The following is a 56,625-nucleotide window of genomic DNA, read 5'->3' as shown; positions in this document are numbered from 1 at the left end:
GCGAATCATGGCCTCTGTCGACCGGGAGCTTGTCGGGATTCAATCCGCCGCTCAGGCCCTTGCAACCTCTTCGACCCTTTTCGAGGGCGATTTCGAGGCGTTCCAGCGACAAGCCCAGATGACCCTCCAATCCTGGTCGCGGGAGAAGACGAACGATTATGCCATTGTGGTCCGGGACATCACGGGCCAGCAGGTCGCCAATACGCGCCTGCCCTGGGGCTCGCCCCTGCCGAAGGGAGCAAACCTCCCGGTCGACCAGCAGGTGATTGCAACAAAGCGTCCCGTGGTCCAGGATCTGTTCACCGGAGCAACGGCTGGCCGACCGATCATCAGCGTCAGAGTTCCTGTCATCACGGACGACATGGTCACCCATGTGCTGTCCATGGCGGTCGAGCCCCGGCGGATCGCAGAGGTTCTGCAGGCAGAAGGCCTTCCCGACCAATGGGTCGCCACGATCATCGACAGTGCAAACCGCGTGGTGGCTCGGTCCCGCCGGCACGAAAACTTCGTCGGAACACCGGCGCCTGACGAGTTCCTGAAAGCAGCCCAGGAGGATGGGGGTATTTGGGAAGGGCGTAATCTCGAGGGCACCGAGGTTCTCGGGGCCTATTCGCGTTCCGAGCTGTCGAACTGGACGACATTCGTGGGGGTTCCCGCCGAGATCGTCCAAGCTCCCCTGCGCCGCTCCTTATGGACCATGTTCGGGCTGGGGATGGGTTTGCTCGTGCTCTCCTTCCTCCTTGCCCGTGGATTCGGGAAGCGCATCGCCGCTCCCGTAGAGGAATTGGTCAGACTGGCGCAACGCCTTGGTCGCGGTGAGCCGATTGCTGCACAATCGACCGGACTGATGGAAATTGATCGGGTGGGCGAGGCCCTGCGAGGCGCCTCGGCAGAGCTGCGCAGTCGTGAAACCGCGCTGGCTCAAAGCGAGGCCCGCCTGTGGGCTACTCAGAATAATGCGGCAGTGGGCATTGCCGAGGTGGACAGGGACGGACGGTTCGTCTCCGTCAATGAGGCTCGCTGCAGACTGACCGGCCACACCCGTGAGGAGCTGATCGGACTGCATTTCGGCCACGCGGCCGATTCCTCGACCCTCGAGCAGGATCTGGACCTGTTCAGGCGGCAGGTAGCGGGTGAGTTCGACACCTATACGACCGACAGTAAGTTCCATCGCAAGAATGGCAGCGGCGGCTGGGCCCGGGTGACCAGCACCGCGGTCCGAGATGCCGGGGGAGAGTTCCTCTACGCCGTGCGCGTGGTCGAGGACATCACGGAACGCCGGGAAGCCGACCGGCGCCAGAGGCTTCTCATCGACGAGCTGAACCACCGGGTGAAGAACACGCTTGCCACGGTCCAGTCGCTGGCTTGGCAGGCTGCCCGTCCGGGCGTACCGCCGCAGGTGGCGCAGCAGCGTTTCCAGGAGCGCCTGCTGGCGCTATCGCGCACGCACAACCTTCTTAACGAAACACACTGGGAAGGAGCTTCCCTCAGGGCGATCCTGGAAACGGAGCTCCAGCCCTATGCAACGGCTCCCTCGCGCATCCGGCTCCATGGCCCGGAGGTGCAGCTTTCCCCGAAATCAGCCGTGGTGCTGGGCATGGCATTCCATGAGCTTGCCACCAATGCCGTCAAGCACGGCGCTCTGTCCCTGGCGTCCGGTCAGGTGCAGGTGGACTGGGAGACCGATCAACCCGGTGACGAGGCCATTCTCACCATTGAGTGGCGTGAAATGAACGGCCCCCTGCTGGAAGGGCACCCCAAGGCTGGATTTGGATCCCGACTGCTTCGGCAGACGATCATCCAGGAACTCGCAGGCGAATTGGACGTCCGGTTCGACCGCCCAGGAATGTGCTGCACGATCGCCGTTCAGATCGGGTCGGCCAATAAGCAGGCGGCCTGAACGGAGAGGCGCTGGCCGACCACTGTGATCGATTCATCGGACGGGATTGGCGATGCTGCCAATCCCACCTGTTCAGACCCACTCCAGGTCTACTGTCGAGGCGCGTTCGGCGCCGTGTTGCCAGGGGTGTTCACGCTCTGCGGAGGCGGGTTGGTGTTGCCCGTCGCGCCGGCACGGTTCGCATCCGTGCTGTAGCGGAAGTCGGGTGCACTCTGCAGGTCGGACTTGGTCATTTTCACTATGGCGCGGGCAGGGGTGTTGGAGTCGCCTCCCGATGCTGTCGTCGCGGCTCCGGCTGGCCCACCACCTGTTCCTGCTCCACCCAAGGTTCCGGCCGCTCCGGGAGAGCCGATGGTGCCTGCAGCCGTGCTGCCTGTGGTGGCCGGCTGCCCCGCCCCGCCGGTAGCGGTTCTCGGCACGGTCGTATCGGCCGTATTCGTGCTGCGCGGGCCGGTGTTGGCTGAGGCCTGAACCTCCTGGTTCGACATCCACTGCACCTGATCGAACGGGATAGCCACATCCTTCTGGCCGATGCCCAGGAAGCCGCCCACGCCCACCACGAGGCCGTGGATCTTGCCCTGGCGGTCCACCATAACCTCGTCAATGTCGCCGATCTTCTGGTTGTCGGCTTCATAAACGTCGATGCCCATCAGCTGCGAGCCGCGCATGAGGTCCCGCGGCATCTGCGTCATCACTTGGCCGGGCCCGGCAGATTGTGTGGGAGCCGTCGTCTGTGCCAAGGCCGAACCCGCCAACAGGGCGGTTGCGGCAAGGCCTGCCGAAAGCTTCATCCTCGTCATGTGTATCTCCTTTGAGCAAGGCGACCTGCGACGTTCGCAAGGAAAACGGATGAGCTCGGGCAAGGTTCTGACAGATCTTAGCCGCTTGTGCCGCAGTTCCGGCGAAGCTCGATCTCGAAGCAGAATTCGTCTTGCGACTGCGCCTTTGCACGCCTGCCGACAGCCCTGCCACTACTGGGATCCTGGTGCCATCCAGAAGCCAAGCCCACATGGACGCTAGATTAAGGTGATCACCCGCATCAGGTAAAAAAGACTACCCGAACCCAGCTATTGCCGCGGCTCTTCGCCACCGCTGATTGTAAAACAGGTGGCATCGTAACAGCCATTTCGGCAATGTGCCGGCAATGCAACGAACCAGCCGCATTGAGCAATGGCGACTGCCGAGGCGCCGGTAACGACGTCTGGACGCCCAGTCGCTCTTGTGGATGGTTTCGATCTCTTGGGGGTGAGATGGTCATCCTTGCGGACATTCCGGCAAGCCGAGACGCTCCAACACGGTCTGCGTGATCCGGAAGCAGCGGGCGCCGGCGCAGGGGAGGACATCGCTGATCGCCGACGACAGGGTTCTGTCGAGGGATTGGCGCAAAAGCCACCTTGCGCGATGAAGCCGCGTCTTTACCGTCTCGGGGCGAAGCCCCAGATGCGAAGCGGTCTCCTCGACGCTCATCTCCTTGATGTCACGCAGCATGAAAACCATACGAAACTGCTCCGGCACCTGGTCTACAGCGCGTTCGAGCAGACGCCGTACCTCGGCTTGGGCGGCAGACGTTTCCGGATCACCGTCCTGGCGTGCCGACGGCAGATAGATCACGCGGGCCGCTCCCTGGTCGTTGATGGCATCGATGTCCTTCAAGCCGAGGGTGATGCGCCGCCGTCGAAGCCGCCCCAGGGCTTCATTGGCCGCAATGCGTGTGAGCCAAGTGGATAGCTGCGCCTGACCACGGAAGCTGTCCAGGTGGGTAAAAGCGCGAACATAGGTCTCCTGGACCACATCTTCCGCCTCTGCATCGTCATGGAGGACGCCGCGGGCCGTAAAGCAGTCCTCATGTCATCCTCCGTTGACGCGCAGGATCTGTTCTCCGTTCGCGCGTTCTCATTGGATAAAGATGCTTCCCAATGGCTCCCGAGCTTTGTGCATTCCTGGCCGATAGAAGTTTGGCCAACGCAGAGAAGCCACCTAGCCTACAAATCTCTTGAATTTTGTATCCTCCTACGCGGAAAAGCGATCCACTTTTTCCTAAGATGGACTAGTCTTCGCGGAGATCACAAGGAACGAGGGCTTTTGATGACCGGTTATGGAGATACCTACTACGCCCGCACCCTTACGGATGTTTCACAACGCTCCTCTCTCGAGGGGACCGTGAAGGCCGACGTCGCGATTGTCGGGGGTGGACTCGCAGGCCTAACAGCAGCTCTCGATCTGGCACGGGCAGGCCGTTCGGTCGTGGTTCTGGAGGCAGAGCGGATTGGGTGGGGGGCATCGGGGCGCAATGGAGGATTTGTCGGCCCGGGCTACGCAACCAGTCACGCCAATATCACACGCATGGTCGGACCAGAGAGGGCGAAAGCATTGCACCGGCTCTCGATCGAGGGTGTAAGCATCGTCGAAGGGAATATCGACGGTCTTGGAATGACCGATAACAAGCGCGTCTACGGCAAGATGAGCGTGCTCCGATATCATGACCCCGACGGTCTTGCCCGCCAATGCGAAATGATGAAGAGGGAATTCGATTACGACCTCCAGGTGATGACGACCGAAGCCGTCAGAGATGTTTTGCGTTCGCCGAAATACTATCAGGCGCTCTACGATCCCGCTTCCTTTCACTTTCATCCACTCAACTATGCCCGATCCCTGGCGAAGGCCATCGAGGCCCTAAACGGAAAGATCTTCGAGGGATCCCGGGTTGTCAGTTGCGATGTCGAGGGGGCGGAAAAGGTCATCAGGACGGCGCGCGGTGAAATCAAGGCGCGCGATGTTATCCTGGCAGGCGGCGGCTATACGGACGATCTGATGCCACGCCTGCGCCGCAGCATTCTGCCGATAGCAACTTACGTGCTTCTGACGGAAGCGGCGCCGGAGAGGATTGCCGAGGCGGTGCGCACGCCAATGGCGATCAGCGACAACCGGCGTGCAGGCGATTACTACCGCCTCGTTGACGAAGGATCGCGGCTTCTCTGGGGAGGTCGGATCACGACGCGCACCACCGAGCCTCGCCGTCTCGCGGACATGATGCAGAAGACGATGATCTCTACCTATCCCCAGCTCAAGGGCGTGCGCGTGGAGACGGCGTGGTCGGGTCTTATGGCCTATGCGCGGCACCTGATGCCGCTCATCGGGCAACTTCAGCCGGGTGTCTGGTACGTTTTCGGATTCGGCGGACGCGGCATGAACACGACCGCCATTGGGGGGCGGGTAATCGCGGAAGGCATTCTGGGTGCAAGCGACCGGTACCGCCTCTACGAACCCTTCGGGCTTGTCTGGAACGGCGGTCCCTTCGGACTTGCTGCAGCGCAACTCACCTACTGGACCTATCAAGCCATGGACCTCGCCAAAGAACGTCAGGCGGCGCGCGCCGCCTGACGGATATTCTGCTGTGAGCTAGTCGTATCCAAGCCGCATGCGGCGCTCCAGGAACCGGCTGTAGGCACCCATTCCGTAGGAAAACACCAGGAATACGACGGCCGCGAAGACGTAGCCCTCCATGACGGCGATGCCCACCCAGTTCGGATCCGTCATTGCCGTTCGAACGGTGGAGAGAAAATCCAGAAGGCCGATGATCGTGACGAGCGTCGTGTCCTGAAAGAAGCCGATGGAGATGTTCACCAGCGGCGGGATGGCGATCTTCAGGGCCTGCGGCAGAACAACGAGGCGCATGGATTGCCAGTAATGCAGGCCCATCGCACTGGAAGCCTCGTGCTGCCCCCTTGGGATCGCCTGCAAGCCACCACGCACTGCCTCTGCGATATAAGCAGCCGCGAAGATGATGATTGCGATCTGTGCCCGCAGCAACTTGTCCACCGTGATGCCACTCGGCATGAAGAGGGGTAGCATGACGGATGCCATGAACAGGATGCTGATGAGGGGTACGCCGCGAATCACCTCAATGAACACGATGGCAATGACGCGAATGGCGGGCAGCTTCGACGACCGCGCCAGGGCCAAAACGACGCCCAGAGGAAAGCCGAAGGCAAGTCCGACCGCCGAGAGGAGGAAGGAAAGGGGCAAGCCGCTCCATTGAGTCGTCGGCACATAGGAAAGATCAAAGACGCCGCCCCAGATCAGGGTTGCCGTTGCGACGATCGTCACGCCCCAGAGAACGAGGAGATTTCTGTTCCAGAAGCGCGGAATCATCGTGATTCCGATGGCGCCCAAGAACAGGATCATGGCGAGCGCGACACGCCAATGCTCGTCATAGGGATAGACGCCGAAGATCATGAAGCGAAGCTTGGCCTCATAGAAAGGCCAGCAGGCGCCATGCCCCACTTTGCAGGCTTGGGCTCCTCCTTCCGTGACGGCTCGGGTCACGAGCCAGCCGTATGCGCCTTTGATGCCAAGCCACACGATCCACAAGCAAGCCAATGTGACGATGGCATTGACGGGTGTTCCGAAGAGCGGCTTGAGCGTGCGATGAAATAAGCGGCGCTCCACGCTTGGCTCGCGCAAAGCCGGCATCTTCAGTTGTGCCTCGGCGATGTCGGTCGCAGTCGTCATGGCCTAGCGCTCCTTCAGCGCAACGCGGCTGTTGTACCAGTTCATGAACAGGGAAATCATGATCGACAGTCCGAGATAGACCAGCATGAAGATCGCGATGCCCTCAATCGCCTGCCCGGTCTGGTTCATAGTCGTGTTCGACACCATGACGAGATCGGGATAGCCGATGGCGATCGCAAGCGATGAATTCTTGAACAGGCTCAAATAGCTGCTGGTGAGCGGCGGAATGATGACGCGAAGCGCCTGCGGCAGAACAATAAGCCGCATGGTCGACCCATCCCTCAGTCCCAATGCACGAGCTGCCTCCCACTGGCCTTTGCGCACCGACAAAATTCCACTTCGCACGATCTCGGCGATGCCGGCCGAAGCAGAAAGGGCGAGCCCTACAAGAAGAGCAGTAAATTCCGGGGTAAGCTGAGAGCCTCCCGTCAAACGAAAGCGCCCTTTCTCCGGGATGCTGAGCGTCAGATCGGGTTGAGCGAATAGGGCTGCGAGAATGGGTGGGACGAGAAGAGCCAGCGCAACCAGAGGCCAGGTCATCCGCACCTGACCCGTTCTGATGCGCTCGGCCGTTGCTCGGCGTTGCACCAGAACGGCGAGCACTCCCCCCAGAATCAATGCCAGGAGAATGATAGTATGGGCGCTCGTCCATATCATGGAAGGCACAGTCAGGCCGCTGTTGCTCAGGAAAACATGAGGCAGAATCTCCCATGCCTCGCGCACTGCCGGAAGGCTCGTGACGATCAGAGCATACCAGAGAAAGAGATAGAGCAGGAGCGGCACATTGCGTAGCGCTTCGACATAAAGGAAGGCAAGGAAAGCAAGCAGCGGATTGCGAGAAAGACGCGCGATGCCGACGAAAAGGCCGATGATCGTGGCGAGGGCGACGCTCCAGATCGAAACCCATACCGTGTTGACGATGCCGACGAGAATGGCGCGGCCATAGGTGTTGGTTGGCTTGTAGTCGATCAAAGACTGGCTGATGACGAAGCCGGCCTCACGGCTCAGATAGCCGAAGCCTGTAGCAATGTTCTGCTCCGCCAGCTTCTGCGATACGTTCGAGAACAGATAAAGTCCGACAAGGACGATTCCGCCAACCGCGAGCACCTGGTAGAGGATGGCCCGAAAGCGAAGATTATAAAGGAGGCTCGTCCCGCTCGACGCATCAAAGCTCATGATGATCCTTTCCGGATTCGGCCGAGGGTGAAACGGGCGGACAAAGGCCGCCCGTTGATCTCAGGTTACCGGAATGGCGGTGCGTAGAGCAGGCCGCCCTTGGTCCAGAGCTCGTTCGGGCCGCGTGTCAGGCCCAGGCGGGTTTTCGGGCCGAGGTTGCGATCGAAGACTTCGGCGTAGTTACCGACGGATTTAATGATGTTGTAGGCCCATTTATTGTCGAGGCCGAGCATCTTGCCGAAATCCCCGTTCACGCCGAGCATGCGCTGAACCTCGGGATCCTCGCTCTTGAGGAACTCGTCCACATTGGCCTGGGTAACACCCTTCTCTTCCGCGCCGATGAGAGCATAAACCGACCAGTTGAGGATATCGCGCCAATTCGGATCGTTCTGACGAATCGTCGGAGCGAGAGGCTCTTTCGAGATGGTCTCGGGCAGAACTACATATTGTGACGGATCGTTGGCGATGGCGCGAACGGAAGCCAGGTCCGAGCGGTCAGTCGTAATAGCATCGCAGCGGCCATTGAAGAATGCATTCCGCCACTCATCGGAGTTCTCGAACACCACGGATTCATATTTGATGTTCTTGGGGCGGAAGAAGTCTTCAAGGTTCTGGAGCGTCGTAGTGCCGGGCAACAGGCAGATCGCTGCATCGGAGAGTTCGCTCGCGCTCTTCACGTTGAGTTTGGCCGGCGCCATCAGGCCCTGGCCATCGTAGAACACCACCGGGCCGAAATCGAGGCCGAGGGATGCATCACGCGTGAAGCTCCAGGTGTTCTGGCGGGACAGGATGTCTACCTCGCCCGACTGAACCGCCTGGAAGCGGACATTGGTATTCAGCGGAACATATTCGACCTTCTCAGGGTCGGCGAAGACAGCAGCCGATACCGCGCGGCAGATGTCGACGTCGAAGCCGCGCCGGACACCCTTGTCGTCGGCATACGAGAAGCCGGGAGCGACCGGCGACACGCCGCACAGGATCTTGCCGCGCTTCTTGACCGTATCGAGCGTCGATTGGGCGGATGCCGGTGCTGCTGAGACGGCAGTGACGCCGGCAATGAGGCCCATCGCAAGCCAACGGGCCACGGATTTTGAATGTATCATTTCACTCCCTCTTTCCCTGCGCCTTATCTGGTCGCTAACGCATCAAGCTAGACCCGAAACAACTACAGTTTCAAGGGCAGATTTTCCCACAGTAAAGCCCCTGAGAGCTTGCAGCTGACTAAAAGGTATGCAAACTCGTCGATCTTCATCCGCAGCGGACGCTGCAACTGCTCCTTGCTGCGCGAGTGGCCCATGCCCATCCTGCCCAAAGCCGACATCGTCCTCACGAACGGCCGCATCTATTGCGGCATTTCACAACCGGTGACCGAAGCGATCGCCCTCTGGGCCGGACAGGTCCTGGCAACAGGATCCGCCTCCGACATTGAGACTCTTATCGGTCCGTCGACGCAGGTTATCGATCTTGCGGGCCGTCTTGCAACGCCAGGGTTGTGCGACTCCCATATGCATCTTCTCCCCTATGGGGTGATCATGGGCCATGTGGATGTGCGTGCTTCTTCCGCGCCGACCCTTGCCGCCTTGCTCGAAAGAGTTAGGCAACGCGCCGCAGTGACGCCTCCGGGCCAATGGATTCAGGGGCGCGGCTATGACCAGTTCGAGCTTGATGTAAGGCGCCATCCTCTCCGCGAGGAGCTCGATGCTGTGGCACCCGATCATCCCGTGGCAATCGTAAGAGCCTGCGGCCATGTGACGATCTGCAACTCTAAAGCACTTCAACTTGCAGGCATCGACGAGAGCACTCAAGTTCCGCAGGGAGGTGCCATCGAACAGCGGGATGGGCGCCTAACCGGCCTTCTGGCCGAGACCGGGCGCGACCGCCTCAAGGCCGTGCTGCCGGAGCCGACGGATCAGGAACTCGTTCAAGCCATCGATGATGCTGGCCGCGCATGCCTGTCCTATGGCATTACCAGTGTGATGGATGCCGGCGTGGGCATGAGAGCAGGCTACCGCGAGGTCGCTGCCTATCGCACGGCCCAGCGCCTTGGCCGCCTGCCGGTGCGGACGACCCAGTGTCTGCTCGGCGGACCCGGGGGCATCGTAGAACAGGCCTATGCCGATGGCGTGATCACGGGCGCAGGTGATTCCATGCTGCGTGTCGGGCCTGTGAAGATCTTCACCGACGGCAGCGCCGGTGGCCGGACGGCGGCCATGTCAGAGCCCTATGTCGGGGAGCCCAGGACCACCGGCCTGATGCTTCTGCACGACAACGAGATGAACGATCTCGTGCATGATTATCATGCGAAAGGCTATCAGCTCGCCGTTCATGCCATTGGGGATGCTGCCATCGAGCAGACGTTGAATGCCTTCGAGCTTGCGCTCGAGGCCATGCCGGACCCCGACCGCCGCCACAGGATCGAGCATGCAGGCTATGCAAGGGCCGACCAGAACGCCCGCATGAAGCGCTTAGGCGTTCAGCCGGTGCCGCAACCGGTGTTCATCTACGACTTTGGCGATCTTTATGTTTCGGTTGTCGGCGAGAAGCGGGCAAAGCCCTCTTATCCGCTCAAGACCTGGATCGATCTCGGCTTCACGCCTGCTGCCGGAAGCGACGCTCCGGTCTGCGACATCAATCCTTTCCCGAACTTCTTCTCGATGCTGACGCGCAAAACGTCCCATGGAACCGTCATGGACGAACGGGAGGTGGTATCCATCGAACAGGCGATAACCGCTTTCACGGAATTCGGGGCCTATGTGAACAAGGCCGAGCATGAGTGGGGTCGCCTTGTTCCTGGCCTTGCGGCGGATATTGCGGTTTTCTCTCGTGACCTCCTCACGGCTTCGCCAGAGGAAATCCTGCAGGATACCCGGTGTGATATCACGATCCGCGGCGGAGAGGTGGTCTTTGATCGCCAGGGCGAGGTGGCGCGTTGATCCCTACAGCTCCATCAAGAGGCCGGTGAAGTCAAAAAGGGCCCCGAGATCCCTCGGGGCCTTTTGCATTCTGCATAGCCTGTTCAAATTTTATCAACTGCGGATCGGAAAGACCCGAGGGCTCAATTCTTCAAGCCCGCGTCCGGCCCAGTCGCGCTGAGGTGCGGCTGCAATGGCTTCCGCCTGCCCCCTGCGCAGCATCTCGAGATCCTCGCCAATATCGAAATCCAGGACCTCGCCGTCTCTGACGACCTGCCGACCGTCGACATAGACGTCTTTGATGGCCCTGTCGTTTGCCGAGTAGACGAGGCTACGAATAGGCTCGTAATCGGGTTGCATATAAGGGTTGCTCATGTCGACCACCGAGAAATCTGCCTTGCGTCCCGGCGCAAGGCGTCCCAGATCGGGACGGCGGATCATATCGGCGCCGACCGCTGTCGCCGCCATGAATGCATCGCGCGTGGTCGAGGCCGTGAAGCTGCCGGCAACAATGCGGCCCGCATAGCAGGCCATGCGGAGCTCATCGAGCATGTTGTGAGGGAAGCTGTCCGTGCCGATGCCGCACCGGATGCCCACCTTCACATAGCGGCTCAGGGTATTCAGGGCGATGCCACGCCGGGCGAAGACCACTGGACAGTGTGCCACCTGAGCGCCGCTGTCGCGCAGGCGCTCGAAGTCGTTGGCATGCGGCCAGTGCAGCCAGGGGTGATCGTTCAGGAAGATGCAATGGCCGATGATCGTGTCCGGGCCGAGCGCACCGATCTTCTCCAGCCATTCGATGGGCGTGGAGCCATAGCGCCGCATGATCTCCTGAAATTCCACAATGCTCTGAGCGGCATGGATCTGGATTGGCTGGCCTCGCTCGCGTGCAGCATCGAGCGCGTCGCGAATCTGTCCCTCTGTACAGGTATCGATCTGCGCAGGGCCGATGAAGCCCGTGATGCGTCCGCTCGGATGCTTCGAGGCAGCGTCGGCGATGGTGATGGCCTCGCGCAGCAACCGGTCGCCTGTCGCGGGATCAAGATCGTATTCCACCGAGTGGCCGTTCGTGGTTTTCCAGGGGCCTGAACGGAACATTCCCCAAAGCACGGCGCGGATGCCGGTCTCCGCATATTCGTCCGCCCAGGTCTCACGGGGTCGGCCGAGATCGCAGATGGTCGTCACGCCACTCTTCAACAGCTCAGATGCAGCGACACGCAATGCAGGGCGCGTGTATTCGGGACCGATCTGGAAGACCGGCATGAATTCATAGAGCGAGCTTTGACCAAGGCGTGGGCTGCCGAGCTCCTCCAACATCCCCTTCCAACCTGGTTCGTGACCGGGGTGGCTGTGAACGTTCACGAAGCCGGGGATGACCATCATGCGGCTGGCATCGATCTCTGTATCGACAGAGCCGGAATAGCCTTCGCCCACATGGATGATGTCGGAGCCGTGGATCACAAAGTCTGCCTTGCGAAGGTAGACATGGGATTGAGCTGCCTCATCCCAGGCGACCACCCAGTCGCAGTTCCGGAAAAGGGTCGTCTTAGCGACTTCACTGGGCATAGCAGACTCCAAAGGCAGAAGCACGTTTGTGGGATGACAGGAATAACGTTAAGCGGCAGAGGCCTGCGAGAGGCGAACGTGACCGACCGCCATGGCAACCGCAGCTTGCGTAGGTTCGACCACAGGAATGCCGACAGCTGCTTCGAGGGCCGCTCGATACCTGGCCATGCCGGCGCATCCCATGACAAGGACATCAGCGCCATGAGCATCTTTCAACGTGCGTCCAATCTCGATCATGCGGCTAAGTGCTCGATCCTCATTGGAAAGCTCCGCAACACCCAACCCAATGGGCAAGTCGGCTGCAAAGCGGACCATCACGCCCATGGCACCGAAGCAGCGAAGATGCCTTGGAATGGATGTCGGCAGGATGGCGATGACGCCAAATCGCTGTCCAAGAGTGAGTGCTGCGAGCACGCCGCACTCGGCGATGCCGAAGACGCGATGCCGGCTCTGCTCGCGAAGTGCATGGAGACCGGGATCCGAGAAGCAGGCAATGACAAAGGCGCCTGCACTGTCTTCTAGCTCGGAGGCCTTGCGCAGCACGGGAATGATGACGCTGTCGACGTCCCGCTGCGATTGGATACCAGGCGGACCTTCGGTCAGGGATAGGCACACGATGCCCGGCCCATCGACGCTCCTAAGGGGAGACACGGCTTTGTCGATTTCTGCCGTGACACTTTGAGAGGAATTCGGATTGATCACATAGACTGACGAACCCATGATGATCTTATCCTCGGCGGGCGAGCGGCAGGGAGTAGGGGGCGAGAGTGGCGAGAGAGCGGCCTTGAGGATCGTCCTGCTCGGCTCGTCGGCAGGCGCGCCTTTGCGCACCCTGCAACTCGCGAACCGCTCCGTCGTAGTCCAGGTTGAGCACGCGACGGTCTTTCACGACCGCTTGGCCGTCCACATAGACGTCGCGAATGGCACGTTCTGCTGCGCAATGGATCAGATTTCGTAGCGGGTCGTAGACCGGCTGCATGGCGGGATGGCTCAGGTCAACAAAGGTCAGATCTGCCTTGGCACCGGGTGCCAATCGTCCGATATCGCTCCGGCCGAGAGCTTTTGCACCACCGGTCGTAGCGGCAGAAAACAGGCCGCCTGTATCGAGATCGAAGACGCTGCGGCCGGAAACACGTGAGCAGATCAGGGCCTCTCGCAACTCCTCCAGCATGTTGAAAGGATAGCTGTCTGTGCCAATGCCGACATTGACGCCGGCGCGACGATAGGCGCCCAAGCTTTCCAGGGTCATGCCGCTTCGTGCAAAGGTAACGGGGCAATGCGCGACTGAAGTTCCGCTCCTGGCCAATCGAGTAAGGTCGTCCCGGCTGCGCTGCCGGGTCCAGGAATGATGATCGAGAAAGATGCAGTGGCCGAGGATTAGGTCCGGGCCAAGAACACCCAGACGCTCAAGCATGGCCGGAGCGGTCTCTCCGGTGCGCCGAAGCAGTTCCTCGTGTTCAGCCATGGTCTGGGCCGCATGGATTGTGATACGGATATTCCGACTTCGAGCTTCCGCGACCGCTTCTTGAATCAACTCCTCGGAACATGTCTCGATCTGGGATGGGGCGATCACGCCATCGATGCGGCCGCTGGGATGAGCGCGGGCCTGCTCCACAAGGGTCAGTGCTTCGGCATAGCGTTCCCGCCCTTGCCCTGTGTTCCATTCGAAGTCGAGCCGGTGACTGCCGGCCATGCGCCACTGAGCTTCACGGAAGCCGGGGGCGAGGTACGATCGTAATCCACTCTCGGCAGCGAGAGAGAGCCATTTCGGCGCTGGCGACGCGATGTCCAGGTAAGTGGTGACGCCGCTGCGCATCAGATCACTGAGCATCACGGTCTGGCACGCGGCCTTGGCATCCGCGTCCGAATCAATCAACGCCGAGTATTCATAAAGAGCGTTACCCCACAGTGCGGCGGTCCCGACGTCTTCGAACAAACCTTTTGCGATCGGCTCATCGCCGGAATGGCAATGGATATTGATGAGACCCGGCATCACCATGAGATTTGCGCCGGCAATCTCCTCATCGGTGTGGCCCTCATAGTTTGGGCTCACATGAAGAATACCAGCCTTTGAGAAGGCGACGTCGACATCCTGCACGTAGACATGCTGTGAGATGCTCTCATCCCACGCAACGACCCAAGCTACATTTCGAACAACCGTTATTGTGCCAGTCATGATCTACCGAGCCGATGAAGGAATGAAAGATTTGATCACAGAAGCTGCGCACCGAAATTGGTAGCAGGATCGAATTCAGGGCTCAGCTTTCCGGTAGGCCGCATAGAAGCCGAACATTCACGCAGTTGCAGTCGTCCAGATCCCGGAGAGGCATGAAGTCTTCCATCGGAAACTAGCGTCTCGCCACGACGCAGGACGGTCTCTGGCCAGCCCTTCAGCTTGCGCCCGGCAAAGGGATTGTAGCCGACATTATCGTGCAATCCATCGTCTGCGAGCGTCACTTCACGATCAGGATCCCAGATCGCGATATCCGCATCTGCCCCGACAGCTATGGCACCTTTTCGAGGATGAAGACCGTAGATCCTTGCCGGAGCCGTGGCCGTCAGCTCCACGAACTTCTCCAGACTTGATCGTCCCTGGCTTACCATGGCGTCAAAGAGCAGAGGCAGCCGGGTTTCGAGTCCAGGGAGTCCGTTCGCAATCTGTTTGAAATCGGGGTTTGAGCCCGCAGCAAGCTTGCCGCTGCCATCAAATCTGTAGGGCGCATGGTCGGAGGAAACGACCTGAAGGTCTCCAAGATCGAGTCCCCGCCATAATGCTTCCTGGTCGGACGTCGTCCGAGGAGGAGGGCTGCACATCCATTTCGCCCCTTCGAGCCCTTGGCGGTCCAAATCATGTGCAGTCAGGAACAAATATTGCGGGCAGGTTTCGGCGAACACCTTGATCCCCTCGCCACGAGCGCGCCGGATGACGGATGCGCCCTCGGCCGTGGAGACGTGGAACAGCATGATCGGCTGATCCAGCAATTGGGAGAAGCGGATGAGGCGCTCGAAGGCCTCGATCTCGCACACCCGGGGATGGCTCACGCCGTGAAACTTAGGCTCGACATAGCCGCGCGAGACAAGCCGGTCGGCCATCCACTTGATCATGCCATGGTTCTCGGCATGAGCGCAGACCAGGGCACCGTGCTCACGGGCCACCATCATCACGTCCAGAATCTGTTCATCGAGCAGACGGACGCGGTCATAGGTCATAAAGATCTTGATCGACCGGTGGCCCGTTTCGATCAGACGCGGTAGGTCCTGTTCCAGAGTTTCAGATGTCGGGTCGGAAATCCAGAGATGGAAGGCGTAGTCCGTCATGGCGCCTGCCTCGGCGAGGCGAGAATAATTCTCGACCACCTCGTGTAATCTGTCGCCACGATGTTGCGCTGCGAAGGAGATGACAGTCGTTGTTCCGCCGAAAGCGGCAGAGCGGGTTGCCGTCGCGAAGGTATCGGCATTCATCAACCCACCGCCCGAGAGCTGCTCGATATGGCAGTGAGCATCCACGCCGCCAGGGAGAACGAACTTTCCTGTGGCGTCGATGATGCGGGAGCCGTGAAGATCCCGCCCGAGTGCGGCGATCACCCCACCTTGAAGCGCCACATCCATCATTGAGACGCCTTCAGTGGTCGCGACACGTCCACCTTGAATAACCAGATCGTATTCGGCCAATGAATCCCCCGAAGCCCTAGGGTAGCAGTATGCTTTCTTCTGTTTTGTGGAGCACAATGTATGCAGATGAAGGAAGCCTCAGCAAGGAAAAGTTGAGGGCAACACAGTGCTGAATCTGCAATCTGAGAGGACACATGTTACTTAGAATATTTCGCACCGCAACAAAAGCGAGACACGATTTCTTTGAGGCTAAGTACTCTTGGAAAGAGGCAAAACACGAAACGGCGCAGTATTACCATATTCCCTTAGGCGTTTTAGCTCTTTGCTTGTTCAGAACTGCTTTGGCAGCACCACCGAGAATTCCTGATCGTTCTCGTCGACGAAGTAGAGGTCCGTGCTGAAGCCCTGATCGTCGATAAAGTGCAGGACGCGTGACGGCTCACTCAGGGCGTAAGGGACGAGCAGCGACACCAGGTTATGCTGTCGGGCTGCGGGCACTTCGGCGGCAAGGTGCCATTGCAGCGGAAGGCCTTCGATCTCTGCCGGATCCACATCCGGAAAGCCCTGGTGCTGGCGGAGAACGGGCTTGCCCGCGCTGCTGAAGACGAAATGGCCGTAGAGGCCTGCCTGCTTGCCGGTCACCCGGAAAGTCTGGCCGCCGATCTCCATCTCGTTCTCGGTGTGGAATAGGAACGTGATCGGCTCTGGTTCATCGAGCGAAACCCGATCAACGATCACAAAGTAGCGCTCGCGCACGAAATGCACGTCCCGTTGCGCCAGCTTCACTCCGGGGTTGAGGGATTGGTAGGCGGCGGTAGCGTCACCGCTCATGAAGATGCTCGTGGCATCCTGCTTGACGGCGAGAAGCCGGCCTGAGGCTGCTTTGCCCAGGGCCTTGTCGCGCTCCGCGTACTGGCCCCTGCCGCCGATCAGGATTGCGTTCTTTGAACGCGTCTGGCGGCGCCAGAGGCGATGCATCGAAGAATTGAACGCCACGTAATAGCCGCCCTGGATGGCGAGATCTTCGCCGAAAGCACGCAACAGGAACGCGTTCTGGTCACCGTGGCTATGGCTCAGGGAGCCGTAGGGACTGCTCTTGAAGACGAACTGGAGGTGGCGCGTCGGATCGCTCATGTCTTTCTGAAGAGCAACCCAGCCGATGTCGTCGAAGACGTGCAGCAACGGGAGATCCGTTGGCGGTCTGGCTTCGACTGCCGTGAGATCATGGGCGTATTGTAGATCCTCAAAGGCGAAGTCCCACCAGCCGTAGTTGTAGAACAGATCCTCGGTGCCTGGATCGTCGCGTCTTACCTGCTCGAAATACCACTGGTAATGCCCGTTGCCTGTCGCTCCGGCGAACTGGCGCATGTTGTAGCCGGTCTTGAGGCTTGGCGGGTCGCCCATAGTGGAATCGTCCCCGAAGCAGGTGCGGCGCACTCCTGGCGCCTTGGTGTAGAGGGGGAAGCTGCCGGTCGCCTGAAAAAAGGTTCGCTGGAGAACGTCAATGCCATAATAATTGCGGATGAGTCCGGCCGCTTCCAGCAAATAGGCCATTCCGGTGGTCCAGTAATGCGGGCCCTCCGCCCAGCCACCATCCTCTGCGCCCCACGGGGAGTAGATGCTGAACAGATACTCGACCGTGTAGTCGAGCCACTCGCGTATCTCCTCATCTTCATCGTCCAGCAGAGCAATGCAGCAAGGCGTCAGGACGGCTGACAGGGCCCGCACCGCATGGCTATCGTAAGGAAAGATGTGGATGCGGGCATGGCCGATCACATGGTCGGCGATTTCACGGGTCCTCGCGAGGAGGGCAGACCGGACAATCATCCGCTCCTGCGCATCAAGACAGCCGTAAAGCCAATCGTAACCCCAGGCGAGAGCGCTCGCCACGCGAAACGCAGCCTCGTCGTTATAGGCACGTGATGTCGGCCCAAGCACATCCCAATCGGCAACAGCGAGAAGCCATTCCTTAGCCCGTACGAGAAGCTCCTCATCTTCAAGCAGGCGGCCTGCGATCGCCAGGTGTCGTATGGCGTAGATCACCTCCTGGCAATCGATGTACATCTGCCGCCACAGAGACGCGACCCGCTTGTTGTTGGGATAGGGTGCAGGCTCGGCGATGATCGGCCGGTCGATCCATGGCTTGACGGAGCGTTCGTAGAAATTCCGGAAACCGCATTGGTCCGGATTATCCTTCAGGGCTGCGGCGAAGGCGCGGGCCTTATCCTGATTGAGCCAGAGGCGCGGATGAGACTGAGGGGCGGCGTTGGCCCGGGTTGTGCCGGACGGGAGCGGCACTGGATTCAGGTCCACCGGCACGGTGAAGCGGCGACTTTCGCTCCAGGCGCTCGCGGCAGCACCCTGGTCGGGATCCCAGACGGCATAAGCCCATGAATATTCGCCCGGAGCATAGGCGTGATCCGGCGTGAAAAAGTTTCTGCGCAGATCTTCGTAGATGAAGAGGGGCTCGGCATTCACGCTGCTGCTCTCTGTCACTTTCAGAACGTACCGGGATCCTTCGTCCAGAGTTGGAAGCCACACGAACCGCGGCGGATTCTCATACACGGTCTCGGCGTCTGGCCTGTACTTCACCGTCAGCGTACCGGCCTTCGGCTGGTCGAGGATGGGCTGCTTGGCGGCGGAAAGGGATTGGACGCTGGTCGACATGATAATGAATCCGGTGGTGGGGAAGCCGCCGGCCTTGAGGGAAGGCCGGCGGCAGACATTCAGCGATACTGGCGCTCGTAGGCTTTCTGCATGACGGCAAGAACCTGATCCAGGCCGAGCTTCTTCAGCTGGGCGTTGTAGGATTCCCAATCCTTATCGACATCCCGGGAGCCGAGAACCCAGGCCTGCATCTGTTCGATCATGTAGGTCTGGATGTTGGGCATGTGGCGGTCGAAGACCTGACGCTCGTCGACCGTCATGCTGACACCGAGGAACTCGTCTGTGAGATAGTTGCCCTTTTCGTAGAGCTCGATGCTTTTCAACGCATTCTCGTCGGTCCACTGGCGCTCATAATCGTAATCCTGCCAGAAGCCGATCGGGATCTGGGCGCCGATGTCCCACATCTGGGCATTTACGGGCGCCTTGGCGTTCAGGATCTCCGGCTTGTAGCGCGGCTTTCCATCAACCATGTCGTAATGCTGTCCTTCGACACCGAAGTTCGAGAGAAGCCGGCCCTGCGGGGTGAAGTAGAAGTCGAAAAGCTTGATGGTCTCGACCGGATGCTTGTTGGTGACTGAAATCGCCCAGCCGTCCGGCCGCATGCGCGAGCGGCGGTTCTCGTTGAGGCGCTTGCCCGAGGGGCTGGCCGGCGGAGCAATCGCCAGGAACTTCATGCCCGGTACTTTGTCCTTGAGGCTAGTGTTGTAGCTGGCTGTCGAAGCGAACCAGTCATAGGTCATGCCGCCTTGGTTGGCGCCGAGAAGCGCCTCGCGAGCCCGGGCGCGACGGGTATAAACCTCTTTGTCGATCAGGCCCTCCGCATACCACTTGGCGATGTTGCGGATGCCCGTGCGATAATTCTCGCCCGTATAGGGATGCCTGACCTTGCCGCTGTCGACATAGAAGTCGTGTGCGGCGTCCGAGCCGCTCGAGCGGCCGTCCCAGAGAACAAGGAGACGCTGCAACTCGGTGTCGGGTTCGCGGAAGAAGAGCGGTACCTCGTCCTTCTGACCGTTTCCGTTCGGATCGCGCTCACGGAAGGCTTTCAGCGCTGTATAGAGCTCATCGACCGTTTGCGGCGGCTGCAGACCAAGTTTTTCCAGCCAGTCGTACCGGATGAACCAGCCGCGCGCGAACTTGCCGTCCGGCACATAGGGAATCCAGTAGATGTTGCCGTCCGGTGCCGTGATAGCCTTGCGGATCGTCTCGTTCTCGGCGAGAAACCGCTTCAGGTTCGGGGCGTGTTGATCGATGAGCTTGTTGAGGGGCTGGAAAGCGCCCTCCATGCCGTAGCGCACGAAATCTTGGCGGAGTTCATTGCCCGCGACAATGTCTGGCAGGTTACCCGAAGCCATCAGGAGATTGAAGGCCTCCCGGCTGAGGGTCGTGGCTTTCGAGGCCACGTTCTTCAGCTTGATCCCCGTGAGGCGGGTCAGTTCCTTGGCCACGGGCCAATCGTCGTTCCACACGTATTTGTCGCGAAAATGCATGTGAATCGTCAGCTCGAGCGGCTTATCGACGATCTTGGTCGTCTTGGTGTCCTGAGCTGCCGCGGGCGCTCCTGCCAGCAAGGCCGACAGCAGCGCGGCCGTCATGATCCTCTTCATCGTAGTCCTCCAAAAGCGTTTCCCTTGGGGTTCGCTGACCCGGCGCAGCGTTCCCTCGTCATTCCTTGACTCCGCCGAGTGTGATGCCCTTGTTGAAGTATTTCTGGACGTACGGAAAAACGATCACAATGGGCAGGATTGACACGACCATGATGGCTGCCGTGATCGTCTCGAACGAATATTCCGTCGACATGAGCCCGCTGGCAAAGCTGTCGTCGCTGCGCATGTCCACAATCGTCCGCTTCAGGTAGACCTGAAGCGGGACCTTCTCCTCGCTGCGCAGAAGCACCATGGCCCAGAAATAGCCGTTCCAGCGGGAGACGAGGCACAGGAGCGCAACGGTCATGATCGCCGGCTTGGCGAGCGGGATGAAAATCTTCCACAGGAGCTGGAAGTCGCTCGCGCCGTCGATCCGGGCGGCCTCCTCGAACGAAGCCGGCACGGACTCGAAGTAGTTGCGCAGGAGGATCACGTTGAAGGCATTGCAGGCGAACGCCAGGACGATGCCGAGGCGGGCGTCGAGCAGGCCGAGATCGCGTACGTTGAGGAAGAAGGGGATAAGCCCCGCGTGGAACCACATGGTGAAGGCCACCATGAAGCCGATGAGGCGCCGTCCCCTGAGCCTTGCCCGCGACAGCGCGAACGCGCCAGGCACCATGATGAGAAGACTCGTGATCGTGCCGAAGAAGGCATAGAAGAGCGTATTGCCGTAAGCGATCCAGAACTTTTGGTCTGCAAGTACGTATTCGTAGGCGGCGAGGGTGATCTCTACCGGCCATAGCGTGACCTGGCCTGATGTGACCGCAAAGCCGGAACTCAACGACGCCGACAGGATGTAGATGAAAGGATAAAGCGTGCTCAGCACGAAAAGTAGGAGGAGCGCCGTGTTGGCGACGCCGAAGATTCTGTCCCCCCGGGCATAAAGATTGAAGGGTTCAGACGAGGTATCGGCGTTGAGTGCGCGAGCTGACATGTTTGGACCTCACCAAACCGAGTGCTGGCTATAGCGCCGGCTCAGCCAATTGGCGCTCACCACGAGGATGAGTGCCACGACAGCGTTGAATAGATCTGCCGCCGTGCCGAGCGCATATTGGTTGTTCTGCAGACCCGCACGGTAGATGAAGGTCGAGATCACATCGGCCGTCTCGAAGGTGGCGGGCTGGTAGAGCAGGATGATGTATTCGAAATTGACCTCGATGAGTTGGCCGACGCGGATGATCATCATGATCATGATCACCGGAAGGAGCGACGGCAGCGTGATGTAGCGTATCATCTGCAAGCGAGAGGCGCCGTCCATGCGGGCGGATTCATAGAGTGCCGGATTGATACCGGCGATGGCCGCTAGATAGACGATGGAGTCGAAACCGGCCTCCTTCCAGATGTTGGAGCCGATGAAGATCGGGCGGAAATATTCCGGGATCGTAAGGAAGTAGATCTTCTCAAAACCCAGACGGTCCAGGAGGATGTTCACGATCCCAGTTGTGGGCGATAGGAAGTTTATTACGAGACCGGCGATGATCACTGCCGAGATGAAATGCGGCAGATAGGTGATGGTTTGGGCGATCCTGCGAAATCCTTGGTGGTGGATTTCATTGAACATCAAGGCCAGGATGATTGGAACCGGGAAGGCGAAGACAAGCGAGTAGAAGCTGATGAGCAGCGTGTTCTTGACCGCTCGCAGGAAGTACTCGTTGCTGAACAGGGCCACGAAATTGTCGAAGCCGATCCACGGGCTTCCTTCGATCCCGCGGAAGAGGCTGTACTGCTTGAAAGCGATCTGGAGCCCGTACATCGGCGTGTAGAGGAAGACCACGAACCAGATGATCATGGGAGCAAGCAGTACATAGAGCTGCCAGTCCCGGCGCATGTCGCTGAGCAGAGTGCGAAAAGCCTTTCGGATGCCGTATTCTTGGCTGGTTGGGGAAATGGCTGGTGGCGCGGCAAGCTCGGGTGTCGCGATGACGCCGTCCAGGATCCTCACGGATCCGCCACCGCTCTCCCTGTCGAGTGCCGCGTCTGCCATCCTGCCTTCCTCCCTTCGTCTCCGCTCCTATTCCTGGCTTATGCGGAGAGTCTGTACCGTGGGCGTTCCCGGTTGATCGCCTCGAAGAGCGCCCAGAACTCCGGGTTTTCTCCGAGTTCCCAAACTTTGGTCTCGATGCTGCCGAGATGGGTTCGCATGGCCTCTTCGGCTTTTGCTGGATCTTTGTCCGCGATCGCTGCCGTGATGGCCCGATGCTGAGCCAGGACACGGTCCGTGGCGCGGATATTCAGGCGCTGCTTGAGACTGCGGATCCGGTCGATCTCGACCTTTGCGGTCTCAATGAGCTGAACGATCCCTGACAATTTTGCGGCCTCGATGATGAGCGAGTGAAACTCCTCGTCGAGGTGCCGGAACGCTGTGTAATCCTCTGCCGCTATGGCCTTTTCTTGACGGGCAAGGCAGGCTTTCAGGTTGCAGACGTCCTCGAGGCTCCGTTCCGCAGCGGCACGCCGGGCAGCGCCGCTCTCAAGTTGTAGGCGAACGAAGCAGCCTTCCAGAAAGCGATCAAGGTTGATCGGCGCCACATAGGTTCTGCTTTTCGGGACGACGGCTACGAGCCCTTCCTCGGAGAGCCGTATGATCGCCTCGCGTACGGGCGTCTTGCTGACCTTCAGGCATGCCGCCACCTCCTTTTCCGATAGGATCTGCCAGGGAAGAAGAATCGTCTCAAGGATGAGTGTCCGCAGCCCCCTGTGCACCTGCACAACGAGTGGTCCGTCTCCAGCCAAGAGGCTCGGATGAAGGGTTTCCGTGAGCGGTCTTTCCAAATTCGGCCCCATGACAGAGATATCAGTCTGGCACTCTAAGATATCAGTTGACGAAGCTCTGGCAAGAGCCAATTCATAGGCAAAGGCCGCACGACCAAGTGGCCTGCAGGGAGGTTGTCATGAAATCAGAGCCCCAGTTCACCGGAAAGACCGTCCTGATCGCCGGTGGGGCATCCGGGATCGGTGCAGCTACCACCCGCGCTTTCGCCTCGAGCGGGGCAAGGGTGGCTTTCACCTATGTGACGAGTGCCGAGGAAGCCGGAATCCTGGAGCGTGACTTCAACGGTTCGGAGCGCAAGGTCATGGGCATCGAAGCCGACATGACGGATCCCGTCAGCGTTGCCGGTGCATTCGCGAAGACCGAGCAGGCGTTCGGACCGGTCGATATCCTCTTTGCCAATGCCGGCGGTTTGCTCAAGCGCAGCCGCTGTGTCGATACATCCCTGGACCTCTGGCAGGAGGCGATTGCCGTCAACCTGACGAGCACGTTTCTCGCCTGCCAGTCGGCTCTGCGCAGCATGGAGCCCCGGAAGTCCGGAACCCTCGTGCTGATGTCCTCGCTTGCCGCGTTCGACGGCGGCGGCCCCGGTGCCTCCCATTATGCGGCGACCAAGGGTGCCGTCGCGACCTATGTTCGGGCGCTGGCGAAGGAAGTCGGCCCGCTGGGGATCCGTGTGAACGGCGTCGCACCGGGCCTCATCGGCACACGCTTTCATGATGTGTTCAGTACGCCTGAGGGACGCAAGGCGACGGTTGAGCGAACTCCTCTCCGACGGGAGGGTACTCCGGAGGATGTGGCCGAAGCCGTGCTCTTCCTTGCATCGGACCGCGCCTCTTATCTGTCGGGAGAAATTCTCCAGATCAACGGCGGCCTCGGCATGATTTGAGGAAAAGCGTGCTTCGCCCCTTTTCACGACAGCAGCTGTCATTTGCTGTCGTGAAAGAGAAGTGTTAGATCTCCCCCAAGCCCGCTTGAGGCGAGGGGGCGCCTCGATGCGAGCAGGGCCTCGATCCGAGGCGAGGGGAAGCGGCTTTGGTGAATTTCAAGCCAAGCGATGCGGTTGGGCGGTCCTATGCCGTCATCGGAAAAGGCTTCCTGCTTCGTGCCCGATACCTTCTCGAAGAAGGATGAGTCGTCGAGGGATGCAACCACCCGGTCGACCAGCCGCGTCAAGGCGCCATCGTTTTCGGCATAGAGATCGACGCCTCGGCTGCGCGCCAGTTCTGCGGTCGCGACGAGCGGCTCCGCGGCGTAGATATGGTAGTCGCGGGCACGCTTGCCCCGGCTGATTTCGAGCGGCAATGTGCCTTCCGGGGTGATCTGCGAAAGGCCGATGCGGGCGCTGTCCATGCCCCACTCCGTCAGGTGCTTGTCATTGGTGGCAACGCCGGCTGCAGTGGCGGCAAGGCCTGCCCAGTAACGGTGGTTGTTCTGCCCTGAGATCTCATGATTATTGTCCATGAACTCTACCACTTGCCTGCCGAGTGCCTTGAGCCAGCCTTCAACCCGCTTTTTCTTGTCCTCCTGCAAATCCGGAGCATTCCGGATCTGGAGGTAGGCCAGGGCGAAACCGCCGAGCGTCTGGCCCAGGTTGAACAGGGCTTGCTTCGAGCGCGTGTCGGTCATTGCGTTGGCCGAGGCCCAATGCTCCAACCAATCGAGCGCACAAACGGCTGCTGCCGGATTTCTCGGGTTTGAGCGCACATAGTCGTTGGCGATTTTCACCAGCCCTTTGGCGTAAGCCCGAAGCGGCACCACGGCCTTCAAATACTTCTCGTTGGCGCTGTCATCGATCGTCGCGCGGGAGCTATCGGTCTGCTTGTATTTGCTCTGCGTCTCAAGGGTGATCATAGGGTTTCCGGGCGCATCGCATTCATATTCCGGCGCTGCCTGCCCATTGTCTTTCTCGACAGCTGGCACGAGGTACCCCACTCTTTGCGCATGACCGGGCGTGGCCTGCAACAGGGCAAGAAGAGCCGCGGTCATTCGTACGCTGCACAAGACCCGATCGCCGGAACCGAGAAGCATATCCTCCTCCTTTTGCACCTGCCTGCCTTGGAAATGCGATTCAGTGTCGACCAGCTTCCAGGCAGATCTTGGCCTGCAATTCAAAGGTCATAGGGGAAGTAGGGCCTGCAGAGCCCATGAGAAGCAGCCCTATCAGTTGTTGCCATATGTGTGACCGCTCCCATCTTTCTGATGAATGGACAATCCAGTTACCCCATCTCATCCTCTTGCAGCCGCCGCGATGATCACAGCGGATGGCAGCGTGCGACGCGTGGGTATTGAGGTGGAGTTTCTCGGCCCTAGCGTCAGCGCGGCCGCTGCCGCACTCGCGAGGGATTTGGACGGGGTTGTCGAGCCGGAGGATCCTCACGCCATCAAGGTTCGGGGCACCCGCTTGGGTGATCTGTCGGTCGAGTTGGATCTGCGCCATATTCATCCCGCTCGCCATCCTGACCTGGATGTCGGGCTGGGCCGTCGCGGCTCTGCGGTCCTGGGAACCCTTGTCTCGCCCTTTGTACCGCGGGAGCTCATCACCGGGCCTATCCCTGCAGCTCAGCTCGGTGACGTGGACAAGGCTCTTGCAAGCCTTCGGTCAGCGGGCGCTCGGGGCCATGGCGCCATCTTCCTGAACTCACTCAGCCTGCACTTCAACATCGACCCGCCGAGCCTCGACGCGCGGACGCTCACGGCCTTCCTGAAAGCGTTCCTTCTGATCAGCGATGATCTCAGACGTCAGACCGCTCGAGGTAGCCTGAGGCTTTCACTTGCGCTCCCACCAGATTATCCTGAGAGCTACAAGGAGCGTGTCCTTGCTCCGGATTATTGGCCTAGCCTGCCGGACCTCACCGCCGATTATTTGGCGGCCAATCCCACTCGCCAGCGTGCCCTCGACCTTCTGCCCGTGCTAGCCTACCTGGACGAGGCGCAGGTGCGCCAGACTCTTCCAAGGGAGAAGATCGGCCCGAGGTCGGTGTTCCACTACCGGCTTCCGCATGCCTATCTTAGCGACCCGAATTGGAGCATTCTTCCGGATTGGTACGGCTGGCTCAGGGTGGAGCACCTCGCTGCCGAGCTTGGTAAAGGCGAGATAAACCCAAGGGAGGTCGTTTGATCTGGGAGGGAAGGCGAAGCGTGACTTCCGCTGTCTCCGCTCCGATATGGTCAAAGCAGTAGCTCTTCCCGGGATGCCGGCTAGTGCTTGCGAGCTTGCACCAAGTAAACCGGTACCGTCGTCTCTCCGAGAGCCTTGCAGGCTTCCAAGCGATGCAAACCCTCAACCAGGACAAAACGCTTGCCATCAGGCCGTACGAGGATAGGTGCCTCTTGCCCTTTGGCCAGCATGCTCTCGGCAAGGGCCTCGACTTTCTGCGGGTCAAGGGTTTGACGCCGCTGGACAGGCACATAGACATCCTGGATGGCGACCATCTGCTTCTTCATCATCTCTGCTGCCCCTGGCGTACGGCTCGTGTCTGTGGATGCAGTCTCTCTAAATTTGCGCCCGCGAGGCCAGTGAACCCCCTGGCCTCGTCGCGATCCAGATCGTGTGTCTTGCGCCGGCGCGTATTCCATGGGCGCGCGCGCCGACTTCTTCTACGCGAAATCCCACCTGGCGCAGGCGCTGGGAGAAGGCTCTGTTCGGTGCCGATGACCATACGGCCAGGACGCCGCCTGGCGTCAGCGCCGTCTTGGCGGTGCCGAGGCCTGGGAGGTCGTAGAGGCTGTCGTTGGCTTGGCGTGTCAGACCTTCGGGCCCGTTGTCGACATCGAGCAGAATGGCGTCGTAGGCAGACCGGTTCGATCTGATCAGATGCCCGACATCTCCCTCATGAATGCTGACGCGTGGATCGTTGAGGCTGTCGCCAAAGACTTCGGCCATCGGCCCCCGGGCCCATGCCACAACAGCAGGGATGAGTTCCGCCACGGTCACCTGCGCCTCGAGGCCGAGTTCAGCCAGCGCGGCGCGCAATGTAAAGCCCATCCCCAACCCGCCGATCAGGATTTTTGGCTGCTCGCGGCCCTGAAGTCTCAGACACGACAGTTTGGCGAGCGACTCCTCGGAACCGCTCAGGCGGCTGTTCATCAGCTCGTTGCTGCCCAGCATGATCGAGAACTCGGTACCGCGCTTCTTGAGACGCAGCTCGCCTCCGTCACCAGGGATTTTTGCCGTATCGAGTAAGACCCAGGGGATCATGAATAACTCTTCATGGTCTCGTGTTCTTTAGCAGGATCGCGTTCGGACAATGCGTCGAGTGGGCCGTTCGCAGCTTAATGCGCAGCGGCCCTATCGCTTGCCACCGGATGGTTTCGCGGGCGTCCCGCCTTTGCCCTGGTTCGCGAAGGGTGAGGTCGGGATCGCCTCCTTGGGCTTTTCCTTCTTCGGCTTCTTCGCTTCACGATTACCGCGCTGTTCGCCTCTAGCCATGGCTGGTCTCCGTTGTTCGCAGGTTTGTGGATTCAGATCATCTCAGTCGTGAGGCGCCTTGTCGAGCAGATGGTCGAAATCAGCCATGACCCGGTCAATGAGCTTGCGTCGACGGAGATCGCTTGCATCCAGGCTCTGGGCGAGGAGGCCAAGCAGGTAGCGTGCCTTCTCGACCGCCTCATGCCAATCACCAGCGGGCGCGGCTGCCAGCAGGTCTTCGAGTTCTGCCTGTCTCGTCCGCAGCGCTTCCTGATCGGCTTCGACCTCGGACCGGAGGCGCCGAAGGTCGGTTGCCTTCTGAGCCGCCATGCCGCGATGAGCATCGAGATTGGTCGGTTGATCAGTCATAATCCGCTCCTTCGTATCCCCTGCCTGGGTAACCCCGGGTAGGTCGACTCCTTAAGCGCGCTCGGTCAGCAGGCGAGCCAGCGTCTTGGCCAAGCGCTCATTCTGTCCAACAGGCTCAGGTGTCACATCGTGCCATTGATGCGCTCGAAGCGACCAGCCGATGTCCGAGAGGCTGCCGAGCGGCTCATGAGGCCAAGCAGGCTCGCCTGTCGGCGTCAGGATCATGAACTGTCGTGAGGCCTTCATGCCTACCTGGGCGACGTACAGGACTTCGTCGCCCCGTCGAAGCAGCGCGATCGGATCGTAGATCTGAGATCCCTGAAAGAAGGCGCCGCCGCTGGTCAAATCGCGGATGCCTGGGCTGTGATCTCGCTTTCGCGCACGGCGCGCTCGCCGAAGCCGGACGACTTTATGCGGTAGGAGACTTCACCGGTCTGATCGGCGGGCATAAGGCGAGTAACCTCGTAGAGGCCGCTTGCACTTGCACGCTTGTCCGAAATGCGCGGATGGGTAATTCGAACTAGCTGATGGACCTGATACTTATGGGACATTCATGCCTCGTGGAATGCGATTGCTGTCGGTCAGGGCAGGCAGATGCTAAAGGGCGTCTGCTGGTACCAACAAAAAAGCCGCTCCTCAGCGGAGCGGCTTCAGAGCTTGACGGCTCAGGCTTAAGTCCTGGGCCAGTCATCAGAGATCACGCGGTCTCAATGTTGTTGACGGCGACCTTGCCGGAGCGGCGGTCTTCAGCGGTGTCGAAAGAGACCTTCTGGCCTTCAACGAGGCCGCGCATTCCGGCGCGCTCAAGAGCAGTGGCGTGGACGAACACATCCTTGCTGCCGTCGTTCGGCTGGATGAATCCGAAGCCCTTCATGTCGTTGTAGAACTTTACTGTGCCGGTAATCATTGGGGTTAACCTTTTACGATTCTTGCAGATGCACGTGAGGGGAGGTCACGCAGAAGCGCGACCTCAACTCGGTTCGTCGATGTAATGGTAAGAAAGTCCGAACGTGCGCCTGGAAAAACCAAAAGCGATACGACCCGATTGTCCGGCCAAAATCCGATAATGACTATATACGTCTTTTCTTAATCAATAGCAAGCGACACCAGTTATTTCATTTTCCTAACCTGATATCAGCAGAGTTCGGCGCGGGCGAAAGATGAAACTGTGCTGGGCAAAGATCGCGACCGCCAAATATTATTGATCTCGTGCATGGCAGGCCCTTCATGCGCGTCGAGGAGGCTGGAGGGCAATCCGGTCTCTGGGGCTCCTACAACAATGCGATGCCACAAGCGTGTCAAACAATCGTCGTAAGCTCGGCCTTGCGCTCTGTTTGCGCAAGGAGAAGACGATGAACACGATCACGACTCGGGATGGTACGCAGATTTTCTATAAGGACTGGGGCTCACGCGATGCTCAGCCCATCGTCTTCCATCATGGCTGGCCGCTCAGTGCCGATGACTGGGACAACCAGATGCAGTTCTTTTTCGATAAGGGCTTCCGTGTGATCGCCCACGACCGGCGCGGCCACGGGCGCTCCACCCAGACTGCAACCGGCAATGAGATGGACACCTATGCCGCCGATGTCGCCGAACTGGCTTCAGCCCTGGACCTGAAACACGCCATCCATGTCGGTCATTCCACCGGTGGCGGCGAGGTCGCGCATTACGTCGCCCGGGCTGAGGCCGGCCGGGTTGCCAAAGCCGTGTTGATCGGGGCCGTGCCGCCGGTAATGGTCAAATCGGACAAGAATCCTGGCGGCCTGCCTATCGAGGTGTTCGACGGCTTCCGGGCTCAGCTCGCGGCCAACCGTGCCCAATTCTACAGAGACGTTGCTGCCGGTCCTTTCTACGGCTTCAACCGTCCCGGTGCGAAAGTTCTCGAGGCGGTCATCGACAATTGGTGGCGCCAGGGCATGATGGGCGGCATCAAGCCCCATTACGATTGCATCAAGGCCTTCTCCGAGACTGATTTCACCGAAGACCTCAGGAGGATTGAGGTGCCTGTGCTGATCATGCACGGGGACGACGACCAAATCGTCCCGATAGCCGATTCAGCCCTGCTGGCCGTCAAGATCCTCAGGAATGGCACGCTCAAGGTGTATGATGGCCTTCCGCACGGCATGTGCACCACGCACCCGGAAATCATCAATCCGGATCTTTTCGCGTTCATTCAAAGCTGATCGGGCCACGAGGCTCGCGGGATCAAGGTCGACAGGCCCCACGTCGCGGGGCAATGATCCGCAGAGCCCAGATTCGTAACGAAGAGCCTGCCCTGCTCCGCGAGGCAGGCTCCTTCTTTATGTGGCTTCAAGTTTTTGTTCGATCCCGGAGGGTGCAACTCTGCGTCTCTCAACGATTGCCGGGCAAGGTATTTGTAGGATTATATGTCGGGTCCGCCCTCATTCCCGAGGCTGTGGTTCTGCTCACGCTTGCTGACGATCGTAAGAAGTCACACTGGGCTCGCCTGCAGAACCAGCAGACGCCAGTCTTGGGTGCCTCTAGGGATCTCGGCACCGGGGCGCTGCAGATCCTCGGCCCGGCCCTTTGCAACTCCGTGACCACCGTGGTGCAGAAGCCGCTCTTCGCAACGCATAAGCCGCTGAATGTTTCGGCTTTGAATATGGTGCTTGGGGCACTCGTCCTCGCTCCCTGGCTGCCGAGCGGCGTAAGCCAGCTTGCCGAGGCATCGCCTTTGAACATCCAGGCCGTGATCTATCTCGCTCTCGTCCCGAGCCTCGTCGCCTATGGAACCTGGTCCGTCGCCTTGTCACGGCTGCCGGCAAGCCGCGCGTCCAACTTCATGGATTGCGTATCTCCGGTCGCTACTCTGCTCGGCTTCGTGTGGCTCGGGGAAATGCCAACCCCGCTTGGCGCTGTTGGCGGGGTAATGGCTCTGGGTGGAGCGGCGGTCGTCAACAGGAAACGATGAAAGACGGGGGAGGAGGCTTTCTCCCTTCCGATGCTTCAGGTGTGGAAGGACGGGAGTTTCTCGCCGGCCTTGATGCGGAGCGGCAGCTTGTTCTCCGCCGGGGGCAGCGGACAAGTTGCGAAGTCGGTGAAGGCGCAGGGTGGATTGATGGCTTTGTTGAAGTCCAAGACGATCGTCGACCCCTGCACCTCGCCGATCAGAAAGCGGCTTGCGCCATAAGTCTCTGTGCCCGACGTGCCATCGCGCAGCACGAACATCGGTGCATCTTTCGTGCCATGGGTCGGCCAAAGTTCATAGCGGATGCCGTCACGGGAGAAGACCGCCTTGTGGGTCACCAGGATGGTGTTCACGGTCCCGATCACGCTGTCGACATCGAGGGGACGGGGCTCAGGTAGAGGAACCCAATCCGCAAGGATGCGCCAAGATGCATCGACCGGAAAGCGGGGGATGCCTGCAAAGCGCGGCCTGTTCCGGTTAGCACAATCTCGGATCCGCAAGGCCTTGCGATCGTCCCGCCGGATCAGGTGGAAGGAAACGGTACCGAAAGCCACCATTGTCGGGGTCTCTGTATCGTCGTGCAACTGAGCCTGCGCAATCCTCTCGCCATCGATGGTTCCATCTGCCGATGGATCGAGTTGCACGTGAGCCGTCCCATCGTCGCGATACAGGATAATTCCGGCGTGGTGCGGCGCGTTGTCGAGAACGATATCGTTATCAGGAGCAGATCCGAAGCGCCACGTCCCAGGGTGGAGCCATTCCAGACCGCTCACGCTCAGCCACCCTTCAGGCTTCTTCAGCGTCTCGATCCTGTTCGCGTACCATGTTTCAAGCGCCGAGATGTACTGCGCGGTTGGAACCATGGTCATGACGGTCTCTTTCTGCTTCTCAAGCTTCGTAAGACGGGAGGCGCGGCAGCGCCGCGAGGAGTCCTTGTGTATAGGCGTCGCGCGGATGCGCGAAAACCGTATCCACCGGGCCTTCCTCGACGATCCGGCCGGCATGCATCACCATGACCCTGTCGCTGACATGATGCACGACGCCGAGATCATGCGAGATGAAGAGAATAGTCAGGCCGAACTGGCGCTTCAGATCTTCAAGGAGATCGAGCACCTGAGCCTGAGTCGAAACGTCCAGCGCCGAAACTGGTTCATCGCAAATGAGAATATCCGGCTGCATCGCCAATGCGCGGGCTATCGCCACACGTTGCCTCTGACCGCCGGATAGCTGCCGTGGTCGCCGAGAGAGATGTGTCTCACTCAACCCGACGAACTGGAGGAGTTGGGTCGCACGTGCCGTCCATTCGCGCTTGGGGAGGTCCGTGATTCTCAACGCTTCGGTGAGAATGTCGATGACCTTGTAGCGCGGGTCGAATGAACCCAGCGGATCCTGCGAGACCAGCTGGAGCCGCGGGCGCAAGGGCCGCCGTTGTCTCTCGGTCAGATGCGACCAAGGTTTTCCATTGAGGAAAACCTTACCCTTGTTCGGCTGCTGAAGAGCCAGGAGCAGGCGGGCTAAGGTGGTCTTCCCGCTGCCGGAGGCTCCAACGAGGCCGAGGGTTTCGCCGGTCTGAAGCTTCATGTCGACATTGTCAACGACAAGCCAGCCCTCGTACGACTTTGTTAAGGCACGAGCCTCGAGGGCAGCCCATTCACTCGGCGCCTGCTCAATGGGGGACGCCGTCTCCGCATCCATCCCCGCCGTCAGTCGCGGCCCTTTTGTTTGGACAGAGGGAATGGCTGCCAGCAGGGCGCGCGTATAAGCCGCCTGCGGGGCCGAGAACACCTGTTTGGGTGAACCCGTTTCCACTACGGCTCCATCCTTGAGAACGATGATGTGATCGGCAAGCGATGCCACCACGGCCAGATCATGTGAGATAAGGATGAGTCCGGTTCCCTTGGCTTTCATCTCGCGCAACAGGGAAAGGATCTGCGCCTGAACGATGACGTCGAGAGCTGTCGTTGGCTCGTCGGCGATCAGAAGGGCTGGACCGGCTGCAATGGCCGAAGCGATCAATGCGCGTTGCCGCAAGCCGCCGGAGAGTTGGTGGGCGAATTGATCGATCCTCTGCTCAGGGTCGGGGATGCCGACCGAGGTCAGGAGGTCGAGAACCTTTTGTCTTGCCGCCCGTCGAGGAATGTCCGTGTGCTGGATCAGGGCCTCGTTGATCTCCGACCCGACCGTCTTCAACGGATCTAGCGACACGAGGGCATCCTGCAGAACGAAGCCGATCTGTCGGCCGCGAACGGAGCGCCATTGCGACGGTGAGAGATTCAGAAGATCCCTTCCATCGAGCTGCAGACGATCGGCCGAGACGGCTGCATTGTCTCCCGCGAGCCCAACAAGGGCACGGGCCGTGACGGATTTGCCCGATCCGGATTCGCCGACGATCGCCACGCATTGGCCAGCATCAACGGTAAAGCTCAAGCCTCGGATCGCAGCCGCGCCTGGAAATGAAACGCTCAGGTTTTCGACATTCAGCAGCGGCATCGATCAAACCCTGCCGTCCGAGAGAGCCTTCAGGCGGCGACCGAGCACAGTGGTAGAGATTACGGTGAGCGTTGCAAAAACGCCCGGGAAGACGCCGATCCACCAGGCCTTTCGCAGATAGCCCTGTCCCTCCGCCAGCATCAGACCCCATTCAGGGGTCGGAGGCTTGGGACCCAAGCCTAGATAGCTGAGCGCCGCGGAGGAGAGAATCGCACTGCCGATTCCGAGCGTCGATAGGATGATCAAGGGGCCGACCGTATGGGGAAGAATATGACGGAGCAAAGTGACCCATCGGCGTTGCCCGAGGATGCGAGCGGCTTCGACATAACCGGATGTGCGCACGATCAAGACCTGCGAGCGCACGATGCGCGCATATCGGGGAATTTCGGCAATGGCGATGGCAATCAGGACATTGACGCCTCCAGTACCGATCAGCGCGACGACCGTCATCGACATGAAGAGCGCCGGGAAAGCCAGCAGAACGTCAATCAAACGCATGAACGCCAGATCGACGACCCCGCCGGCGCTGCCGGCGACCAGGCCGATGGAGAGACCGCTGATGACGGCAATGAGGGTCGCTCCCAGCCCGATGGCGAGCGAGTAGCTGGCGCCATGCACGACGCGCGAGAAGATGTCGCGCCCGAGCTGATCGGTTCCGAAAGGAAATTCCAGGGAAGGAGCGCGCAGCGTGTGCAGCAGGCTGATTTTGTAGGGATCCTGCGGTGCGATCAGGGTGGGGCTTATCGCGCATAGGGCCAGGAAGGCCAGTATGCACGTGGCAAGTGCAACGCCGGCCGGAAAGCGACGTGATCGCCTGACGGTCTGCGGTGCAGGATGAAGGGAGGTTGGATGGATGAGTTCTGGCGCAGGAACGGTCATGATGCGGAAACGCGCAGCCTAGGATCGACCACACGGTAGAGTAGGTCGGCCACGATGTTAAGAGCCACGAAGACGAAGGCGACAAGGAGAACGATACCCATGACGACGGGAATGTCGTGATTGGTGATCGCCTCCAGGGTGATGCGCCCGAGGCCGGGCCGCCCGAACACCTGCTCGGTGATGATGGACCCGGCCAGGAGCCCGCCGAAGATCTCCGTGCTGATCGTGATGAAGGGGATCAGCGCGTGGCCGAAGGCATGCCTCCAGCGGATCGCCCATTCCGACAGCCCCCGGGTTCGCGCCGTCAGAATGAAGGGCTGCTCGAGCGCCAGATCCATCTCTTCCCGCATCACCTGGCTCAGGCTGCCGAATACGGCGAGTGCCAGCGTTACGACGGGGAGCACAAGGGAGCGCCAGCCCTCATCGGCCACGACGGGAAAGAGCTGCCATTTGAACGAGAAGAACGTCAGCAGCAGGATCCCGATCCAGAAAGCTGGGGTCGAGACGCTCAGGAGCTCGATCGAGGACAGTACCCTGCGAAGCCATGTTCTGCGGCCGGAGGTCAGAAGCGAGGCGACGCAGGCCATGAGCACGGCAATCGCGACGGACAGGGAAGCGAGGACCAGGGTCGATCCGAGCTCGCTGCCGATGATGGATACGACGCTCCGGCGTTGCTGATAGGATATGCCGAGGTCGCCCTGAGCAATCCTGATGAGGAAGTGCTGGTATTGCTCCCAGACGGGCCGGTCGAGGCCGAAATCCGCCCGAATGGCAGCGCGCACTTCGGGCGTTATGGATGTATCGGCACCATAGATGACCTGGACTGGGTCGCTTGGAAAGAGTTGAAGGATCGCAAATGCTAAAGAAGCAGCAGCCCAGAGGACTGCTGCTCCCGCGAGAATGCGGATCAAGAGTTCTCTTGCGATGTGCAAGCCGTGCCCCTTACTTGGACAGCCAGACGTCGTAGTAGGAACCGATCTGCCCGGATGTTCCGAAGGTTACGTCCTGCACCTTGTTGTTGACGACGAGCAGCACGGTCGGGTTTGCAATGGGGATCAGGTAGACCTTCTCCGCGATGATCTTCTGCGCGGCCTTGTACGCGGCAATACGCTTTTCCCGATCGGTTGTCGCAAGTCCGGCAGCAAGAGCCTCATCGAGATCCCTGTCCTTTACGAAGCCCCAGTTCGTGTTCTTATCCCAGGTCTCGGTGGAATAGAACGCGCCGTAGAGCAGGTTCGGTTCGCTTGCGGCCTGAGACGTATCGACAATGTTGTAGTCGTTGGCCTTGAAGCGCGTGTCGGCCGTGCCGAAATCGACGACGTCACGAACATAGTCGATGCCGATGGAAGCGAAAGCCGCTTTCAATCCCTGGGCAAAGAGGTCGCGCTGCTGGTTGGTCCACGGAGCCGCAGAGATGGCGCGCAGGGTCAGGCGCCTCCCGTCCTTGACGCGGAAGCCTTCGCTGTCGGTCTTGGACCAGCCTGCCTCATCCAGCAGGGTCTTGGCCTTCTGGACGTCGAATGTCCATGCCTTCTCGAAAGACGCATCGTAGCCGGTCGCGACAGCGGGCGTGAGCGCCGAATAGGCCGGCGTCGCGGTTCCGAGGAAGACGGCTTCGATGAGACCGGCATAGTCGGCACCGATGCGCAAGGCTTCGCGGATCTTGATGTCGTCGAGCGGCGCCTTGGATTGATTGAGCCAGAACGACCAAGGAATGCCGGGCTGTTGCGCCTGAAGAAGCTTCAGGTGAGGCTTCGCCTTGATGTCCTCGATGGAAATCGCCGGCACACCGGTCGCGATATCGGCCTGATTGGATTCAACAGCGCCGACACGAACGGAATCTTCCTTGAGAAATCGCAATTCGACCTTGTCGAGATACGCCTTGCCTTCGTGAATGGCGTCCTTAGGACCCCAGTTGTAATCGTCGTTCCGCTCGAGCACGAGATCGCGGCCCGCAGTGCGGGACAGGACCTTGAACGGTCCGGAGCCGGCGGTGATGCCGGGCCCGCCGGCGCAGCGCTGCTCCTTGCTGTATTTCTGAATAGAGGCGGGCGAGATGAAGCCTTGAGCGGGCTCGCTCAGATCATGCAGAAACGGACTGTATGCCCTGCTCAATTTCACGGTAACGATGTTGCCGCTCGCCGAGATTGCCTCGATCGGCACGCCGCCGGCCTTCTTGACGTCAAGCCAGCGCTTCAGGTTGAAGCGGACGGCTTCTGCATCCAGAGGTGTGCCGTCATGGAACTTCACGCCATCACGGATGGTGAAAGCGTAGGTCAGCTGATCATCCGAGATCGTCCACTTGTCCGCGATCCAAGGATGGAATTTGCCATCCAGACTCTCAGAAACCAGCCGATCGTAAATGCTCTGCAGAGCGGTTTGCGTGTTGCGTGACGTCCCCTCGATCTGATCCAGGCATAGCGGCTCATAGGTCACGACGCGCAAGGTTCCGCCCACCTGCGGCTTGTCCTGAGCGACGCTGGGCACGGGCATGAGAGCCAAGGCCGATGACGCGAATAGTGCGAGGCCAGCCCTTTGTGCGAACCCCGCAACAGAACCGAACTCCGCCATAATGATCTCCGCTGGTTTTCTGTTGGCCCCAAGAGAGCCTTGATATGAGGAAAAAATATCCCTTCGTTTTCTTCAATGTCAACCGCTTTGTTCTTCATAAAGAACAGAGATTTGTGAGTGACACGCCAAATGGGCAGGAAGTTCCAAGTTCATGGCTTCTTTGTCGGCTGAGTCGAGCTGCGTTGCTGAGATTCCTAGCATTTTGAGGGTTATGATAATTTTACGTTGCGTTCTAAAGAAAGAACAATTTCATTGCCCCGGCCAAGCTTTCCGAACACTTTGTACTGGCCTCCAGTCTGCCATGAAGGTTGTGGGGTATCGCGAGGTCAAGGATTGAGATCTGCTGGCCTAACCACCGTTCCGAGCGCAGCTTGCCGCGGGGATCTCGGCCCCATCGCGGATTAGCGTCATCGTTGCGGGCTGCTTCCTGGCTGATTGGCCCGCACTGCACCTTAGCGTCTTGGGCGTTACGGAAAAGGGTCCGGAACTGGCACATCCCGATAGTAAGCCAAATGTCGAGCCTCCCAGAGAACACCAGTCGTCCCCAAATAGCATGGGATCGTCAGAGCCTGACCCAGAGCTGACCCTAGCTATTCTAACACAGTTCGCATTTGCTACGGTTCCGTGATTTCAGTTTTGCGGATTCTCGGCCCACCTCGCGTGCTTATTGAGCAGATTGCTGCACGCATAGCCGAGCGATCCCTCCCGAAGGCTGAGCATCCCAACGCCATCATCCTGAACCACCCGTTCAATCCACCTTGATTGACTGCGGTGCGCCCGGAAGAGGATCGTTCCTGACCTTGGTGCCGGAAGGGCGTACTTCACGGCATTGGTGATGAGTTCGGTCAGCACGATGCCGATCGGGACTGCCGCGTCGGCATTCACCAGGATGCCTTCGGCAATGTCCGCTTCCAGGCTCACGCGATCATCATCCCCAGTGATGGGTCTCAGAGCGCCGCACAGATCGGCCACGTACATCGACACATCGACGTGCTGATCCCTTTCCGACTTGCTGAGCAGGTCATGGACCCGCGCCATGGCGTTGAGGCGATCCTGAGCTTCCTCAAAGAGCGCCCTGACAGCCGGGTCCGGCTGCCGTCGGCCCTGAATGGCCAGGAGGGAAGCCGCGATGGCGAGGCTGTTCTTGGCCCGGTGTTTAGCCTCCACAAGCAGCATCTCCCGCTCGGCGACCAGCGCCGACAGCCTTGTGCTGGCGGCTTCAAGCTCCCCGGTTCTAGTCGCGACCCGGGCTTCCAGTTCAGTGGTGAGCGTTCGCAGGCCCTCCTCGGCGTCGTAACGGCGGGTGATGTAGAGATAGGAAAGGAAATGATTGGTGATGGTGCCCTGGCCGTCATCCACTGGGCTGGCGAACAGCATCGCCCGAAATGGGGTGCCATCCTTCCGGTATTGCAGGATCTCCAGCGTTGCGTCTCGCGCCTCCCTGATCGCCGTTTGATAGCGTCGGATAGCTTCCGGGCCAGTGTCTTCGCCGTTCATGAAGTGCGGATCCTGGCCGAGGAGTTCGTCCATGCTGTAGCCGGACAAAACGACGAATGATTGTTTTGCAAAGACGATAGGATTGCCGGGCATAGTGGCATCGGTCACGAGCATCGGCATGCGGGTGCGTCGGACGGCCTCGACGAACACCCCGCCCTGCTGCCGGACGGCGTCAATGTGTCGTTCGGCGACGGTTCGCTCCGAGGTATCCGCCACATTCTCCTGAAACTCGTTCATGGCCAATCCGGTCTGGTGGACTGTCAGGCTTGCGCGGCGTTTGGTACAAGCCCGATCACCTGCGCCATGGCCATCTGCCAAATGACGTTGATGACGGTCACGAGCAGGTAGGGCTTGGCGAGGAACACCACGTCCGGCGGCAGATCGTCGGGGCCGGGGCGCACCCGTCCTGAGGTGGCCACGAGTCCGATGCCGGGCTCGTTCCCGAACCGCCCGGACCAGCCCGATGCCGTTCATCGAGGCCGGCATCTCAATGTCGGTGACGACGGCCTGAATGTCGGGGCGCGCTTGCCGAACGGTTATGGCTTCATCTGCGCTCACGGCCTCGAAGACCTTGTACCCGGCCTCATCGAGGGCATCGGCGAGAAACATGCGGACGAGCGGCCCGTCCTCCACGACGAGGATAACCATGCGGGGATCGGATTGGGGCATGTCGGAAGAGGCTGTACCGTTTTGCAGGTTCATCAAACAGCAAAGGCAGGCGGCTCAGCTTCGTTCCGCATCGTTCTTCCAAGTGCAGACAAACAGCAAGTACCCCGGCAGCCATAGGATCCGGTCAGCTATAGCCCTGAGCTGGTCGATGGTAGTTATCCCCCATCTGGAACGCGTCCCAAACGTTGAGCGGCAGTCGAAGACATTGAATGGGTCACTCGCAGTCGTCAAAAACCTTTCACTCATCTACTTCATCTTTCCGGTCGTCTGCTTCACTTTTCCGGTCTGACGACTGGTCTCCAAATGATGAGAGTTGAAAAAGCATCGCCCGGACGTGGGCGCGAACCCTTGCGGCTTGGGCTTCTTCAATCAAAGTTTCTGCGTCTCTTGCAAGATCGTGCGGGGTGAAATCCGTCATGAATGCGCTTCGCACTGGAGGCAGAAGCACACGGCTCGAAGGGACGGCTGCATGGATGCCTCCATCGGCAGGAAAGCGCATCCGAAATGGAATACGCTAAGGCATCCTGGCTCAGACACTTGTTACATCAGCGTAAATGGGCCGGTTTCGGCAGGCGATCCTTAACCTTGATCGAGCTTGGCCGCTAAAAACTTCTCGAAGATGAATCCATGAAAGGCACTCAAGGACAGCCCTCCTCGCAACGGAGCTCTGAGAGCTCCATATAAGGGCTATCGGTAGCCCGCGTTCGGGTTGTTGCCGACTGAGAGATCCGATGCGCTCCCGCCCTTAAGGCAGAGGAGCACCCCATGCCCCGCTACTTCTTCCACGTGACAGATGGCTACTCGGCCCGCGATGACGAGGGCACGGAGCTGCCCGATATCTACACGGCTCAGAATCAGGCCATTCGTACCAGCGGGGAGCTTCTGCGCGATATGGGCGGGGAGTTCTGGAACGGCACCGAATGGAAGCTGGAGGTGACTGACGAGCAGGGCCAGATCCTGCTCACGCTCCGCTTCTCGGCCGAGGAGCACCCCGCTTTGACTGGCCCCTCGCGCGACCCTGGCTCTGCTTAAAGGCTTTGTTCCGAGATGCCGTTCCGCTCAGTGAGATGCAGGTAGCTAGGATTGAAGCCGCTGAACGCCTTCAATCTCGCGGGGTCCAGAATGACAAGGTGCTTGCCCTTGAGCGTGATCAGCCCGTCACGGCGCAGACGCTGGAGCACTCGGTTCACATGCACGGACGTCAGACCCACGGTATCGGCTAACTCGGCCTGGGTGATCGGCAGCTCATATGTGTCACCGTTGGTCAACCCGACCACTTCAAGCCGTAGCAGCAGCTCGCACAGAAGATGGGCGACCCGGTGCTCGGCCTTTCGAGCGCCGACATTGACCAGCCATTCGCGCAGGGTGGCCTCGTCCACCAGCGCCGCCCACCAGAACGCCCGCGCGACGGCCGGCCGCTCCATCAGCGCCAGGATCTGGGCCCGCGGGATCTTCACCACAGTGCAGGAGGACAGCGTGGCAATGGTGTGATCCATAGCCCTGAGGATGAAAACATGAAGGTCGCAGAAGTCGCCTGGCACCAGGTAGGCCATGATCTGGCGGGTGCCATTCGGGATCATCTTGTAGCGGCAGGCGAAGCCCTCCAGGATCAAGTTTACGTCGCTCGGTGCTTCGCCCTCCCGGATCAGATCCACCCGAGGCCCGATGGCCCGGGCTGGGCGGATGACCTCGTCCAGGAGGAGCCTGTCGGCGTCCGACAGCGGTCCGAAGGCCTCCAGCTTGCGGGTGAGCACGTTCATCATCGGCAAGTCTCCTGAACCTACCAAACTTAAGGTGCAGGCCTTGGTCTCGTTCCATGAAAGACTTAACGCGCGATTTGCGGACAATTGTCTCACACGTCCGGGGCAGTGGATCCGGGTCAACCCAATGGATCTCCATGGAGACGGGCACAGTCAGCACCCGCTGGCGGTGCTCGGTCCTGAGCTCAACCGTGATTTCACGAGCATCACCCTTCGGCAATTTGTCTCGGCCGATCTCGGCCGCAGTGCTCGCGGCCTCCCGTTCGGCAGCATCGAGGCTGTCGAACTCCAAGCCTGTTTCATCAGGGATGAAGCGCGTGCCTTCCCGAATGTCGAAATAGAACCGGGGCACTGCGCTCTCCCGCCGTCAGATATCGACGACCTGGCCAGGACTGGTTTGTTCGACCTTCGGCAAGGAATGGGATGAGGTGGTCGCTGTGCTAGCGTGGCTCACGCTCCGGGCACAGGAAGGTCGGATCGAACTCAGCCATCTCTTGCAGGCGGGGCCAATCCTCTATGACCACCGTTTCTCCGCGCCAGGTGATTAGCCCTTCCGCCCGCAGTTCCTGGAGGATCCGGTTAACGTGGACAGTCGAGAGCCCAAGGATGTCACCCAGCTCGGCTTGGGTCAGCGGGAGCTTGAAACTGGAGCCTTCAGTGAGCCCCACTGCCTGAAGGCGCAGAAACAGCTCGCAGAAGAGATTGGCGGCATGCTCCCGGGCTGACTGGCGCCCGATGGAGACGATTTCACTGACGGTGGATGACCGCATCCACGGCAATGTGCAGGCCCAGCAGACGGGTCAGGTGAGGCTGAGTCTCCATAACGGCGCACAGCGCTTCGTGGGGGACTATGCCGACCGTGCAGGGTACAATCCCCATGACAGCATGGTCCATCTTCTTGATCAGAAAGCTGTGGAGGTCGACGAAGTGGCCGGGGACGTGCAGGGCCGTGATCTGGCGCTTACCATTCTGAAGGACATTGTAGCGGGCGGCAAAGCCCGTGATGAGTAAGAGGCTCTCCGTAGGGCGGTCGCCTTCCCGTACTAGGTCCTCACCCTCAGCCACTGCCCACTGCCGGACAACTGCCTGCCCCGGAGGCTGCCGCTCTACGTCGGAGATGCGGTCATACCGCTCAAGCTTCCGGATCAAAGCAACGGCTCACATGAGTTTTTCCTGGGAGGCATTTAAGATGGCGATCAGCTTAGCCCAACTGTCACAGGACGATGAGCACGTCCGAGCCATGCTCTCACATAGTTCCAGAAGTGAGCTTCTGCAAAATTACTTGGCTGGGCGGATCGGCTCCTCAACAGAGAACCGAAGCCAGAGAACAGGCTGTCCTGCTGCGTCGGTAACTTCCATGTGCCAATCGGAACCCTTCCAGGTTTTGACGCTATCACTACGAATGATCTCACCGGCGGTCTGGACGGCCTCCTGACGAGCCTCCTCAAGCCCGGATAGCTCGGTTCCTTCCATATCAGGGTGAGGGTGTCCGTTGAAGGTATGAAAGAAATAACGCGGCATGGGATACTCCTCTGCCAACAGGCGGGAGCACAGGTCTCTCTGTCACCGACGCCTGGACCATCCATGCCAGCGATAGTGACTAACGCGTTGGGGACGGCTCTGTTCAGGTCGCCGCTCTGATAGCGGCTCTGGCCGCGTTCCATAAAGAGCGTTCGAAATTTGCTCTGACATCGCTCAGGTACCCGGAAGGTCTGAAAATGGCACTTCTCGGAAGTAAGCCAAAGGTTGGCTTAGTGCAAAAACAGCGGACATTGCTGAAAGCCAGGGATCGGCAGGAAATGACCTAAAGCCGGCCTTCAAATCGGGGGAATAAGCCCTGCATGCCTTGCTTGGATGGCGCCTAGACCTATAAGAGTCTAGTTCCTCTCTATATCCTTCGACGAAGCCGGAAAGCTGGTTTACGAATTGAAGCGGTGTCAGAGTACCATATAAAGCTTCAAGGGACCCCAATGGCATTGGTCAAGACGTCCGAACTCGCGGGCAAGGGCAACTCACGTCCAGTCGGCGATGAAGCTGCCAATTCCAGCATGCTGTCTTCCGCTCCAAGGGGAACAGCGCCCAAACGACGGACCCTGGAGCGTGTCAGAGCTAGGCAACAGAAGGCTGCTGAGCGCATCGGTGCTGCAACAGAGGAACTGGCGAGCGGCGTGGCCGAGGCTTCGGCGGCGGCTGAGGAACTCCGGCGCTCCATGGAGCAGATCGCCAGCGGGGCCGAGGAGGCTGCCGGCGCCTCCCAGCAGTCGCTCTCGGCCATCGTGAGCCTGAGTGCCTCGTTTTCCGAGGCGCGCGCTCATGCGGAGGCGACGCGCAGCAAAACGGCGGGCCTTCAGAGCCTTCTGATCGAAACCGGAGCCCAGATCGGGACATCCGTGACGGCCGTAGAGGCTAATGCATCGCGCCAGCGGATGATGATCGAAATTGTCTCGCTCCTCGAGCAACAGGCAGCCGAGATCGGTGAGATCACCCGCGTGGTCGGAGACATTTCCGATCAGACCAATCTTCTGGCCCTGAATGCAGCCATCGAGGCGGCGCGGGCCGGCGAAAGCGGGCGCGGCTTTGCGGTCGTGGCCGACGAGGTGCGGACTCTGGCCAGCACTTCGGAGAAAAGCGCACAGGATATCCAGACCCTCGCGGAAGGCATCGTCCGAGAGGTTCGTTCCGTTGCCGAGCGGATCAGGGCGGCAGCCGAAACCGCATCGGGCGAGGCCCAGATCGGCCGTGCCGTGGTGACGGCCTTGAACAAGATTCGAACCGATGTATCCCTCCTGGCTGAGGGGAGTCAGGCCATACTTGTCGCGGCGGTTGAGGCTGAGGCAGCCATTCGCGAGGCGCAGCGCGGGGCCGAGCAAGTGGCGAGTGCCGCCGAGGAGCAGGCTGCCGCTGCCGCCGAGGCTCAGCGCGCCGTTCAGCAGCAGAGCGCAACGCTGGATCAGAGCCAGCAGACCGCGCAGGCATTGGCCGCCCTCGCGGATGATCTTCAGGAGGGTGCGGCCGGAGCTGCCAGTTCCGAGCAGGTCGGTTCTGCCGCCGAGGAGCTCTCTGCAGCGATTCAGGAACTCTCCGGGGCTTCCGGCGAGATTATGACGGCTGTTGATCAGATCAGCCGGGGCGCTCAGATGCAGGCTGCGGCCGCGCAGCAAGCCAATACGGCGATGGAGCAGATCGAGCGCGCGACCGCTGCATCGCAGGATTCTGCGAGCACTGCCATCAAACGTATCGAGACTCTCTCGGCCGATCTCCAGGATAATCGCACCAAAACCATGCGGCTGGCCTCGGGCGTCGAAGAGGGCTTGCGGGAGACGCAAGCCATGATTGGCCTCATGAGCGGCCTGGACGAATCCGGCCGCCGCATCGAAAAGATCGTCGACGGCATCGCTCTCGTGGCCGTCCAAACCACCATGCTGGCCGTGAGCGGCTCCATCGAAGCCGCCCGAACCGGTGAGGCGGGGCGCGGTTTCGCAATCGTATCCAGCGACATCCGCAATCTGGCGCGGGACGCGTCGGAGAATGCCGACCGGATCAAGGATGTGGTTCGCCAGATCCGCGATCAGATCACCATCGTCAGGCGAGATCTGGAGCAGAGCGCCGCCCTCGCCGAAGCCGAGGTTGCCAGGAACGCTCTGACGGCGGAGCGGCTGGGCGCGGTGGAGGCCGGTGTGCAGGCTATCCGCCAGGGAAGCGCCGCCATCCTGTCGAGCTCCGAGACAATTCTGACGGCGGTGCGCGAGGTCCGTCTTGGTACCGAGCAGGTTGCCGCCGTGGCCGAGCAGGCCGGCAGCGCCGCCACGCAGGCCGCCACCGCGGCGCGCCAGCAGGCGCGAGGAGCCGAGGATCTCGCAGCTGCCATTGAAGAGATCGCCTCTCTGGCCGACGAACTCCAGATGACGGAGGCTTAACGCCATGACCGAGGCGGCCTCTGCGGCTGTCGCCCAGTCGTTTCTGACCGTTCAGGTCGGCGATGAGCGCTTCGCCCTCCCGGCATCCGATGTGGCCGAAGTGATCCGTCCCCCGGCCGTGACCCGCGTCCCCCTCGGGCCCTCGAGCCTGCTCGGAGTGGCCAACCTGCGAGGTGCGGTGATGCCCGTGGTGTCGCTGCATCGCCTTCTCGGAGGGAAGGTTGGCCCCTCGTCGAACGCGCGCGTCGTGGTGATCGACCGTGGCACCCCGGTCGGTCTCATGATCGACAAGGTGACCTCGCTGGGAGAAGCGGGCGTCGCTTCCCCAGACTCGACTGCCGATGATGGCATGGGCAAGCCTGCGCGGGTGATCGATCTGGATGCGCTGCTGGCCAAAGACTTCGGCAGCTTCACCCGCCGGGCTCAGCTTCGGCAAGTGGAGGTTGCAACTAACGGGCAGTATCAAACGTCTGCGGAGCAAAACCAGGTTGCGCTGGTGTGCTTCGCCGTGGCCGGGCAGGATTTCGCCCTGCCCCTCACCGCCGTTCGCGAGGTGGTGGCCCTGCCGGATGGTGTCGCTGTCGTTCCGCAGACGGACTCCGTCATGCTAGGCGTGACATCCCTGCGCGGGCAGCTGCTGCCATTGGTCTCCCTGCGCGCGCTCCTCGGGCTCCGGGCCGGCGGGCAGGGCGGTGGCCGCTCCCGCGTGGTGGTGGCGCGGTTCGGCCAAGGGCTCGTGGGGCTTGCCATCGACGGTATGAAGGAAATCCTTCGCCTCCCCGCCAGCTCCATCGATCCTGTGCCGGCCATCCTGACACGGGGGAATGCAGAGGCTCAGATCCAGGGCATCTGTCGTCTCGAAGGTGGACGGAGGCTGGTCTCGCTGCTGTCGACGGATCACCTGTTCAGCGATCAGGCGCTGTTCGAACAGATCATATCGCAAACGGGAAATAACCACGACATGGGCATAGCGGATGGCCCTTCATCGGGCGACGAGCAGTTCATCGTATTTCAACTCGGCGGCGAGGAATACGGGCTGCCCATCGGAGCCGTCGATGAAGTGGTGCGTGTGCCCGACACGCTGACCCGGGTCCCTAAGGCTCCTGCTTTCATCGAGGGCGTCATGAGCCTGCGGGGCCAAGTCGTTCCCGTGATCGATCAGCGGCGACGCTTCAAGTTTGAGAGGCAGGGAGAACGGCGGCGGGAACGCATTGTTGTGGTCAGGATTGACCAAATGCAGGCCGGCTTCGTCGTCGATGCCGTGTCGGAGGTTCTGAGTCTTCCTCAAAATCAGCTTCGCCCGACGCCCGAATTGGCCGCAGACGGGAGCCAGGTCATAGACCGCATCGCCAATATCGAGGTCGAGGGAAGGATGGTTCTCCTGCTTGATCCACGCAAGTTGCTGGACAAGGCGGAGAAGGATCTGCTCGCAGCCATGGGCGATCCGGAGCGGCCCGCTTCGTGATCCGGCTGCTCATCGTCGACGATTCTCCATTGATGCGACGTCTCCTCGGCGGGGTGTTCACCGCCGAAGGAGATTTCGAGATTGCCTTTGCACGCAACGGTGTCGAGGCACTGGAGCAGTTGCAGGCATTCAAGCCGCACGTAATCACCCTCGATGTGCACATGCCCGAGATGGGTGGTCTTGCCTGTCTCGACAGGATCATGCTCGAGCGCCCATGTCCGGTTGTGATGATCTCCTCTCTCACGGAGGCAGGCGCGAGCGTGACCCTCGAAGCCTTCGAACTCGGAGCCGTCGATTTCATCACGAAGCCTGACCGAGCCATTTCGCTGGAAATGGAGACGCTTGCCCCCAGACTCGTAGAGACGGTGCGCGCGGCTTCCCGGGCCCGCCTGCCCAGCAGCCTCAGACTGGCGGAGCGGGTGCGACTGCGCAGCGGCTTGGGACAGACACCCTCTGCTCAGGCACCACTCCGGCGCGCGCCGGCCCCGGCCCCGGTCCCGAGGCGACGGATCAAGGCTGTGCCGACTCATGGTCTCGTGCTGATCGGGGTCTCCACTGGAGGCCCTCCGGCGCTCGATGCGGTGCTGTCTCGGCTGCCGGCCGACTTTCCGTGGCCGATCGTCGTGGCACAGCATATGCCCGGCTCGTTCACTGGTCCATTGGCTCGCAGGCTCGACAAGCTGTGCGCCCTCAACGTGACAGAGGCAGCCCTGCCGATCCCCCTTGCGCCCGGCCATGTCTATATCGGCAAGGGCGATGCCGACGTCATTGTCAGCGTTCGGCCGGACGGTCCTGTGGTGCTGGCCGCTCCCTCGCTGCCGGAGCACCGTTGGCATCCGAGCGTCGATCGGCTGGTGGACAGCGCCATGCAGCATTTCTCCCCCGAGCGCTTGCTCGGTGTTCTGATGACAGGAATGGGCAGCGATGGAGCCGAGGCTATGGCGCGGCTGAAAGCGCAGGGTGGCCGCACCATCGCTGAGGCGGAAGAGAGCGCCGTCGTGTGGGGCATGCCCGGCGAACTGGTTCGACGCGGCGGCGCGCAGGTCGTCGCACCCCTGGAGCAGATTGCCGACCGGATCATGGACATGGTGGAGCGTTCATGAGTAGGCCGCGCAAGGCCCAGGCGCTCACGGCCGACGAGATCCGACGCCTCGGCGTGTTCCTCCACCATCGTACCGGCATGATTTTCGGTGAAGCCAAGCGGTACTACATCGAAAGGCGCGTCACCGACCGGATGTCTGCGACGGGGATGCGGACGTTCAACGCCTATTTCGCGCATGTCGAAGCCGACCGCCGCGAAGTGGAGCAGCTGATCAATATCTTCACGGTGAACGAGACCTACTTCTACCGTGAGGAGCATCAGCTCCGATGCCTGAGCCGCTCGATCCTGCCCGCGATCGTGCAGGGCCGGAAGCCCGGCGATCTTGTGCGGATCTGGTCAGTGCCGTGCTCGACGGGTGAGGAGCCCTATTCCATCGCCATCTGGCTGCTCGAGAATTGGCCGCTGGTCGATGCCTATCACATCGAGATCGTCGGCTCGGATATCGACACACAGGTCCTATTGGATGCTCATGCGGGAGACTATGGCGAACGTGCTCTTTCGCGATTGCCTTCCGACGTGGTCGAGCGCTATTTCGAACCGTCTCACGATGGGCAGCGCAGGCTAATCCAGGATTTGCGGGAATCGGTGAAGTTCACATCGGCCAATCTCGTCGATCCTGCTTCCGTTGCGGCGCAGGGACTGTTCGACGTCATCTTCTGCCGCAACGTTCTCATCTATTTCAACGATTCCTCCCGCCTACTCGCGGTCGACAATCTCTACAAGTCCCTGCATCCAGGAGGATATATCTGTCTCGGCCATACCGAGTCGATGACCCGGATCTCGAAGCGTTTCGACCTTCGCCGGTTCGAGGATGCGATCGTCTATCAACGGTCTGGGAGCGAGCGCGATGGATGATCTTCTCCGGCATTTCATCATCGAAGCCCACGAGCTGATCCAGCAGGCGACGGACGATCTCCTGGCCCTGGAGCGCAACCCTCAGGCGGCTGTGCCCATGGACAGCGCCTTTCGCGCCGTCCACACCCTCAAGGGATCGGTCGGCCTCTTCGACTTCGCCCCTATGGGAATTACCCTGCATGCCGCCGAGGATCTGCTGGGCGCTCTTAAGGATAAGCGGGCCGGCATCGACAGCCATGTGATCGACAGCTTGCTCGCCTGCATTGCTCAGGCGGAGCGCTGGGTTGCCGCGATCGAGCAGACAGGGAAGCTGCCGCCGGACGCAGCGGAGGAAGGCTATCGTCTGGCGCGGGCTCTGCGCTCCCAGCTCGATGAGGAACCTGCACAAGCCGCAAATCCGGTCCCCCAGGCCGATCTTGGCTGGATCGAGGAGCTGATAGCCCAGGGCCGTGATCAGGCAACCCCGAGGGCGCAGCATCGCCCTCTGGTGGCGATCCGGTACACGCCGCGCGCCGATTGCTTTTTTGCCGGCGACGACCCGATGGCGCTCCTGCGCTCGGTTCCTGATCTCGTGGCCGTTCGCCTCTCGGCCCGGGACCCGTGGCCGCCTGCGGCTGAGATCGATCCCTTCTCCTGTAACCTGAGGATCGAAGCGCTCTCCGGTGCTGAACTTGATAGGGTCAAGGCCGTCTTCCGATTTGTGCCGGATCAGGTGACCCTTCACGAGACCATCGGAGCTGCCCAGGAGCAGGCTTCCGGTATGGCGCTCGCCAATGGAGGCGCCGGTGTCGCGATGGGAGCCGCCGGTGTCCCGGGCGCACGGATCCTGCGCGTCGACGCCTCGCGGATCGACCGGCTGGCGGATCTCGTCGGTGAATTGGTCATCGCCAAAAACGCGCTGGCGCATCTGGCGGGACAATTCAACGACGGGCTGGACCGGAAGCATGTTTCGCAGGGTCTGCTTGCGAGTCAGGCCGCCATTGACCGCCTCGTGGCCGAACTGCATGGGGCCGTGATGGATGTTCGCATGATGCCCATGCGGGACATCTTCCGGCGCTTTCCCAGGGCTGTACGCGATCTGGCAGGTCAACTGGACAGGGCCATCGACTTCTCCATGGAAGGAGAGGAGGTCGAGGCCGACAAGGCCGTAGTGGAAGGCTTGTTTGAGCCTCTGCTGCACATCCTGCGCAATGCCGTCGGCCATGGTGCCGAACCGGAGCCTCTCCGTCTGGAGGCCGGTAAACCCTCAAAAACCAGGATCGTGCTCAGGGCTTATCGCGATGGCGACCGCGTCACGGTCGAAGTCGAGGACGACGGACGCGGCATTGATCCGGCGGCGATCCGCGAGGCGGTGCACCAGCGCGGGATCGTCTCAGCCGATCACCTTGATCGTATGAACGATGCGGACGCTGTCGACCTGATCTTTGCCCCGGGCTTCTCGACCGCCTCGGAGGTGACCGATCTATCGGGCCGAGGGGTCGGCATGGACGCGGTACGCTCCGCGGTGGAGCGCCTGGGCGGGCAGGCCAGCGTTCGAAGCCTGCCCGGTCAGGGCACGACGATCCGCCTGTCCCTTCCGTTGACCATTGTCATGACGAAGGTCATGGCAGTCCGGCTGGGCCGCGAGCTCTATGGCATCCCTCTCGACGGGATCATCGAGACTGCTTTCGTGCCGGTCTCGCGAGTCCTTCCCGTTCGAGACGCGGAGGCGTTCGTCTGGCGTGAAAGGACGCTTCCTCTAGTGAGGCTTGTCGATCTCTTAAGGGTACGGCCCCCAGTGGAGGCCCCTCAGCGCCTGAAAGTCGTGGTAATGGCGGCCGGTGACGATGTGGTCGGGGTTGCGGTGGATGGATTTGCCGAGCGGATGGACGTTTTAATGCGGCCTATGACCGGCATTCTCGCGGGCATGCCTGGCGTGATGGGGACAACCTTGCTCGGTGACGGCAGCGTCCTCATGATTCTCGATATCCCGGAGCTGGTCGGATGAGCGTGCGGCTGGATGTCAATGTCATCATCATGGAAGGGGCCTGCCGCGTCGAGGACGCGGAGCCGCTACTCCGCTGGCTCCAGGCCGACAGCGGGCGGATGGTCGATCTGACAGGTGCCGAGCATCTCCACGCTGCCGTTCTCCAGGTTCTGTTAGCTATGCGGCCGGCGATCCAGGGAACGGTCAGGGACGCTTTCATTCGAGACTGGGTCCTCCCAACCGTGATGGGAGAAAGCTCTCTCGAATCCAAGTCCCAGGGCGGCTAAAACGTTGTTATTCTCCCTACATAGTCTAAAAGAGACTTACGGCCTTCCCCTCCTCGTGATCCGGTTGACCCGGCCAGCCTATCCCCAGCGGAGTACCTGAGTGGTGACAACGGTTCTGATCGTCGACGATAGCAAGCTTGCGCGTATCGTCGCTGCCAAGGCTCTGGCTGCCCTCCAGCCTGAATGGGACAGAGTCGAGGCCAGCAATGCTCAAGAAGCCCTCACCATCCTAGGCGAGCGCAAGATCGACGTAGCTATGATCGACTTCAATATGCCGGAAAAGGATGGGCTCGAATTAGCCACAGAGATCCGTTCCAGCTTCCCGACTATGCCGATCGCGGTCATCACAGCCAACATCCAGGACGAGGTGATTGCCCAGGCGCGCGAGGTGAACGCCACTTTCGTGAGCAAGCCTTTGACGGAAGACGGATTGAGAGGATTCATTTCCGGAGCAGCCCTGCGCCTGCGCTCGAACGCGGCGTAACAAGTGCTAGTCTCGAAACACCCTGTAACACATCACGGCCGAGGTTTGATATGACGGTGTCAACGATCTCGGAAGTGCTCAACGAATTGGAGCTCGATGCTCTGACGGAACTCGTGAACATCGGTGTCAGCCGTGCCGCCTTCAGCCTTCGCGAGATGGTCGGTGAGCAGGTTCATCTGTCTGTGCCTTCGGTTGACCTGCTCAGCCGCGCCCGTGCCATCGAGATCCTTGGCAAGAGCGGAGATAGCCAGCTCGTCGCGGTTCATCAGGTTTTCGAGGGCGATATCACGGGCCGCGCCCTGCTCATCTTCCCCCAAACCAAGAGCCTTGAACTCGTCAGGGCGGTGACAGGCGGGGACCTGCCGCTCGAGGACATCATCGAGCTTGAGCAAGAGGCTCTCGCCGAGACCGGCAACATTCTCCTGAATGGCTGCATGGGCACCATCGCCAACATGCTGCGGCGCAGCCTAAGGATGTCCCTGCCGGAGATCCTGCGGGGTAATGGGCCGGAGTTCTTCAACCTGGCGCCGCCGCCCGAAGCCAGTGAGGTGGTGATGTTCCTCCACATCAATTTCACCGTCCGCCAGCGCGACATCAACGGCTACATCGCCATGCTGATGGACTTGCCCTCCCTGACCGTGCTCAAGGAACTGCTCAACGAATTCATTGAACGGGCAACGGGCGAGGCGGCCACCTGATCAGATGAACCAGCGCGATGTTCAACAATCGTTGGGGGTCCTGGATGCCCTGGACACCGGCCTCATCGTTCTGGACGGCGACAGGCGCGTGCACGTCTGGAATGCGTGGCTGGTCTCGGCCACCGGCATCTCCGCTCAGGATGCTGTCGGGAAACAGCTGGAAGACCTATTCCGGGGAACGCTCCCCACCAGCCTCACCTCGGCGATCTCGGACGCGCAGGGATCAGGCGCATCGCGTCTTCTCACTCATTCTCTAAATCCTGTTCTTTTCCCTCTGTGGACTCGATCCCGCCAGGAGCTCATCCACAACGTCTCCGTGCGGCCCCTGGGACCAGCACCCCATTCCGGATGTGTGGTCCAGATCCTCGATATCACGATGGCGGTGCGGCGCGAACAGGTCCTGCGTGCGCGGCAGAACGCACGCTACGATGCCGTCGTGAACAGCGCGCCCGACGCGATCCTGACCCTGGATGCACAAGGTTTGATCCAGCTTGCCAACCCAGCGGCCGTACGGGAGTTCGGCTACGCACCCCAGGAACTGGTCGGGTTGGATATGGCCATTCTCCTGGACGCGCCCGAACCTTGGGGCGCGCTTTGGGACTCACTCCTGATAGAGGACGTGCTGCATCGGCCTGTGGAGATCACAGCCCGGCGCAAGGATGGGTCCGTGAGCTTTCTGGAGGTCTCTGCTTCCCGCTGGCGGAGCGAGGCGCGTGTGTATGTTACGGCCATCCTACGAGACGTGAACGAGCGGCGAGCGGCCGAGGCGGCGCTGCGTTACCTGAACCAAACGCTGGAGGAGCGGGTTGAGGAACGCACAAGCGAGCTGATGCAGGCCGAGGAGCAGTTGCGTCAGGCTCAGAAGATGGAAGCTGTCGGGCAACTCACCGGCGGCATTGCCCACGACTTCAACAACCTTCTCGCCGGTATCGTCGGCTCGCTCGATCTCATGCAGACCCGCATGGCACAGGGCCAGACAAATAACATTGAGCGCTATGCCAAAGCGGCGATGAGCTCGGCTCAGCGTGCCGCCGCACTTACTCATCGTTTGCTCGCCTTCTCGCGCCGCCAGCCGCTCGATCCAAAGCCAGTTAACGCCAACCAGCTTGTCGTCTCCATGGAGGACCTGCTGCGGCGGACTATTGGCCCACTACACGCCTTGGAGATCGTAACCGCTGGCGATCTCTGGACGACCCTGTGCGACCCCAACCAGCTTGAGAGCGCCATCCTCAACCTTGCCATCAATGCCCGCGACGCGATGCCGGATGGCGGCAAGCTCACCATCGAGACGGCGAATGCGCATCTCGACAACGCTTGTGAGGCGGTACAGCGCGACGTGGCGCCTGGGCCGTACGTGGCGATCGGAGTCACGGATACTGGGACTGGCATGCCGCCGGATGTGATCGCACGGGCCTTCGAGCCGTTTTTCACGACCAAACCCCTGGGCCAGGGCACTGGGCTAGGGCTGTCGATGGTGTACGGTTTTGCCAAGCAGTCGGAGGGCCATCTCAGGATCTACTCGAAGGTAGGCCAAGGCACCACAATGAAGATCTACCTGCCGCGCTATCTCGGTCCCACCGAGGTCGAACTGCCGGGTGAGGATGTCACCGAGGTCCCGCGGGCGGAGGCGGGCGAGACGGTGCTCGTCGTCGAGGACGAGCCCGTGATCCGCGAATTGATCGTCGAGGTGCTCCAGGATCTCGGCTACCAAGCGCTCGAGGCTGCTGATGGTCTGTCCGGCCTCAGGATCCTGCAATCACGCAAGCGCATCGACCTTCTTGTAACCGACGTGGGGCTGCCTGGCCTGAACGGGCGACAACTCGCGGATCATGCGCGGGAGACACGGCCCGATTTGAAGGTGCTATTCATCACGGGCTACGCTGAGAACGCCACGCTAGCGAGCGGCTTCCTCGATCCCGGGATGGAGATGATTACCAAGCCGTTCGCGGTCGAGGCGCTGACGACTCGGATCCGGACCATGATCCAGGGGAAGTGACGGACTGTTAGACGGGGTTAAGGTCTCAAATTGGCACATCTGAGAAGCTGGCCAGACTGTCTGCTCAGGCGGGGAATACAGACGTTCCTAAAGCACAGGTGATCATCAGTGCATGACGCGCGGGAGCTTTTCGATAAGCCTGGCTGCCTGTTCGTTGTGCGGTGCAGCAACCACTTCCTTTCTCAAGCGTTCCCTCCCATCAGCCCACATGGAGAGCGCGCATGTCCCGCATGGAGACGAGAGCCGATACGAGTCCGCGCAATCCAGCCCGAGCAGCTCGTTCTTCGGCCCACCTACGACAGGCAGATGCCCGGCGCCATGGAACGACGGCAGTCAAGTCGGCCCTGACGTCCCGCCCCAGCCAAGCTCCTCATTCAACTCACTGGCGCTGGCTCGTTCCGATTCTGGCAGGCTCTGCCGCTGCTCTCGGCGCGGCGGCTCTCTATACCCGGAAGCAGACCCAGGACGCTGAGCGCCGGTACAGGCCCATCGGGCGTTTCCTCACCGTTGATGGAGTGCGCCTGCATTACGTCGAGCGTGGCGAGGGCGAGCCGATCGTGCTGATCCATGGCAATGGAACGATGATCCAGGACTTCACCGTGAGCGGCCTCCTCGACCGACTGGCGGAGCGCTATCGCGTGATCGCCTTCGACCGGCCCGGCTATGGTTACAGCGCACGGCCACGCCAGCTCTGGACACCGCGTGCCCATGCTGGGCTCTTCCGAAAGGCTTTGGAGCAGCTCGGGGTCGAGAGGGCGACGGTCTACGGGCACTCCTGGGGCACCCTGGTGGCAGTCGCCCTCGCTTTGGAGGCACCGCCACTCGTCCGTGGCCTCGTCCTTGGCTCAGGCTACTACTATCCGACCCTTCGGGCTGACACCTTTCTGCTCTCGCCGCCCGCGATTCCGGTGATTGGCGATGCCATGCGGTATACCATCTCGCCACTCATCGCTCGAGCGATGCTCCCGGGCATGGTCAAGCGGGTGTTCCAGCCCGCTGAGGTGCCGGAGCGCTTCAACCGTCTGTTCCCAAAGGCGCTGATGCTGCGGCCGTCGCAGCTCCGCGCGGCTGCGGAGGACGCGGCGCTCATGAATCCGAGCGTCATGGAACTGGAGCGGCATTATCGGGAGCTGACGATACCGGTCACAATCATCGTCGGCGCCGACGATCAGATTGCGGACGTGGGCCGCCAATCCGCACGTCTGAACCGGGAGCTGCCCAGCAGCGAGTTCATCAGTCTTCCCGGTCTCGGGCACATGATCCACCACCTGGATCCGGATGCGGTTGCGGACGCCGTTGTTCGTATGGCGCAGCGATCGGCGGGCTGATCTGGGGTTTGAACAACCCTCAAGGGGTTCGTACACAGACTTGCCCGAACGCTACGATGAGAGAATACAGGAGGAGGCTGACAGGGGACAAGATTGATCGTGAGGCTGTAGTTCAAGCTTGCCAACCAATCCTGGCCGTAGGGGAACTTCCTATGTTGCCGGTGATTGATGGGTTCTCGCGAGCAGGAGCCCCCCGCATGAGCCAGTCCGACCAGGAACACATCAAGCCGCCTGGCACCGAAGCCGAGATGACACCCCAGGCCGATCATGGTGAGACGAGCTACCGGGGGAGCGGCAAGCTCACGGGGCGGGTGGCGGTGATCACCGGAGGCGACAGCGGCATCGGGCGAGCGGTGGCGATTGCCTATGCCCGCGAGGGTGCGGACCTCCTGATTAGCTACCTCAACGAGCAGGAGGACGAGGATGCCCGCGAGACCACCCGCCACGTTGAGGCGGCGGGACGCCGCTGTGTGCTCGTGCCGGGCGACATCGCCGAGGCTGCGCATTGTCGCAGTATCATCGACCGGGCGGTGAGCGAGTTCGGTCGCATCGACATCCTGGTGAATAACGCCGCTTTCCAGCGCACGTACGAGAACCTGGAGGACATCCCAGACGAGGAATGGAGCTATACGTTTCGTACCAACATTGAGGCCATGTTCCACTTGGCCAAGGCCGCGGTGCCCCACATGCGGCCGGGATCATCTATCATCAACACGACTTCCATCCAGTCGGACAAGCCCAGCCCCATGCTCTTGGCTTATGCCTCAACCAAGGGCGCCGTCTCCAACTTCACGGCGGGCCTGGCTCAGATGCTGGGCAGCAAGGGCATCCGGGTGAATGCAGTGGCGCCCGGGCCGATCTGGACGCCGCTGATCCCTTCCACTATGCCGGACGAGAAGGTGAAGAGCTTCGGTCAGGATACGCCCCTCGGCCGTGCCGGCCAGCCTAAGGAGCTGGCAGGCATCTATGTTCTGCTTGCCTCAGATCAGGGCAGCTACATGACAGGTGGCATCTACGCCGTGACGGGCGGAACCCCGCTCCTGTAGGAGCGGAGGCGCTACTTGCCCGGCGACCTATGGTCCGGCGCCCGGACGGCGTCTGACCTAGGGATAGCCAGCGGGAACCAGAGGAAGGGCTGGGATGTTTCGTCCTCCCTGCCGCTTCGGCTCCTCCTTCCGGAAACCTCCATTTGCCAGACCAGTTGCGCTTCCTCGTTGCGGAGAGTGAGCCGCTGAAAGCCCGTGAAATCCGTCGTGAGAGCGTGGGACGCAGCTCCGGCGAAACTTACATCGATACCTTGCGCTTTCTCGCACCTGGAGCTGTCTGCCATCGGGTGAAGCCTGCGGATAGAGGCGCATCATTACCCGATCGAGCAGAGCTTCAGAGTTATGATGCGGTGTTCGTGACCGGCTCGCCGCTTCACCTCTACCAGGACACGCCCGAGACACGCCGCGAGGTTGACCTAATGCGAGCCGTGTTCGAGGCGGGTGTCCCTTCCTTTGGCTCCTGTGCAGGCTTGCAGGTCGCCACGGTGGCGGCCGGCGGAGCGGTTCGCCCTACCCGCAGAGGGCGGGAAGCTGGCTTCGCCCGCCGCATCACGCTGACGGAAGCAGGGCATCGACATCCGCTTCTTGCGGGGAGGCCCGCCTCGTTCGACGCGCCGGCGTTCCACTCCGACGAGGTTGAGACGCTGCCGGAAGGAGGGACCTTACTGGCCTTCAACACCGTGACGGAAGTGCAAGCGGTTGAGATTCGCTTTGGACCGGGAGTGTTCTGGGGCGTGCAGTACCATCCCGAGCTCGACCTCTATGAGGTCGCCGGAGCCCTGCGGCGCCAGTGTGATGAACTCGTGAGCGAGAGATATGCGGGCAGCCCTGAAGTTCTTGAGACGTATGCTTCCATGGTTGAAGCCCTCCACCAAGCTCCTGACCGAAAAGATTTTGCTTGGATTCTTGGGCTCGATGAGCAGGTCACTGAGGTAGCGTGCAGGTTGACAGAACTGCGCAACTTCATTCGGTTCGTGAGCGAAGGGTAGTGACTCCCCACGGGATTTGCGTTCAAAAAATAGCGCGATCCTACTGCTGGCGAGCGCAGCTTCCGGGAAGATCACTTTATGGCAGATTTTGTTGATTTAGTCGGCTGGAAGGGAGCGATGACGGTCTGCTCCGAGCTTTTCAGAGCTGCGGGATAG

51 protein-coding genes and 4 pseudogenes (1 of these 55 only partly in view) are annotated in these 56,625 nt (G+C 60.7%); 20 read left to right on the top strand and 35 right to left on the bottom strand.

Annotated elements, in window-relative coordinates:
• On the top strand, positions 1–1,900 hold the 3' portion of the coding sequence (locus I2H36_RS18680; RefSeq protein ID WP_210331143.1) for a sensor histidine kinase. 116 nt of this gene lie to the left of the window's left edge; only the last 1,900 of its 2,016 coding nucleotides appear in the window; the start codon falls outside the window, past its left edge; it ends in the stop codon at positions 1,898–1,900.
• Positions 1,901–1,989: 89 nt separating this feature from the next.
• On the opposite strand, the gene I2H36_RS18675 is transcribed toward I2H36_RS18680, so the two are convergent.
• A complete protein-coding gene (locus I2H36_RS18675; RefSeq protein ID WP_196265409.1) occupies positions 1,990–2,700 on the bottom strand; it encodes a PRC-barrel domain-containing protein in 711 nt (236 codons plus the stop codon).
• A 454-nt stretch (positions 2,701–3,154) separates the two neighbouring features.
• A pseudogene (locus tag I2H36_RS18670) lies at positions 3,155–3,721 on the bottom strand (RNA polymerase sigma factor); the annotation flags it as partial.
• A gap of 264 nt (positions 3,722–3,985) precedes the next feature.
• Between I2H36_RS18670 and I2H36_RS18665 the strand changes: the two are divergent.
• Positions 3,986–5,281 (top strand): NAD(P)/FAD-dependent oxidoreductase, encoded by a 1,296-nt coding sequence (locus I2H36_RS18665; RefSeq protein ID WP_196265407.1) that lies wholly within the window; start codon positions 3,986–3,988, stop codon positions 5,279–5,281.
• A gap of 18 nt (positions 5,282–5,299) precedes the next feature.
• Here the strand turns inward: I2H36_RS18665 and I2H36_RS18660 are convergent, their stop codons facing one another.
• The 3 genes from I2H36_RS18660 to I2H36_RS18650 all read right to left on the bottom strand — a co-directional run bounded on the left by I2H36_RS18660 (position 5,300) and on the right by I2H36_RS18650 (position 8,691).
• A complete protein-coding gene (locus I2H36_RS18660; RefSeq protein WP_196265406.1) occupies positions 5,300–6,412 on the bottom strand; it encodes an amino acid ABC transporter permease in 1,113 nt (370 codons plus the stop codon).
• Positions 6,413–6,415: 3 nt separating this feature from the next.
• Positions 6,416–7,588: an amino acid ABC transporter permease gene (locus I2H36_RS18655; protein ID WP_196265405.1), complete on the bottom strand. Its 1,173-nt coding sequence runs from the start codon at positions 7,586–7,588 to the stop codon at positions 6,416–6,418.
• A gap of 65 nt (positions 7,589–7,653) precedes the next feature.
• Entirely contained in the window at positions 7,654–8,691 is a 1,038-nt protein-coding gene (locus tag I2H36_RS18650) for an amino acid ABC transporter substrate-binding protein (RefSeq protein WP_196265404.1), read from the bottom strand.
• 192 nt (positions 8,692–8,883) lie between these two features.
• On the opposite strand from I2H36_RS18650, the gene I2H36_RS18645 reads away from it, so the two are divergent.
• Positions 8,884–10,521: an amidohydrolase gene (locus I2H36_RS18645; protein WP_196265403.1), complete on the top strand. Its 1,638-nt coding sequence runs from the start codon at positions 8,884–8,886 to the stop codon at positions 10,519–10,521.
• 93 nt (positions 10,522–10,614) lie between these two features.
• On the opposite strand, the gene I2H36_RS18640 is transcribed toward I2H36_RS18645, so the two are convergent.
• The 9 genes from I2H36_RS18640 to I2H36_RS18600 all read right to left on the bottom strand — a co-directional run bounded on the left by I2H36_RS18640 (position 10,615) and on the right by I2H36_RS18600 (position 22,763).
• Positions 10,615–12,066, bottom strand: coding sequence for an amidohydrolase family protein (locus I2H36_RS18640; RefSeq protein ID WP_196265402.1), 1,452 nt, complete (start codon positions 12,064–12,066; stop codon positions 10,615–10,617).
• A gap of 48 nt (positions 12,067–12,114) precedes the next feature.
• Positions 12,115–12,786 carry an aspartate/glutamate racemase family protein gene (locus tag I2H36_RS18635; RefSeq protein WP_196265401.1) on the bottom strand — a complete coding sequence of 224 codons (672 nt, stop codon included), beginning with the start codon at positions 12,784–12,786 and terminating at the stop codon, positions 12,115–12,117.
• Between the two features lie 7 nt (positions 12,787–12,793).
• Positions 12,794–14,065, bottom strand: a complete 1,272-nt coding sequence (locus I2H36_RS18630; protein ID WP_246718907.1) for an amidohydrolase family protein — start codon at positions 14,063–14,065, stop codon at positions 12,794–12,796.
• A gap of 212 nt (positions 14,066–14,277) precedes the next feature.
• On the bottom strand, positions 14,278–15,678 hold the full coding sequence (hydA, locus tag I2H36_RS18625; protein ID WP_246718906.1) for a dihydropyrimidinase: 1,401 nt from the start codon (positions 15,676–15,678) through the stop codon (positions 14,278–14,280).
• Between the two features lie 330 nt (positions 15,679–16,008).
• The gene (locus I2H36_RS18620) at positions 16,009–18,345 is read right to left on the bottom strand and encodes a DUF4962 domain-containing protein (protein ID WP_196265398.1); all 2,337 of its coding nucleotides are present in this window, start codon (positions 18,343–18,345) and stop codon (positions 16,009–16,011) included.
• 59 nt (positions 18,346–18,404) lie between these two features.
• Positions 18,405–19,952, bottom strand: a complete 1,548-nt coding sequence (locus I2H36_RS18615) for an extracellular solute-binding protein (protein WP_246718905.1) — start codon at positions 19,950–19,952, stop codon at positions 18,405–18,407.
• A gap of 58 nt (positions 19,953–20,010) precedes the next feature.
• Positions 20,011–20,925, bottom strand: coding sequence for a carbohydrate ABC transporter permease (locus tag I2H36_RS18610; protein WP_196265397.1), 915 nt, complete (start codon positions 20,923–20,925; stop codon positions 20,011–20,013).
• A gap of 9 nt (positions 20,926–20,934) precedes the next feature.
• The gene (locus I2H36_RS18605; RefSeq protein ID WP_196265422.1) at positions 20,935–21,819 is read right to left on the bottom strand and encodes an ABC transporter permease subunit; all 885 of its coding nucleotides are present in this window, start codon (positions 21,817–21,819) and stop codon (positions 20,935–20,937) included.
• 194 nt (positions 21,820–22,013) lie between these two features.
• Complete coding sequence (locus I2H36_RS18600; protein ID WP_246718903.1) at positions 22,014–22,763, bottom strand: GntR family transcriptional regulator; 750 nt, start codon at positions 22,761–22,763, stop codon at positions 22,014–22,016.
• A gap of 119 nt (positions 22,764–22,882) precedes the next feature.
• Here I2H36_RS18600 and I2H36_RS18595 point away from each other — a divergent pair, with 119 nt between their 5' ends.
• A complete protein-coding gene (locus I2H36_RS18595; RefSeq protein WP_196265395.1) occupies positions 22,883–23,650 on the top strand; it encodes an SDR family NAD(P)-dependent oxidoreductase in 768 nt (255 codons plus the stop codon).
• A gap of 38 nt (positions 23,651–23,688) precedes the next feature.
• On the opposite strand, the gene I2H36_RS18590 is transcribed toward I2H36_RS18595, so the two are convergent.
• Positions 23,689–24,792, bottom strand: coding sequence for an alginate lyase family protein (locus I2H36_RS18590; protein WP_196265394.1), 1,104 nt, complete (start codon positions 24,790–24,792; stop codon positions 23,689–23,691).
• Between the two features lie 220 nt (positions 24,793–25,012).
• Between I2H36_RS18590 and I2H36_RS18585 the strand changes: the two genes are divergently transcribed.
• A complete protein-coding gene (locus I2H36_RS18585) occupies positions 25,013–25,882 on the top strand; it encodes an amidoligase family protein (protein WP_196265393.1) in 870 nt (289 codons plus the stop codon).
• A gap of 80 nt (positions 25,883–25,962) precedes the next feature.
• Here the strand turns inward: I2H36_RS18585 and I2H36_RS18580 are convergent, their stop codons facing one another.
• From I2H36_RS18580 to I2H36_RS18550, 7 genes are all read right to left on the bottom strand, one after another.
• Positions 25,963–26,211, bottom strand: coding sequence for a ParB N-terminal domain-containing protein (locus I2H36_RS18580; RefSeq protein ID WP_196265392.1), 249 nt, complete (start codon positions 26,209–26,211; stop codon positions 25,963–25,965).
• A 46-nt stretch (positions 26,212–26,257) separates the two neighbouring features.
• Positions 26,258–26,962, bottom strand: a complete 705-nt coding sequence (locus I2H36_RS18575; protein ID WP_196265391.1) for a spermine/spermidine synthase domain-containing protein — start codon at positions 26,960–26,962, stop codon at positions 26,258–26,260.
• Positions 26,963–27,052: 90 nt separating this feature from the next.
• A complete protein-coding gene (locus I2H36_RS18570; RefSeq protein WP_196265390.1) occupies positions 27,053–27,193 on the bottom strand; it encodes a hypothetical protein in 141 nt (46 codons plus the stop codon).
• 42 nt (positions 27,194–27,235) lie between these two features.
• Positions 27,236–27,541 (bottom strand): hypothetical protein, encoded by a 306-nt coding sequence (locus I2H36_RS18565; RefSeq protein ID WP_196265389.1) that lies wholly within the window; start codon positions 27,539–27,541, stop codon positions 27,236–27,238.
• Between the two features lie 51 nt (positions 27,542–27,592).
• Positions 27,593–27,886, bottom strand: coding sequence for a hypothetical protein (locus tag I2H36_RS18560; RefSeq protein WP_196265388.1), 294 nt, complete (start codon positions 27,884–27,886; stop codon positions 27,593–27,595).
• Positions 27,883–28,092, bottom strand: a complete 210-nt coding sequence (locus I2H36_RS18555; protein ID WP_196265387.1) for a hypothetical protein — start codon at positions 28,090–28,092, stop codon at positions 27,883–27,885. The genes I2H36_RS18560 and I2H36_RS18555 overlap by 4 nt, the downstream gene beginning before the upstream one ends.
• 146 nt (positions 28,093–28,238) lie before the next feature.
• Positions 28,239–28,448 carry a cold-shock protein gene (locus I2H36_RS18550; RefSeq protein ID WP_196265386.1) on the bottom strand — a complete coding sequence of 70 codons (210 nt, stop codon included), beginning with the start codon at positions 28,446–28,448 and terminating at the stop codon, positions 28,239–28,241.
• 445 nt (positions 28,449–28,893) lie between these two features.
• Here I2H36_RS18550 and I2H36_RS18545 point away from each other — a divergent pair, with 445 nt between their 5' ends.
• Both I2H36_RS18545 and I2H36_RS20245 read left to right on the top strand, forming a co-directional pair.
• Positions 28,894–29,724 (top strand): alpha/beta fold hydrolase, encoded by an 831-nt coding sequence (locus I2H36_RS18545; RefSeq protein ID WP_196265385.1) that lies wholly within the window; start codon positions 28,894–28,896, stop codon positions 29,722–29,724.
• A gap of 308 nt (positions 29,725–30,032) precedes the next feature.
• On the top strand, positions 30,033–30,473 hold the full coding sequence (locus I2H36_RS20245; protein ID WP_343234478.1) for a DMT family transporter: 441 nt from the start codon (positions 30,033–30,035) through the stop codon (positions 30,471–30,473).
• 35 nt (positions 30,474–30,508) lie between these two features.
• Here the strand turns inward: I2H36_RS20245 and I2H36_RS18535 are convergent, their stop codons facing one another.
• From I2H36_RS18535 to I2H36_RS18500, 9 genes and pseudogenes are all read right to left on the bottom strand, one after another.
• Positions 30,509–31,339: a DUF1684 domain-containing protein gene (locus tag I2H36_RS18535; protein WP_196265383.1), complete on the bottom strand. Its 831-nt coding sequence runs from the start codon at positions 31,337–31,339 to the stop codon at positions 30,509–30,511.
• A 19-nt stretch (positions 31,340–31,358) separates the two neighbouring features.
• On the bottom strand, positions 31,359–32,960 hold the full coding sequence (locus I2H36_RS18530; protein ID WP_196265382.1) for a dipeptide ABC transporter ATP-binding protein: 1,602 nt from the start codon (positions 32,958–32,960) through the stop codon (positions 31,359–31,361).
• Positions 32,961–32,963: 3 nt separating this feature from the next.
• Positions 32,964–33,839: an ABC transporter permease gene (locus I2H36_RS18525; RefSeq protein WP_196265381.1), complete on the bottom strand. Its 876-nt coding sequence runs from the start codon at positions 33,837–33,839 to the stop codon at positions 32,964–32,966.
• Positions 33,836–34,750: an ABC transporter permease gene (locus I2H36_RS18520; protein ID WP_210331142.1), complete on the bottom strand. Its 915-nt coding sequence runs from the start codon at positions 34,748–34,750 to the stop codon at positions 33,836–33,838. Before I2H36_RS18520 ends, I2H36_RS18525 begins: the two co-directional genes overlap by 4 nt.
• 31 nt (positions 34,751–34,781) lie before the next feature.
• Positions 34,782–36,410, bottom strand: coding sequence for an ABC transporter substrate-binding protein (locus I2H36_RS18515; RefSeq protein WP_210331141.1), 1,629 nt, complete (start codon positions 36,408–36,410; stop codon positions 34,782–34,784).
• A gap of 630 nt (positions 36,411–37,040) precedes the next feature.
• Complete coding sequence (locus I2H36_RS18510; RefSeq protein WP_196265379.1) at positions 37,041–38,144, bottom strand: histidine kinase dimerization/phosphoacceptor domain -containing protein; 1,104 nt, start codon at positions 38,142–38,144, stop codon at positions 37,041–37,043.
• Between the two features lie 23 nt (positions 38,145–38,167).
• The gene (locus I2H36_RS20240; RefSeq protein ID WP_246718910.1) at positions 38,168–38,326 is read right to left on the bottom strand and encodes a hypothetical protein; all 159 of its coding nucleotides are present in this window, start codon (positions 38,324–38,326) and stop codon (positions 38,168–38,170) included.
• Positions 38,327–38,399: 73 nt separating this feature from the next.
• Positions 38,400–38,516: pseudogene (locus tag I2H36_RS20235) on the bottom strand (response regulator); the annotation flags it as partial.
• Positions 38,517–38,814: 298 nt separating this feature from the next.
• A complete protein-coding gene (locus I2H36_RS18500) occupies positions 38,815–38,994 on the bottom strand; it encodes a hypothetical protein (protein ID WP_196265378.1) in 180 nt (59 codons plus the stop codon).
• A gap of 347 nt (positions 38,995–39,341) precedes the next feature.
• Here I2H36_RS18500 and I2H36_RS18495 point away from each other — a divergent pair, with 347 nt between their 5' ends.
• Entirely contained in the window at positions 39,342–39,608 is a 267-nt protein-coding gene (locus I2H36_RS18495) for a DUF6894 family protein (protein WP_196265377.1), read from the top strand.
• On the opposite strand, the gene I2H36_RS18490 is transcribed toward I2H36_RS18495, so the two are convergent.
• From I2H36_RS18490 to I2H36_RS18475, 4 genes and pseudogenes are all read right to left on the bottom strand, one after another.
• A complete protein-coding gene (locus I2H36_RS18490) occupies positions 39,605–40,339 on the bottom strand; it encodes a Crp/Fnr family transcriptional regulator (protein WP_196265376.1) in 735 nt (244 codons plus the stop codon). The genes I2H36_RS18495 and I2H36_RS18490 overlap by 4 nt on opposite strands.
• Before the next feature lie 196 nt (positions 40,340–40,535).
• Positions 40,536–40,688, bottom strand: a pseudogene (locus I2H36_RS20545) (DUF6894 family protein); the annotation flags it as partial.
• Between the two features lie 88 nt (positions 40,689–40,776).
• Positions 40,777–41,485 (bottom strand): annotated as a pseudogene (locus I2H36_RS20540) (Crp/Fnr family transcriptional regulator).
• Positions 41,486–41,614: 129 nt separating this feature from the next.
• Complete coding sequence (locus I2H36_RS18475; RefSeq protein ID WP_196265374.1) at positions 41,615–41,857, bottom strand: DUF6894 family protein; 243 nt, start codon at positions 41,855–41,857, stop codon at positions 41,615–41,617.
• A gap of 449 nt (positions 41,858–42,306) precedes the next feature.
• On the opposite strand from I2H36_RS18475, the gene I2H36_RS18470 reads away from it, so the two are divergent.
• The 12 genes from I2H36_RS18470 to I2H36_RS18415 all read left to right on the top strand — a co-directional run bounded on the left by I2H36_RS18470 (position 42,307) and on the right by I2H36_RS18415 (position 56,469).
• Positions 42,307–44,253: a methyl-accepting chemotaxis protein gene (locus I2H36_RS18470; protein WP_196265373.1), complete on the top strand. Its 1,947-nt coding sequence runs from the start codon at positions 42,307–42,309 to the stop codon at positions 44,251–44,253.
• Between the two features lie 4 nt (positions 44,254–44,257).
• Entirely contained in the window at positions 44,258–45,718 is a 1,461-nt protein-coding gene (locus I2H36_RS18465; RefSeq protein ID WP_196265372.1) for a chemotaxis protein CheW, read from the top strand.
• Entirely contained in the window at positions 45,715–46,821 is a 1,107-nt protein-coding gene (gene cheB / locus I2H36_RS18460) for a chemotaxis-specific protein-glutamate methyltransferase CheB (RefSeq protein WP_196265371.1), read from the top strand. Before I2H36_RS18465 ends, cheB begins: the two co-directional genes overlap by 4 nt.
• Positions 46,818–47,675, top strand: coding sequence for a CheR family methyltransferase (locus I2H36_RS18455; RefSeq protein ID WP_196265370.1), 858 nt, complete (start codon positions 46,818–46,820; stop codon positions 47,673–47,675). Before cheB ends, I2H36_RS18455 begins: the two co-directional genes overlap by 4 nt.
• Entirely contained in the window at positions 47,668–49,662 is a 1,995-nt protein-coding gene (locus I2H36_RS18450; protein WP_196265369.1) for a chemotaxis protein CheA, read from the top strand. Before I2H36_RS18455 ends, I2H36_RS18450 begins: the two co-directional genes overlap by 8 nt.
• Positions 49,659–49,928 (top strand): hypothetical protein, encoded by a 270-nt coding sequence (locus I2H36_RS18445; protein ID WP_196265368.1) that lies wholly within the window; start codon positions 49,659–49,661, stop codon positions 49,926–49,928. Before I2H36_RS18450 ends, I2H36_RS18445 begins: the two co-directional genes overlap by 4 nt.
• Positions 49,929–50,028: 100 nt before the next feature.
• Positions 50,029–50,412, top strand: a complete 384-nt coding sequence (locus I2H36_RS18440) for a response regulator (protein ID WP_196265367.1) — start codon at positions 50,029–50,031, stop codon at positions 50,410–50,412.
• 50 nt (positions 50,413–50,462) lie between these two features.
• Entirely contained in the window at positions 50,463–51,110 is a 648-nt protein-coding gene (locus I2H36_RS18435; protein ID WP_196265366.1) for a chemotaxis protein CheX, read from the top strand.
• 4 nt (positions 51,111–51,114) lie between these two features.
• Complete coding sequence (locus I2H36_RS18430) at positions 51,115–53,106, top strand: hybrid sensor histidine kinase/response regulator (protein ID WP_196265365.1); 1,992 nt, start codon at positions 51,115–51,117, stop codon at positions 53,104–53,106.
• Positions 53,107–53,327: 221 nt separating this feature from the next.
• On the top strand, positions 53,328–54,434 hold the full coding sequence (locus tag I2H36_RS18425; protein WP_246718900.1) for an alpha/beta fold hydrolase: 1,107 nt from the start codon (positions 53,328–53,330) through the stop codon (positions 54,432–54,434).
• 197 nt (positions 54,435–54,631) lie between these two features.
• A complete protein-coding gene (locus I2H36_RS18420) occupies positions 54,632–55,480 on the top strand; it encodes an SDR family oxidoreductase (RefSeq protein ID WP_196265364.1) in 849 nt (282 codons plus the stop codon).
• A gap of 143 nt (positions 55,481–55,623) precedes the next feature.
• Positions 55,624–56,469, top strand: coding sequence for a type 1 glutamine amidotransferase (locus I2H36_RS18415; RefSeq protein ID WP_196265363.1), 846 nt, complete (start codon positions 55,624–55,626; stop codon positions 56,467–56,469).
• Positions 56,470–56,625: the final 156 nt, after the last annotated feature.

Origin of the sequence: Microvirga terrestris, from assembly GCF_015694425.1 — a bacterium.
In the GTDB taxonomy this organism is placed as follows: Bacteria; Pseudomonadota; Alphaproteobacteria; order Rhizobiales; family Beijerinckiaceae; genus Microvirga; species Microvirga terrestris.
The sequence above is the reverse complement of the archived record's forward strand: the minus strand, read 5'-3'. Positions and strand labels throughout refer to the sequence as shown.

What these genes read in the sequence shown, in the direction of transcription:
- I2H36_RS18475 (WP_196265374.1), bottom strand. Translation starts at nt 41,857, where the DNA reads ATGCCGCGTTATTTCTTTCATACCTTCAACGGACACCCTCACCCTGAT.
- I2H36_RS18565 (WP_196265389.1), bottom strand. Translation starts at nt 27,541, where the DNA reads ATGACTGATCAACCGACCAATCTCGATGCTCATCGCGGCATGGCGGCT.
- I2H36_RS18585 (WP_196265393.1), top strand. Translation starts at nt 25,013, where the DNA reads ATGATCACAGCGGATGGCAGCGTGCGACGCGTGGGTATTGAGGTGGAG.
- I2H36_RS18430 (WP_196265365.1), top strand. Translation starts at nt 51,115, where the DNA reads ATGAACCAGCGCGATGTTCAACAATCGTTGGGGGTCCTGGATGCCCTG.
- I2H36_RS18420 (WP_196265364.1), top strand. Translation starts at nt 54,632, where the DNA reads ATGAGCCAGTCCGACCAGGAACACATCAAGCCGCCTGGCACCGAAGCC.
- I2H36_RS18535 (WP_196265383.1), bottom strand. Translation starts at nt 31,339, where the DNA reads ATGACCATGGTTCCAACCGCGCAGTACATCTCGGCGCTTGAAACATGG.
- I2H36_RS18425 (WP_246718900.1), top strand. Translation starts at nt 53,328, where the DNA reads ATGTCCCGCATGGAGACGAGAGCCGATACGAGTCCGCGCAATCCAGCC.
- I2H36_RS18650 (WP_196265404.1), bottom strand. Translation starts at nt 8,691, where the DNA reads ATGATACATTCAAAATCCGTGGCCCGTTGGCTTGCGATGGGCCTCATT.
- I2H36_RS18525 (WP_196265381.1), bottom strand. Translation starts at nt 33,839, where the DNA reads ATGACCGTTCCTGCGCCAGAACTCATCCATCCAACCTCCCTTCATCCT.
- I2H36_RS18580 (WP_196265392.1), bottom strand. Translation starts at nt 26,211, where the DNA reads ATGATGAAGAAGCAGATGGTCGCCATCCAGGATGTCTATGTGCCTGTC.
- I2H36_RS18640 (WP_196265402.1), bottom strand. Translation starts at nt 12,066, where the DNA reads ATGCCCAGTGAAGTCGCTAAGACGACCCTTTTCCGGAACTGCGACTGG.
- I2H36_RS18605 (WP_196265422.1), bottom strand. Translation starts at nt 21,819, where the DNA reads ATGCGCCGGGACTGGCAGCTCTATGTACTGCTTGCTCCCATGATCATC.
- I2H36_RS18570 (WP_196265390.1), bottom strand. Translation starts at nt 27,193, where the DNA reads ATGGCTAGAGGCGAACAGCGCGGTAATCGTGAAGCGAAGAAGCCGAAG.
- I2H36_RS18655 (WP_196265405.1), bottom strand. Translation starts at nt 7,588, where the DNA reads ATGAGCTTTGATGCGTCGAGCGGGACGAGCCTCCTTTATAATCTTCGC.
- I2H36_RS18635 (WP_196265401.1), bottom strand. Translation starts at nt 12,786, where the DNA reads ATGGGTTCGTCAGTCTATGTGATCAATCCGAATTCCTCTCAAAGTGTC.
- I2H36_RS18630 (WP_246718907.1), bottom strand. Translation starts at nt 14,065, where the DNA reads ATGGTGATGCCGGGTCTCATCAATATCCATTGCCATTCCGGCGATGAG.
- I2H36_RS18545 (WP_196265385.1), top strand. Translation starts at nt 28,894, where the DNA reads ATGAACACGATCACGACTCGGGATGGTACGCAGATTTTCTATAAGGAC.
- I2H36_RS18620 (WP_196265398.1), bottom strand. Translation starts at nt 18,345, where the DNA reads ATGTCGACCAGCGTCCAATCCCTTTCCGCCGCCAAGCAGCCCATCCTC.
- I2H36_RS18495 (WP_196265377.1), top strand. Translation starts at nt 39,342, where the DNA reads ATGCCCCGCTACTTCTTCCACGTGACAGATGGCTACTCGGCCCGCGAT.
- I2H36_RS18615 (WP_246718905.1), bottom strand. Translation starts at nt 19,952, where the DNA reads ATGAAGAGGATCATGACGGCCGCGCTGCTGTCGGCCTTGCTGGCAGGA.
- I2H36_RS18675 (WP_196265409.1), bottom strand. Translation starts at nt 2,700, where the DNA reads ATGACGAGGATGAAGCTTTCGGCAGGCCTTGCCGCAACCGCCCTGTTG.
- I2H36_RS18450 (WP_196265369.1), top strand. Translation starts at nt 47,668, where the DNA reads ATGGATGATCTTCTCCGGCATTTCATCATCGAAGCCCACGAGCTGATC.
- I2H36_RS18465 (WP_196265372.1), top strand. Translation starts at nt 44,258, where the DNA reads ATGACCGAGGCGGCCTCTGCGGCTGTCGCCCAGTCGTTTCTGACCGTT.
- I2H36_RS18550 (WP_196265386.1), bottom strand. Translation starts at nt 28,448, where the DNA reads ATGATTACCGGCACAGTAAAGTTCTACAACGACATGAAGGGCTTCGGA.
- I2H36_RS18595 (WP_196265395.1), top strand. Translation starts at nt 22,883, where the DNA reads ATGAAATCAGAGCCCCAGTTCACCGGAAAGACCGTCCTGATCGCCGGT.
- I2H36_RS18470 (WP_196265373.1), top strand. Translation starts at nt 42,307, where the DNA reads ATGGCATTGGTCAAGACGTCCGAACTCGCGGGCAAGGGCAACTCACGT.
- I2H36_RS18555 (WP_196265387.1), bottom strand. Translation starts at nt 28,092, where the DNA reads ATGTCCCATAAGTATCAGGTCCATCAGCTAGTTCGAATTACCCATCCG.
- I2H36_RS18515 (WP_210331141.1), bottom strand. Translation starts at nt 36,410, where the DNA reads ATGGCGGAGTTCGGTTCTGTTGCGGGGTTCGCACAAAGGGCTGGCCTC.
- I2H36_RS18660 (WP_196265406.1), bottom strand. Translation starts at nt 6,412, where the DNA reads ATGACGACTGCGACCGACATCGCCGAGGCACAACTGAAGATGCCGGCT.
- hydA (WP_246718906.1), bottom strand. Translation starts at nt 15,678, where the DNA reads ATGATGGATGTGGCGCTTCAAGGTGGGGTGATCGCCGCACTCGGGCGG.
- I2H36_RS18435 (WP_196265366.1), top strand. Translation starts at nt 50,463, where the DNA reads ATGACGGTGTCAACGATCTCGGAAGTGCTCAACGAATTGGAGCTCGAT.
- I2H36_RS18510 (WP_196265379.1), bottom strand. Translation starts at nt 38,144, where the DNA reads ATGAACGAGTTTCAGGAGAATGTGGCGGATACCTCGGAGCGAACCGTC.
- I2H36_RS18665 (WP_196265407.1), top strand. Translation starts at nt 3,986, where the DNA reads ATGACCGGTTATGGAGATACCTACTACGCCCGCACCCTTACGGATGTT.
- I2H36_RS18645 (WP_196265403.1), top strand. Translation starts at nt 8,884, where the DNA reads ATGCCCATCCTGCCCAAAGCCGACATCGTCCTCACGAACGGCCGCATC.
- I2H36_RS18575 (WP_196265391.1), bottom strand. Translation starts at nt 26,962, where the DNA reads ATGATCCCCTGGGTCTTACTCGATACGGCAAAAATCCCTGGTGACGGA.
- I2H36_RS18490 (WP_196265376.1), bottom strand. Translation starts at nt 40,339, where the DNA reads ATGATGAACGTGCTCACCCGCAAGCTGGAGGCCTTCGGACCGCTGTCG.
- I2H36_RS18455 (WP_196265370.1), top strand. Translation starts at nt 46,818, where the DNA reads ATGAGTAGGCCGCGCAAGGCCCAGGCGCTCACGGCCGACGAGATCCGA.
- I2H36_RS18530 (WP_196265382.1), bottom strand. Translation starts at nt 32,960, where the DNA reads ATGCCGCTGCTGAATGTCGAAAACCTGAGCGTTTCATTTCCAGGCGCG.
- I2H36_RS18500 (WP_196265378.1), bottom strand. Translation starts at nt 38,994, where the DNA reads ATGACGGATTTCACCCCGCACGATCTTGCAAGAGACGCAGAAACTTTG.
- I2H36_RS18445 (WP_196265368.1), top strand. Translation starts at nt 49,659, where the DNA reads ATGAGCGTGCGGCTGGATGTCAATGTCATCATCATGGAAGGGGCCTGC.
- I2H36_RS18590 (WP_196265394.1), bottom strand. Translation starts at nt 24,792, where the DNA reads ATGCTTCTCGGTTCCGGCGATCGGGTCTTGTGCAGCGTACGAATGACC.
- I2H36_RS18610 (WP_196265397.1), bottom strand. Translation starts at nt 20,925, where the DNA reads ATGTCAGCTCGCGCACTCAACGCCGATACCTCGTCTGAACCCTTCAAT.